We start from the raw sequence: 57,671 nt of genomic DNA, 5'->3' as shown, positions 1-57,671 counted from the left end.
ACTGACGAGGGAGTCGTCGGCGTCGAGGACGACGCGCCCGCCCCCGGCCGTGCGGACGGCCTCGTCGGTCGTGAGGCGGCGGTGCGGCTCGGCGTGCTCGGTCAGCCAGTCTGCCGCCCGGCCGATGCCCTGCAACACGGCCCCGCCCGCCGGGACGCGCCCGCCGCGCGCGCCGACGGAGACGACCCGGCCGGAGCCGTCCAGCACCACCTGCGCCCCGGGGCCGGTCGGCAGCTCGGCCCGGAAGGCGGGGGTGAACCGCACCAGGTCGTCGGCCAGCCGGCACGTCACGTCCTGCCAGGGCAGTTCGCTGGGCGTGGCGCCGGGACGACCGCAGTCGCGGACCATGCCGGGCAGCCGGTTGATGCCCTGGACCTGGTAGGAGGCGCTGCCCGCGCGGACGGTGACGGTGCTCGTCAGGTCGGCGATCCGGGCCCGGCGACCGCCGTCCTGAAGGAGCAGCGCGGAGCGGGAGCCGACCGCCATCGACTCCAGCTCGCCCCGGTAGGCCCCGATGCCGGACATGGTGCCCGGCACGCCGTCGCCGGCCGTCAGCACGAAGAAGCCGCCGTTGACCCCGACGAGCGAGTTCGATGCGCGCGCCACGGCCGAGGTGGTCTGCCGCCGCGTCACGTCGCCGTCGTGCGTGGCCTCGACCTTTCCGTGGAAGGTCTTCGGGTCGACGACCGCCACCTGGAGGTTCTCCCGGTCGGCGGGTTCCTGGACGTCGTACCCGGTCCAGGAGAGGGTCGTGTGGAAGCCGGCCGCGGTGACCGCCGAGGCCGTCTGCTTCGCCTCCTCCTGGGTGGTGAAGCGGCCGATGCGGACCCGGTGGCCCATCAGCCCCCGCGGGGTGTCGGCGTAGCGGGGCCACCGCACGCCCTCCACGCGTGGCCGGAAGCCCGCCTCGGTCAGCGCGCGCGCCGTGCCGTCGGCCCAGGCGCGGGAGGACACCTCGGCCCAGCTCGCGGGGGCGTCGGGGTCGTTCGCGGTCCACCGGGTGCTGACGGGAGCCTGGACGGTGACCGTCCAGGCGTGCGTCACGTCGGGCCGCCGGACGACTCCGGTGTGGACCGTGACCCCGGGCGCGAGGGTCCGCGTCGTCCACTGCCCGGCCGCCGCCCCGGTCGTCCACGGCGCGGTCGCCGCGGTCCGTGTCGCCCACCGGCCGGTCGCCGCGGTGTGCGCGGAGCCCGCCTCCGCCGCCCCGGTCAGCAGGGCCGGGGCCGCGAGGGCGAGCACGGCGGTCGTCGCGACCCTCGCGCGGACACGGGCGGAGCGGCGGGCCGCGCGCCGGATGCGGACAGGACGCATGGCATGCACCTCACGAACGGTTCGGGAGCGGCCGGCCGGCGCGCCTTCGGCCGCCCGGACCGCACGGGGACAACGGGGGCCCACTGCACCAGCCGTGGGTGAAGACCACCGTCTCGCGAACCGACGTGCTCACGACAGGCGTATGAACTCGCCACCGCGGGGGCCCCGGACGGTTGCGTATGACGTGCCGTCCGAGCTGGTGCGGGACCCGGCGGTGGCGTGCGGCACGGGACGCCCGGGCGGCGGAAAACCATCCCTAGATTGGTATGGACATGTTCAAGCGACCGCAATAGCCTGAGCGTTGGTCTAGACCAACGCAGACAGCACGATCCAGTTCACCGGAGTCCCCCATGTTCTGAGGAGCGGCTACATGCGCACCAAGACCAGGTTGTACGGGGCCGTACTCGGCCTCACCACCGCCGGCGCCTTCGTCCTGTCCACCGGCGGCGCCAGCGGCCACGGCTACACCGACCTCCCCGTCAGCAGGCAACTGCTGTGCGCCAACGGCACGGTGAAGGGCTGCGGCGACATCCAGTGGGAGCCGCAGAGCGTCGAGGGTCCCAAGGGCTTCCCGGCGGGCGGTCCGGCGGACGGGCAGCTCTGCTCCGCCGGCGACGGCCGCTGGAACCCGCTCAACGGCGCCCGCACGCCCAAGGGCACGGACTGGCCCACCACCAAGGTCACCGGTGGCCAGAGCTACACCTTCCGCTGGCAGATCGAGGCCCGGCACGCGACGACCGACTTCAAGTACTACGTCACCAAGCAGGGCTGGAACCAGGACCACGCCCTGACGCGCGCCGACCTGAACACGACCGCGTTCCTGACCGTTCCCTACGGCGGCAAGCAGCCGCCGGCCACCCTCAGCCACAGCGGCACCCTGCCGACCGGGCTGAGCGGGCACCACGTCATCCTCGGCGTGTGGACCATCGCCGACACGGGCAACGCGTTCTACGCCTGCTCGGACGTCACGTTCTGACGCCGGACCCCGGTCACTCCTCAAGGCCGGGCGCGGCCGGCGTGGACAGGCTCAGCCACGCCGACCGGCCCCGTGCCCGCACGGTACCGCGGGCACGGCACCGGCCCCTCGTCCCCACGGGGGGCCGGTGCCATGGGGCAGCACCCGCCGTGGGCGGCCACGGACCGTGGTACCCCGCAGGACGAAGGCCTGCCGCGCGAAGCCCCGCGCGGCCGGCCGGGCCCGCGCGGCCGGGCGGGGTGTCCCGTCACTGTCGACCAGTCGGGGCGATGCCGATACGCTCGCGTACGTCCCGCCCCCGACCAGCGACGCGCCCAGGAGAATGCCCGGTGGCAGCAGATGACGCCTACGCAACACCGGCCGGAACCGCGGAGCGCGTCCGACCCGCCGCCGGGCGCCGCGAACCGGCCGGAGTGCCGGACAGCCGGGAGCCGTCCTACGGAACGGGGACAGCCGAACCCGCCGTACCGAACCCGCCGTCGGGACGGCGGGCCGGGGGGACCGCGGTGGCCGAACGGGTGCGGCGGCGGCCGGACTTCCCGCGCGGGACCCGCCGGCGTGCCGACGGCAGGCGGTTCCCCCCGAAGCGGGTCGCCACGGGCACGCCCCGGAAGACGGCCGCGGACAGCGGACGCAACTCCGGCGAGCGCCGGGACGGGCGATGACCCCGCTGCGCCGCCTCCGTCAGTGGCAGCGGTTACGGCGCCGCGACAAGGAGATGCGCCGGTTCGCCGAGACGCTCATCGCCCCGGTCCGGGAGAGGCTCGGCGGTGCCGGCGAGGGCGACGGCGACGGCCCCCAGGCTCCGGCGGATCCCGAGGCCCTGTTCGACGCCCTGGTCGAGTCCGCCCGCCGGTGGCGCGGCGAGCGCCGGCTGACGGTGCACAAGGTGCACATCCCACGGGAGTTCAAGGCCACGGGGATGTGGCTGGAGCGGACGGACCGGGACGACGTCGTCATCGAGCAGGACGCGGAGATCTGGCACCAGGCGCAGATCCTCGGTCACGAGCTGTGGCACATGCGGCAGAAGGACGGTTTCACGCCCGAGCAGCTGGCGAGCGGGGCGTGGGAGGAGCTGGAGGCCGGACACGCGCACGGCGCCCAGCCGGCCGCCGCCCGTTCGCGGTTCGACGAGGACCCCGAGAAGGAGGCGGAACTGTTCGGGATCCGGATCGGGCAGGAGATGCGGGCACTGATGGAGCGTGACGTGCCGACCGGCGAGACGGCCCGCCGGATCGCGGACGCCCTCAACTACCGGGGGAACAGGCGATGACCGGGGCGATCAACTACACGAGCTGTGTCCTGCTGTGCGTCGGGCTGCTGGTCAGACTGCCGGGCCTGGTGCGGCACGGCGGCGATCCCTCGGTCCGGGCCGTCAACGTGGTGCTGGCGTTCGCCTCGCTCTGCTTCCTGTTGGGGGCGCCGAGTTCGGTGCGGGTGATCAACCAGGTCAGCGGCGTGCCCAATCTGGCCGCTCCGCTGACCTACGGCTCGATCACCGCGTACAGCGCGACCCTGCTGATCCTGATCGCCTGCTGGCGCGGCGGCCCCGCGATGCGCCGGACGACGCGCAACTGGATCTACGGGTACGCGGCCGTCCTCGCCGGTATCGCCGTCCTGTTCACCGCCGGGCACGCCGCCGAGGAGCGCCCCAGCGACTTCGACACGTACTACGCGACGACGCCCTGGATCCGCGAGATGGTCGTCCTCTATCTGGTCGCCCATCTGACGGCGGTGACGGTGGGCACCGTCTGGTCGCTGCGCTGGGCCTTCGAACCGGAGGTCCGCGAACGGCCCTGGCTGCGGGCCAGTCTGCTGACCATCGGCGCCGGTACGGTGCTCAGCGCCGGGTACAGCGGCTCCAAGCTGGTCGCGGTCGTCGCGCGGTGGACCGGCCGGGACTGGTCGGTCCTCGGCACGTCCGTCCCGCCCCTGTGCGCCGGTCTGGGCGCGGTGCTGACGGTGGTGGGGGTGCTCCTCCCCCTGGCGGGCCACCACCTCTCGGCGTGGCGTGACTTCGTCCGCCTGGCGCCCCTCGACGCCGTACTGGATCCGGTGCTCACGGACCGCGCGCTCCGTGTCGAACGGCCGCGCTCCCCGCTGCTGTGGGGCACCTGGCGCTGGAGCACCATCCACAACGGCCTCCTCGCGATCGAGACGCTCTTCGACGAGAGGCTCTACGACGACACCCACGACGCGGAGCTGGCGAGGACGGGCGACTTCCGGCGGGCCGCTTCCGCCGCGTGGGCGGCGACCATCGCCGCGGCCGTCCAGCGCGGCACCCGGCCGCACGCGCCGGAGCCCGGCTCCGCCCCTCGGCTGCCGGCCCCGCGCGACGCCGCGTTGCTGGTCCTGATCGCCGACGCCGTGAAGAGGTCCGGGCGCGACGCCCGCACCGCCGAGCCGAGCCTCGCCCGGGCGCGGTCGGTGTGACCGCGGAACCGACCGCGCCCCTCCCCCCACAGCCCGCGGACCTGAACGGAGTCCCCGAAGGATGAGCCTTGTCGTGTATATGGCCTCTTTCCTGCTGGCGCTCGCCGCGCTACTGCTTCGCCGGCCCCGCAGGACTCCCCGCTCGGCCCTGTCCATCGCCACCCGGGCCACCGCGTTCATCGCCGCGCTGTGCTTCTTCTGGTCCGCTCCGGTGACGCTCGCCGCGGTCAACCGCGCCACCGGCGTCCCCAACATGGGCGCCCCCCTGACCTACGGCTCGATCTCCGCCCTGAGCTGCTCCCTGATCATCCTGCTGATCCACTGGAGGGGCGGCCCGCGGGAACGGATCCGGCGCATGACCCGGCTGACGGTCGCCGTCTACGGCACGCTCATCGTCGCCGTCGTCGTCCTGTTCGGCCTCGCGGACGCGGACACCGAGCGGCTCACCGACCTGGACACCTACTACGCGAACACCCCGTACATGCGGGAGATGATCACCCTCTATCTGATGGGTCATCTGGCGAGCACCATCGTCCTGAGCGCCGTCTGTCTGAAATGGGCGCGCGACGAGGTGACCGGACTGCTCCGCCTCGGCCTCCGGCTGATCCTGGCCGGCCTGCTGCTCGACGCCCTCGGCTTCACCCTCGCCAAGGTCACCGCGGTCGTCGCGCGCTGGCTCGGGTACGACCTGGACGTGCTGTCCACCAACGTCGCCCCGCCGGCCGCCGCGCTCGGCGCCCTGATCTACTCCGCGGGATTCGTCCTGCCCCGCCTGGGCTCGGCCGCCGCGGCGGAGCGGCAGAGCCTGACCACCTACCGCGCGCTCAGACCCCTGTGGTCGGCGGTGAAGGACGTCGCGACGGCGCCGGTCGCGGAACCGACCCGGTGGCAGCTGTGGTGGCAACTGCCCAGCAGCCGCCTGTACCTGCTCGAGGCGAACATCCGTGACGCCCTGCTCCAGTTGACGGCCCACTTCGACCAGCAGCTCGGCCGGACGGCGTACGCGGCGGCCGTGGCCCGCGGCGAGGAGCGGGAGAGGGCGCGCGTCGCCTCCGAGAAGGCGATGATCATCGACGGGATACGCCGGGCGTCGGGCCACGGCCGCGGACCCGCGGACCCGCCGGAGAAGTTCCGCCTCACCATCGACCTGGTCGAGCTGGCCACCGCGGTCCAGCGCCTGGGCCAGGCCGCACCGGAGCAGGTGGGGACGTGGTGACGTCGTCCCGTGAGCGCTACCTACAGGGAGAGTCAGTTGTCGCACAAAGCTGTCGTGATCGGAGCCGGCGTCGCCGGGCTCGTAGCCGCCGCGGCGCTGGCGCGTGCCGACCCCACGACGCGGGTCCTCCTGCTCGACCGGGACGAGCTTCCGGACGGTCCCGCGGACCGGCGCGGGGTGCCCCAGGGCCGGCACGCCCATCTCCTCATGGCCGGCGGTCTGTCGGCCATGGAGGAACTCCTCCCGGTGGACGTGCGCGGGCGCCTGCTGGCCGCCGGGGCCCACCAGATCGCGCTGGGCAACGGCATGCTGGCCCGTACCGCGGACAGCGGGTGGCTGCGCCGGTGGCGGCCCAGCGGCCCCTGCATGATCACCTGCACCCGGGCCCTGCTGGACTGGGTGCTCCGGCAGGCCCTGCTGGAGCACTGCCCCACCGTCACCGTCCACCGGGCCACCGTGGAAGGGCTTCTGGGGGACGCCGAGCGCGTCCGCGGGGTCCGTCTCGGCGGGCCGGACCACGGCCTGGGCACCGAGCTGGAAGCGGACATCGTCGTCGACGCGAGCGGCCGGGGCTCGGGCAGCATGCGGTGGCTCGGCGGCATCGGCATCACCGGCGTCGAGGAGCGGAGGATCGACTCCGGTCTCACCAACGCCACCCGGATCTACCGCACGCCGGCGGGTGCTGAATCGTTCCCGCTGACGGTGGTGCAGGCCAACCCCTACAACGGCCTGCCCGGCCGGAGCGCCATGGTCCTGCCGATCGAGGGCAACCGGTGGATGGTCAGCGCGGGCGGTACCCGGGGCGGTGAACCGCCGCGGGACCCGCGGGGTTTCCTCGACTACACCCTCGGCCTGCCGCACCCCATCGTCGGGCACCTCATCGCCGGCGCGGAACCGCTCACCGACGTGGTCGTCACCCGGGGCCGCAGCACCGGCAACGCCCGCCGGTACTTCGAGAGGTCGGCGCGGTGGCCCGAGCGGTTCGTCGTGCTGGGCGACGCGCTGGCGACCTTCAACCCCGCGTACGGCCAGGGCATGTCGGTGGCCGCGCTGGGCGCCCGGGTGCTGGCCCGGGAACTGCGCCGCGCGGGTCTCGCCGGCCCCGGGCTCGCCCGGCGCGTCCTGCGCGGCGCGGCCCGCCACGTCGACGCGGCGTGGGCCACCGCCGTGGCGATGGACGTCCTCTACCCCGGGGTGAACGGGGCACGGCCCCGGCTCGCCGACCGGGTCGCCGCCGGCTACGCGCACCGGCTGACCAGGGCCGCGACCGGTTCCCTGGACGCGGCCACGGCGCTGTGGGACGTCACCAGCCTCACCGGGTCCGCCGGCCGGGCCCTGCGGCCGAGGGCGCTCCTGGCGGCCTTGACCGGCCCCGCCCTCCCGCACACGGCCGAGCCGCCGCTGCGGCCCGCGGAACGCGAGGTGCTGGAGCGGCTCAGGAGGACCGCCGGGCACCCGCGCCCCTCACAGGCCCTCTCCTAGGCACTGCCGGGCACTGCCGGGCGCTGCCGTCGGCATCCCCGGTGACAGTGGTGAGGCCGGGCCGTCGACGCTGACGGCCCGGCCTCACCGGCAGGTGGCTAGCCGCGCCGGAGCAGGTACTTGTGCTGGCCGGACAGCACCAGTTCGCCCCGCTGGTTGTGCACCGTCGCCTTGGTGGTCACGATCCCGGTGTCGCCCTCGGGCTCCAGGGCGGTGATGGTCAGGGCCGGGTACAGGGTGTCCCCGGAGTGCACCTCGCCCAGGAAGGAGCACGACAGCTCCAGGAAGCTGACGAACACCTCCCCGATCACGTGCGGGAACAGGGTGGCGCCGGGCGCGGTGAACGCCAGCACTTGCAGGCCGTGCACCACCGGGGCGGAGTGCCCGTGCCGGCGCGCCCACTCGGCGTCGTAGTGCACCGGGTGGTTGTCGGCGGAGACCGTCTGGAAGGCCGCGGCGTGGGCGTCGGTCAGGGTCCGGCTGGGGGCGCGGAAGACCTCGCCGACGCTGAGTTCGTCGAACGTCCTGGCCGGGACGACCAGGAGGTGCATCGCAAGGCGGAGGATCACCCGCGTACTGGGCGTACTCGGGTGGTCCGACAACGCGGCGAGGCGCCGTGCCGGGCGTCGCGGACCCGGGCTGACCCAAACGAAACCCCCTAGGCACCGGGACGCACCCGGGCGGCCAGGATGTTGGGGTCGCTGTTGGTGTTGTACGCGCCGCTGGCGACGTACGCGGTGTTGCCCCGCACGGCGACCGAGGTCGGGTTCTGGAGGCCGTCCGCGCCGCTGAGGACGACGGTGTGGCTGCCGTCCGGCCGGACGACGGCGATCTCGTTGTCCGCGTTGATCGCGGCGAGCAGGATGTCGCCGTGGCCGGTGAACGCGAAGTCGTCGATGTTGACGAGGCCGGTGGCCCGGACCCGGACGGGCCCGGCGGTGCCGTGCGCGGTGATCGGGATGCGCAGCACGGTGCCCTTGTCGAGGTTGGACACCCAGGCGGCGCCACCGTGGATCTTGATGCCGTTGGCGCCGAGGAAGCCCTCGGGGGCCAGTTCGGGCGCGGTGGCCCAGCGGGTGGGGGCGCCGCCGGCGGCCGGCACCCGCCAGACGGTGCCCAGGACGGAGTCGGCGATGTAGAACCGGCCGGCCCGCTCGTCGTACGCCAGGCCGTTGGGCAGGCTCTCGGCGGGGAGCGCGGCGATGCGCCGCGGGGTGCCGCCCGGGCGCAGCCGCCACAGGCCGGTCTGGTCGGCGCTGCCCGTGGCGTACAGGAAGTAGAGCGTGCCGTCGTGCGCGCGGACTATGCCGCCGAGGAAGGGCGAGGACAGCGCCGGGGTGGTGGCGCCGGCCGGGGGCTCGGGGAGGGTCGCGAGGACGTGCACGCGGCCGTCCGGGGTGATCCGGGCGACCTGGCGGCTGAACGCGAAGGTGACGTCGGCGGCGCCGGAGGGCTCCAGGGCGATGTTCTCCGGGCGCTGTCCCGCCGCCATGTCCAGATGGGCCACGAAGCGCGCGCCGGCGGTCGGGGCCGCGGTCGCCGGGCCCGCGACGGTCACGGCGAGGAGGGTGGCGGCCGCCGCGGCCAACAGGCTGGTGCGGGTGGCTCTCGCGGACGTGTTCATGATTGTTCCCTTCGGTGGTGTGGGTGTGGGTGGGGATAACCGGTGCGGGCCGTACCGCTGCCGCGCGGCGGGCCCTCGTGCCGGGCGGGGTGCCGTGGCGCCCCGGCCGGTCAGGAGCGGGTGAACCGCTGCCTCAGCTCGCCGATGCCCTCGATGGAGCTGACCAGTTCGTCGCCGTCGGCCAGCCAGCGCTGCGGCGAGCGGCCGAGGCCGACACCGGACGGCGTGCCGGTGAACAGGACGTCGCCCGGCAGCAGCGGGAGCACGCCGGACAGCCGTGCGATGAGGGCCGGGACGGAGAAGATGAGGTGACGGGTGCGGTCGCGCTGGAGTTCCTCGCCGCCCACGGCGCAGGTCAGTTCCAGGTCGTCCGGGTCGTCGAACTCGTCGGGGGTCACCAGCCAGGGTCCGGTGGGGCCGAAGCCCGGGTAGGACTTGCCGAGGCTGAACTGGGGGGCCGGACCCTCGAACTGGAGGATGCGTTCGGACAGGTCCTGACCGACGGTGAGGCCCGCGACGTGGTCCCACGCCTCCGTCTCCGGCACCCCGCGCGCCGCGCGGCCGATGACCACGACCAGCTCGACCTCCCAGTCGGTGTGGCCGCCGGCGGGCAGCTTCACCTCGGTCACCGGCCCGGTGAGGCTGCTGACGAACTTGGTGAAGACCGGGGGCATGCCCTCGGGCACGGTGTAGCCCGCCTCCGAGACGTGCTCGCGGTAGTTCAGGCCGACCGCGAGGAGCTGGCGCGGGGCGGGTGCCGGCGCGCCGAGGTCGGCCGGGTCGAACGGGACCGCGCCGCCGTGGTCGGTGCCGCCGGCCCAGGCGCGGAACTCCTCCCACCGGTCGTAGACGGCCTGCGGGTCGCTGGAGAACCGTCCGTCGCTGGCCTTGTGGACGTCGACCGCCCCGTCGGGGGTGATCAGGACCAGGCGTCCGGCGAGGTTGGCGATGCGCACGATGTGCTCTCCGGGTGAGGTGAGGGTGTCGGGTGGGGGTCGGAGCGCCGAAGGGCGCTCATGCGGTGGGGCGGGTGGCGCGTTCGAGGGCCAGCAGCACGGAGCGGTAGGGGCGGCCGGTGACGTGTTCCATGCCGATCTCGCAGGTGCGGTTGGCCGACAGGTGGGCGTCGAACGCGCGTGAGGTGACCTCGTCGGCCTCGTGCCGGGTCGCCGCCTCGGTCAGCTCCTTGTGCAGCAGCCCGCGGTCACCGGCGAAGCCGCAGCACTCGGCGTGCACGGGCACTTCGACGTCCCGCGCGATGAACTCGGCGACGGCGCGCAGCTCTTGCACGTCGCCCAGGTGCCGCATGGAGCAGGTGGGGTGCAGCACCGCGCTGTCGAGCGGCGCGGTCACCTCCAGGTCCGGCAGCAGTCCGGCGGCCCAGACGACGGAGTCGACGACGGTGAGCCGCTCGTGCCTGCGCAGGTTCTCCGGTGTCAGGTAGGGCCGGACCTCGTGGCCGATGCCGAGGGTGCACGACGAGGCGTCGACGACGAGCGGCAGCCGTCCGCCGTCGGTCCACTCCCAGGCCCGCTCGACGATGCGGTTGGCCATGAGCGTGTTGCCGTCGTCGTACCCCTTGGAGTGCCAGATGGTCGCGCAGCAGGAGCCGGCCATGTCCGGGGGCACCCACACCGGGCGTCCGGCCCGGTGCGAGACGGCGACGACCGCCTCGGGCAGGGACGGTCCGGGCTCCCCGTCCGGCCCGGCGAAGATCCGGTTGACGCAGGCCACGTAGTAGACGGCGGCGGCGGAGGTGCGCTCGGTGACGGGCAGCCGCGTCTGCGCCGGGGAGGGGATGCCGGGGATCCACTCGGGCACCAGCTCGGGCGAGACGGCCCGGCGCAGCGCCGACGTGACGTTGCCCATGATCCGGTCGCCGACCTGGTCCGCGACGCCGAGGGCGGCCCGGGCCGAGGACTCCACCAGGCCGAAGTGCCGGGCGACGCGGGCGGCGTTGCGCTCCTCCCGGCGGGAGTGCCTGCGGTGCCTGAAGCCCTTCATCATGGCACCGGTGTCGATGCCGACCGGGCAGGCGATCGCACAGGTCGAGTCGCCCGCGCAGGTGTCGACGGCGTCGTAGCCGTAGGAGCCGAGCAGCCCCTCCATGGCGGTCGAGCCGTCGGGCTGGCGCGTCATCTCGCGCAGCAGCACGATCCGCTGGCGCGGTGTGGTGGTGAGGTCGCGGCTCGGGCAGACCGGCTCGCAGAACCCGCACTCGATGCAGGGGTCGGCGGCCGACTCGGTGACCGGGATGGTCTTCAGACCGTGCAGATGGGCTTCCGGGTCGCGGTTGAGGACCACGCCGGGGGCGAGCACGCCGTGCGGGTCGACGATCCGCTTGATCCGCCACATCAGCTCGGTGGCGCGCGGGCCCCACTCGGACTCCAGGAACGGCGTCATGTTCCGGCCGGTGGCGTGCTCGGCCTTGAGGGAGCCGTCGAAGCGCTGGACGACCATGGCGCAGAACTCGTCCATGAAGGCGGCGTACCGCTCGACGTCCTCCGGCCGGGCGGCGTCCAGGGCCAGCAGGAAGTGCAGGTTGCCGTGGGCGGCGTGGCCGGCGACCGCGGCCTCGTAGCCGTGGCGTTCCTGGAGTTCGGCCAGGGCGCGGCAGGCTTCGGCCAGCCGGGACGGCGGCACCGCGAAGTCCTCGGTGATGAGGGTGGTGCCGTCCGGCCGTGCCTTGCCCACGGCCGTCATGAAGGCCTCGCGGGCGTGCCAGTACGTGTGGACGGTCGCCGGGTCCTCGACGAAGCGGTTGGTGACGGAGGGCACGGGGGCGACCAGCGTCAGCTTCTCCACGACGGCGGCGGCCGCCTGCCGGGCGGCCGTGTGCCCGGCGTCGTCGGGTGCGCGGAACTCCACCAGCAGGGCGGCGGTCTCCCGGGGCAGGTCCGCCCAGTCGGCGGGGACCCCGTCGACGCTCGCGCAGGCCCGCAGGGTGTTGCCGTCCATCAGTTCCACGGCGCGCGCCCCGGCGTCGTTGAACAGCGGCACCGCCGCGGCGGCGGCCGCCAGGTCGGGGAAGAACAGCAGCGCCGTGTGGGTGCGGCGGTCCAGGGAGACGGTGTCGAACACCGTCTCGGCGATGAAGCCCAGGGTGCCCTGGGAGCCGACCATCAGCCCGCGCAGGATCTCCACGGGGGTGGTGCCGTCCAGGAAGGCGTCGAGCCGGTAGCCGTTGGTGTTCTTCAGCTCGTACTTGGCGCGGATGCGGGCGACGAGCGCGGTGTCGTCCTCGATCTCGGCCTTCAGCGCGAGCAGCCCCTCGTACAGCTCGGGTTCGGCCCGGCGCAGGGCGGTGTCGGCGTCCGGGGCCGCGGTGTCCACGACCGTGCCGGACGGCAGGACGACGGTGAGGGAGGACAGCAGGCGGTAGGAGTTGCGGGTGACGCCGGCGGTCATGCCGGAGGCGTTGTTGGCGACGACCCCGCCGACCGTGCACGCGCTGGAACTGGCCGGGTCGGGGCCCAGGAGGCGGCCGTGGCGGGACAGCGTGATGTTGGTCCGGCCCACGGTCGTGCCGGGGCGGATGCGCGCCTGCGCGCCGTCGCCGAGGACCTGCACGCCGTCCCAGTGGCGGCGTACGTCGACCAGGATGTCGTCGCCCTGCGCCTGTCCGTTCAGCGAGGTGCCGGCCGCCCGGAAGACGATCTCGCGCTGGTGTTCCCGGGCGTAGCGCAGCACCGCGGCGACGTCCTCGGTGGTCTCGGCGAGCACCACGACCTGGGGTACGAAGCGGTAGGGGCTGGCGTCCGAGGCGTACTTGACCAGGTCGGACAGTGTGTGCAGCACCTTGTGCGGGCCCAGCAGCCGGACCAGGTCCGCGCGCAGGGGTTCCGGTGTGCCGGCCGCCCGGTCGGCGGGCACCCGGTCGGCGGACGGGCCCGTGGTCCGGTGCGGACGCAGTGTGCCGGGGTCCGGTTCGAACAGGACCATGCTGTGCTCCCTTTGCCTTGTCGGTGCGGGCGGTGGCGCGGACCGGCCACCGCCGGCGAGCGGTCCGGCACACCCGCGGGAGCGGATTCCTCCCGCGGGCGTGCCGTGTCCTCAGTGGCCCTGACGGGCGGGTTCGACGGCGCGGACGGCGCGCAGGATCAGCTCGGTGACGGGCGCCGGGTCGCTCACGGAGGCCGCGTGGGGCGCCCGCACGGTGACCGTGTGGGCCCGCGCGCGGCGGGCCATCCACTGCTCGGCGGCCGGCGGGATGTTGCGGTCCTCGCTCGCCACGAGGTACCAGCTCGGGATGGACTTCCAGGCCGCCTTGGTGGCCTTCTCCTGGAGCGCGGCCAGCGCGATGGGGCGCTGGCCCACGGCCATGACCTGGGCGGTGGTGACGGGGACGCCGGCCGCGAACTGGTTGCGGAAGAGGTCCTTGCGGATGACCAGCTCCTGGCCCTCGCCGCCGCCGGGGAGCGGGTAGGACTGGCTGGTGGTGGCCTGGCCGAGGGTGCTGCCGGGGAACTTTTCGGTGAGGTCGAGCGCGCTCTCGCCGATGTCGGGGACGAAGGCCGCTATGTACACGAGCGCCTTGACCTGCGCCGCGCCGGCCGCGGCGTGGCTGATGACGGCGCCGCCGTAGGAGTGCCCGACGAGCACGATCGGGCCTTCGATGCTGTCCAGGACGCTGCGGATGTAGGTGGCGTCGCTCGCCAGGCCGCGCAGCGGCAGGGCGGGCGCCACCACCTTGTGGCCCTGGTGCTGCAACCGCTCCACGACGCCGCTCCAGCTGGAGGCGTCGGCGAACGCGCCGTGGATCAGGACGACGGTGGGCTTGGCCGACTGCGGGGGCCGGTGACCGTGCCGTTGCGCCGCGGCGGCCGGGGCGGAGAACGCGGTGCCGGCGGTGCCCAGGGTGGCCGCGCCGGCGAGCAGGGAGACGGTGACGGTACGGCGGGAGATCGAGGGTTTCATCGGCTGCTTCCTGTGCTGGTGGGAGGGGGGCTGCGGCGCGGTCACTCGGACGCGGTCTTGACGTCGGAGGTGGCGCGGACGGCCTCCTCGATCAGGTCGACGACGCGCCGCGGGTGGGAGAGCATCACCAGGTGCGAGGAGTCGACCTCGACCGTGGTCATGCCGGCGCGCCGGTAGCCGTAGCGCTCCACGTCGGGGTTGATGGTGTGGTCGGAGGAGGAGACGAGGCCCCAGCTGGGCTTGGTCTTCCAGGCCGCGGCCGGCGCGGCCTCGGAGAACGCCAGCGCGGCCAGCGGGCGCTGGGAGACGGCGAGGACGGCGGCCAGCTTCGGGTCGACGTCGGCCGCGAAGATGGCCGGGAACTTCTCCGGCTGCACGGACACGTCGGTGCCCGGAGTGGAGGAGCCCTCGACCGCGAACGGCGTGTAGACGAGCGCGGAGGCGAGGTCGGAGTCGGGGAACCGGCCCTGGAGTTCGCCCAGGCTCTCGCCCTTCTCCAGCGCGTAGCCGGCCAGGTAGACGAGTGCTCTGACGTTGTCCTCCACACCGGCGACGGTGATGACGGCACCGCCGTAGGAGTGGCCCACGAGGATCACGGGTCCCGGGATCTGCCGGACCAGCGCGGCCACGTAGGCGGCGTCACCGAGCAGGCTGCGGTTGGGGACGGCGGGGGCCACCACGTCCAGACCGCGGGCGAGCAGCTCGGGGATGACGCGGGCGTAGCTGGAGGCGTCGGCGAAGGCGCCGTGGACGAGGACCACGGTCGGCTTGGCGGAAGCGGACATGACTGTCTCCTGAAAGATCGAATGAGGTACGGAACGGAGCATTACGGGCCGGACGAGTGGAAAGTTGCCCATGCACGCCCGGGGTGTGTTCCGTGGGTGCCCTCCGCGCATGCGGCCGACCGGGCCGGTGCCCCCACGGGACGGGGGCCGAGGGACTGCGAGGTGCGGGCCAGGGGGGCCGCGGGACCGACGGGTCAGCCGCCCCAGTCGGCGAGGAACGCCAGCAGCTCGGCGTTGACGACGTCGGGCTTCTCCTCCTGGCACAGGTGTCCGCACTGGGCGATGGGCACACCGCGGACGTCACGGGCGATGCCCTTCCAGACGTCCAGGACGTCGTACGCCTGCCCGACGGCGCTGAAGTCCTCGCCCCAGATGGTCAGTACGGGACAGTCGATCAGCCGGTCGGCGTCCGCGCGGTCCTGCTCGACGTCCTGCGCGGCGGCGCGGTAGTCCATGCAGGACCCGCGCACCGCGCCGGGCTGCTGGTAGGCGCGGACGTAGACCGCGATCTCCTCCGGGGAGAGCATCTCGGGGTCGTACGACCAACTGCGGTAGAAGTGGGTCAGCCAGGTCTCCTCGCGGCCCGCGATCAGCGCCTCGGGCAGGTCCGGCACGCCGAGGAAGGTGAAGAACCAGTAGCCCTGCCGGGCGAGTGTCACGTCGTACGTGTCGGCGATGACCCGGGTGGGGATGTTGTCCATCGCCACGAACCGGTCGACGCGGTCCGGGTGGTCCTTGGCGAAGCGGGTGCCGACGCGGGCGCCGCGGTCGTGCCCGACCAGTGCGATCCGGTCGTGGCCGAGGTGGTCCATCAGGGCGACGACGTCGTTGGCCATGGTCCGCTTGTCGTAACCGGACGCCGGCTTCTCCGTGTCGCCGTAGCCGCGCAGGTCGGGCGCGATCACGGTGAACCGCTCGGCCAGTACGGGGATCTGCTTGCGCCAGCCGTACCAGGTCTCGGGGAAGCCGTGCAGGAGGTACACCGGCGGCCCCTCCCCCGCGCTGACCCAGTGCTGCCGGATGCCGTTGAGGGTGGCGGTGTGGTGCGTGATGCCGGTCGGTTCTGCCATGAGCTACGCCCGTCGCGTCGAAGGGAAGGGTCGGTCGGTGGGTGCGGGCCGCTCGGGAACGGACCGGCGGCTCGCCGGAGCCCCGGCCCGTCGGGATGCCGGTACGGCGATACGTCGGCATACCCGCACCGGCGGGTTTCGGTACGCCGGCGTCACCGGCCCGGGTCGGCGGTGCGGCGGCGGGGTGCGGGGCCGGCCGGTGCGGCCGGTGGTGTCACGCTAGGAGGCGGCGACACCCGCGGATGGCACGTCGGCGCACGGTACTGACTTCACAGCGCACACAGCGCACACCTCGGGTCGGCCGGGGGCGGACCGGGCCGCCGTAGGGCAGTGTCCGGTGACGGTGGGCGCGGATCGCGGTGCCGTCCGGGACGGCTCGGCGTCGGCGGGGGGCCCTCGGTGTTATCAAGGGTGTATGGAGGTATTTCCCGGGCGGCCTCGGTGCCCGGAACGCCGCCCGCCCGACGGGCGCCCGCGGCGACGCCGGGTCGGCCTGCCGGGCCTGCGCAGTACGGCCGGACAGGTGTTCCTGATCCAGGTCGTGATCACGGTCCTGCTGGTCGCGGGCGGGGTCGCGGCCATGGCGGTCCAGACGGCGCGGGACGCCGTGCAGCAGGGGCGCCGGGAGTCGGTCGTCGCGGCCCAGTCGTTCGCGAGTGCCCCCGGCACGGCCGCGGCGCTGCGCGGCCGTGATCCGACGGCGGTGCTCCAGCCGCGGGCCGAGGCGGCACGCGCACGCACGGGCCTGGACTTCGTCGTCGTGCTGAACACGCGGGGAATCCGCCTCACCTACCCCTATCCGCAGGAAATCGGCAAGAAGTTCGTCGGCACGATCGGACCGGCGTTGCGGGGACACACCGTCGTCGAACAGGTCAGCGGGCCGCCCCTGCCCGCGGGCGGGGGGACGGCCGTGCAGGCGGTGGTCCCGGTGACCGACGCGCGCGGCACGGTGGTCGGCCTGGTCTCCGCCGGCCTCACGGTCCGGAACGTGGCGGCCCTGTGGCTGCCGCAGCTGCCGATCATCCTGGGCAGCGGCGCGGTCGCCCTGGCGCTGTCCGTCACGGGGACCACGCTGGTGGCCCGGCGGCTGCGGCGGCAGACCCGCGGCATGGCCCCGGCGGAGCTGGCGCAGTTGTACGAACACCATGACGCGGTCCTGCACGCGGTACGGGAAGGCGTACTGATCACCGACGGCGACGGGCGGCTGCTGCTCGCCAACGACGAGGCGACGCGGCTGCTCGGGCTGCCGGCGAAGGTGCGGGGCCGCCCGGTGCCGGAGCTGGGGCTGCCGGAGTCGATCACACGCCTGCTGACCTCGCCGGACCCGGTCACCGACGAGGTGCACCTCGCGGGGGACCGGCTGCTGGCGGTGAACAAACGGCTGACGTACCCGCGGGCCGGCCGGGGAGGCTCCGTGGTGACCCTGCGGGACACCACGGAGCTGGCGGCCCTCTCGGGGCGGGCCGAGGTCGCGCGGGAACGGCTGAAGCTGCTGTACGCGGCCGGGGTCCGGATCGGCACGACGCTGGACGTGGGGCGTACGGCCCAGGAGCTGGCCGACGTCGCGGCGCCGCACTTCGCCGACCTGGTGACGGTGGACCTGCTCGACGCGGTGCTGCGGGGCTGGGAGCCGACGGCGGAGGGCTGGCGGCGGCTGAGCCGGGCGGCGATCGCCGGCGCGCGGCCGATGGTCCCGGTGTATCCGCTGGGCGAAGTGATCACCTTCTCCGCCCGGGCCCCGCAGATGCGGGCGCTCCAGGCGCGGCGGGTCGTGCTGGAGGCGGACCTGCGGCAGGCGCACGGCTGGCGGGAACAGCATCCGGAGCACACCGGGAAGGCACTGGAGCACGGGGTGCGCGCGCTGTTGACCGTGCCGCTGCGGGCGCGGAACGTCCAGCTGGGCGTGGTGAACTTCTACCGGACGGCGGACTCCCCGGCCTTCGAGCCGGAGGACCTCGCCATCGCGGAGGAACTGGCCGCGCGGGCGGCGGTAGCCATCGACAACGCCCGGCGGTTCACCCGCGAACACGCGATGGCGGTGACCCTGCAACGCAACCTGCTGCCACGGGGGCAGCCGGACCAGGACGCGCTGGAGGTGGCCTGGCGGTACCTGCCCGCGGAGTCCGGGGTGGGCGGGGACTGGTTCGACGTCATCCCGCTCCCGGGCGCCCGGGTGGCGCTGGTGATGGGCGACGTCGTCGGTCACGGGCTGCACGCGGCGGCGACGATGGGCCGGCTGCGTACCGCGGTGCACAACTTCGCCACCCTGGATTTGCCCGTGGACGAGGTGCTGGGCAATCTGGACGACCTGGTCGTGCGCATGGACAACGAGGACGACACGGAGGACGCCGGGGCGGCCCGGGAGGGCGAGGGCGTGACCGGGGCGACCTGTCTCTACGCGGTCTACGACCCGGTGGCGGGGGCCTGCACGATGGCCCGTGCGGGACACCCCGAGCCGGTGGTGGTGCACCCGGACGGAACGGCCGGCTGTCCCGGTGTGCCGGCTTCGGCGCCGCTCGGCCTCGGGGGCTATCCGTTCGAGACCGTCGAGCTGTCCCTGCCGGAGGGCTCGCGGATCGTGCTGTACACCGACGGGCTCGTGGAGGACCGCCGCCACGACATCGACGTCGGCATGGAGCGGCTGCGCCGGGCGCTGGACGGTTCCGGGGGCCGCACGCCGGAGGAGACCTGCCAGGCGGTGATCGACGCGCTGAAGCCGTCGCCCTCCCGCGACGACATCGCCCTGCTGGTGGCGCGTACCCGGCGCTTCCCGCCCTCGCGCGTGGCCGAGTGGGACGTGCCGTCGGACCCGGCGGTGGTTCCCTCGGTGCGGGCGCGGTGCCGGGAGACGTTGCGGGGGTGGGGGCTGGAGGAGACCGGGTTCGCCACGGAACTCATCGTCAGCGAGCTGGTCACGAACGCGATCCGGTACGGCTCGCCGCCGGTCGGGGTGCGGCTGCTGTACGGGCGCTGTCTGATCTGCGAGGTGTCGGACGGCAGCGGCACCTCGCCGCGGCTGCGGCGGGCGGCGACCACGGACGAGGGCGGGCGGGGGCTGTTCCTGGTGGCGCAGTGCGCCCAGCGGTGGGGGACGCGGTACACAACCCGTGGCAAGGTCATCTGGGCGGAACAGCTCCTCGGCGGCGGCACGCCCGCCACCACGGGCCACGCACCGGTCGACTTCCTCCTCGACCAGTTCGACGATCTCGACGATCTCGACGCCTGAATCCGGACGCACCGTCCGGCCCCCGTCCCCCGGCCGGCCGGAGCCGACGCCGCTCAGGTCCGGGCGCGGGCCAGCAGGAAGGCCACGTCGTCACCGGCGGACGGCCGGAGGGTCTCCAGCACCCGGTCGCACGCCTCGTCCAGGTCCCGGCCGGCCGTCGCGGTCAGGGCGTCGCGGAGGACGTCGAGGCGGGCGTCGATCGGGTCGCCGCGCGTCTCGACCAGGCCGTCGGTGTACAGCGCGAGCTGGTCGCCGGGCCGGAAGGCGAAGGCCGTCGTCCGGAAGTCCCATCCGCCGACGCCCAGCGGCACGCCGGAGGGGAGGTCGAGCAGCTCGGCCGGCCGGCCGGACCGGACCAGGACCGGCGGCAGGTGACCGGCCAGGCTGATCCGGCACTCCTCCCGCTCGGGGTCGTAGCGGCAGTAGACGCAGGTGGCGATGGTGTGCTCGACGTCCCCGGTGAGCCGGTCGAGGTGGCGCAGGACCTCTGCCGGGTCGAGGTCCAGCTGGGCGAAGGCCCGGGTGGCGCTGCGCAGTTGCCCCATGCTGGCGGCGGCGTCGATGCCGCTGCCCATCACGTCCCCGACGACCAGCGCGGTCCTGTCGCCGGCCAGGCGCATGGCGTCGAACCAGTCCCCGCCGATCTCGACGGCGGCGCCGGCCGGCAGGTAGCGGCAGGCGATCCGGAGTCCGGGCAGGCGGGACGGCAGTTCGGGCAGCAGCCGGCGCTGGAGGGTGAGGGCGGTGTCCCGCACGCTCTGGTACCAGCGGGCGTTGTCGATGCAGGTCGCGGCGCGGCCGGCCAGTTCGCAGGCGAGGAGCGTGTCGTCGTCGTCGAAGGGCGCGGAGGCGCGGACGCGTATCAGGCTGAGCGCCCCCAGTACCTCGCCACGGGCCAGCAGCGGCACCGCGAGGTAGGAGTGCGCCCCGGCGTCCGCCAGCAGGGCGGCACTCTCGTCGGTGCGGGCGATGCGCCGCAGGTCGGCGGGGGTGGTCTCGGCGAGCAGCACGGGCCGGCGGGTGCGCACGCACCGCGTGATCAGCCGGTCGCCGTCGTACGTGGTGACCGCTCCGGGCACGTCGGCCGCCGCGCGTGCCGCCGTGCAGCCGGGTGCCGCCGCGACGGCGCCGACCCGGAAGCGGACGGGGCCGCTGTGCGACGGGGGGTGCCCGCGCAGGACGCTGTCGAGCACGTGCACCGAGACGACGTCGGCCAGGTCGGGTACGACGACACCGGCCAGCTCGTGCGCCGTCCGCTCCACGTCCAGGGTCGTACCGACGGTGGCGGAGGCATGGGCGATCAGGGCCAGGCGGTCGCGGGCACGGGTCGCCGCCCGGTTGGCGTCGTGGCGTTCGGTGATGTCGATGACGGACGAGGCCAGGCCGATCACCCGCCCGGTGGCGTCGTCCAGCCGGTGGTACGACACCGACCAGGCGAATTCGCGGTGCGGTTCGGCTGTGGTGCGGCCCACGACGTACCAGTCGGACACCGGTTGCCCGGTCTCCAGGACCCGGCGCATCCGGGCCTCGATGGCGGCGGCGTCCAGACAGGTCAGGACCTCGCCGACGCGACGGCCCAGATGCTCGGCGGCGGAGCGGCCGTGGATGCGCTCCAGCGCCGGGTTGACGGTCACGTAGCGCAGGCCGGTGTCGAGGATGGCCAGGCCGATCGGGGACTGGGAGACCAGGCGCGCGGAGAGGGCCACGCCCCGCTCGACCCGGGCCACCGTCGCCTGGTCCACCGCCAGCCCGAGGGCGTAGGTGTCGCCGAGGTCGTCGAGCAGCCGCATGTTGCGGAACTCCACCAGCCGCGTGCTGCCGTCCTTCTGCCGGATCGGGAACGCCCCGGCCCAGTCGGTGCCGGACTCCATGACCTCGGCGAACAGTCCGATCACCTGGTCCCAGTACTCCTCGTGCACCAGCAGCCGCGCCGCGAACTGCCCCAGGGCCTCCTGCGCGCTGTAGCCGAACAGCTCCTCGGCCTGTGGGCTCCAGAACACCACGCGCCCGCGTGCGTCCAGCACGACCGCGGCGATGCTCAGCAGGTCGAGCAGACCGGTGGGTGACGAGCCGGCACCGGACGGGGGCCGGTCCGGGGCGCCGGGGTGCGGGGCGCCCGTTTCACCCATGGGCCGTTCTCCTCTCCCACGCGGTGGGAGCGCGCGCCGCCGGGGCGGCTCGCCGTCCTTCCCTACATAGTCACCGCCTTCGGGGCGGTGTGCCTCCCAGCGGGCCGGGACGGGCGCGGCACGCCGCCTCTCCGGGGTGCGGCGGTGCGCTCGCCGGCCGGTCCCCGCCGTGCGGCGGGTGCCACCGGGCCGCCGTCACCGGGGCCCGGTGCCGGTCTGGAGGGGGCAGGCGGTGGATCCGGTGGCGGTGGGGCGGGCCGGCAGGGGCTGCAAGGGGGTGCAGACGGGGGTGGCCGCTCCGATGAGTTCGACCAGGCCGTCGCCGCCGGTGGGCGGGGCGAGCCTGGACCAGTTGTTGGCCAGCCAGACGTTGCCGGACTGGTCGAGCTGGACGGCGGTGAGGTGCTGGATGGACTTGCTGCGGTAGCCGTCGGGCGGGGAGAGCACCGCGCCGGTGGCGGAGCCGGGCGGGCAGGCGTCGGTGTTCGCACCGCACAGGACGGAGACGGAGGGGGCACCGAAGCCGGCGACCCACACGCGGTCCGATCCGTCGACGGCCACGGACCAGGGGGCGATGGTCGTGGGCAGTCGGTAGGCGCCGGTGACCTTGCCGTCGGGGCCGAGTTCGGTGACCGAGTTGCTGAGGAAACCGGGCACCCAGACGTTGTCCCGGGAGTCGACGGCGAGGGCGAGGGGCCAGTCGAGCGAGTCGTGCTCGATCGGCGAGAACGCGGTCGGCTTGAAGTCGGGGCCGATGACGGTGACGCTGCCGCCCGCGTGTCCCGTGAGGGGGCGCGTGTCCATGAGCTTCGCACCGTTGAGGCGGGCGTTGGAGACCCAGGCCCGGCCCTGGCCGTCGATCTGGATCGAGAACGGGTGGTCGAGGCCGCCGCCGGTGATGGTGATCGCCTTGGCGGGATCGCCGTGCGGGTAGACGATCACGCTGCCCTTGCCCCGGTTGCCCTTGAGTCCGTAGAAGTTGGCGATCCAGAGGTTGCCCTTCTGGTCGACGGCGGTGCCCTGCGGGTGGTCGAGGCCGCCGTCCCTGAAGCCCGTGGCGGGGGAGAGCGTGTGGCCGGCCGCGGAGAACTTCGCCATGGCGTCACCGGCGTAGCTGGGCACCCACACGGATCCCGCGTGGTCGATGGCGATCCCCCAGGCGCCCGCCTTCATGCCGCCGCCGCTGAGGGGGCTGTTCAGGGCCGGGTTGCCGACCGGGTCCTGCACGGTGACGTAGGGGCTGGGGTCGCGGGTCCCCGGCAGCCAGTTGTTGGAGGCCCAGACGTTGCCCTTGGCGTCGACGGCGACGCGTCCGGGGGCGTAGACCTCGGGGGCGGTGTAGTGCAGGGCCAGTACCCAGGCCGTGGGGGCCTGGTCGAGCGCCGGGGCGTAGGTGTGGGCGCGGCCGGCCAGGGCGTGCAGCTCGCCGGTGGCCAGCCGCGGGTTGCGGGCGAGAGCGGCCACGGCCTGGGCGGTGTCCGCGGGCGCGGGGCCGCGCGGCGGTGTCGCCCGGCGCAGCAGGTCCCGGCACCGCCCGGTGTCCGCCCCGGGCGCGCACAGGGAGACCAGGTTGGCCAGGGTGCCGAGGGTGGCCAGGGTGTCGTTCCTGGCCCCGTTGTCGTGGTTCGTGACGACCTTGCCCGGCTTTCCCGTGGCCGGGTCGGCGAGGTTGTACGACGTGGCGGCGGCGTTCTCCAGGCCGGGGCTCGGGCCCGAGACGCCGCGCCGGTCGGTGAACTGGGCCAGGGCGAAGCCGGTGGCGACCGTGGTGAACTCGTTGACGGTGACCGTCGATTCGTGGCGCTGCGGCACGCCGCCGCCCGGACCGACTCCCACGACGGAGCGCAGACGCAGGGCACGGTCGTGCGCGGGCGCGGCTTCCACGTACAGCACGGAGCCCGTGCGCTGCCCGGGCCGCAGCAGGAAGGAGCCGTGGGCGTCGGTCGTGGCACGCCCCAGTTGCCGGACGCCCCGCCGGTCCCCGGCGAAGAGGGTGACGGTGGCGTGGGACAACGGCTTCCCCGCGCTGGTGACGGTCCCGTGCAGCGGGGGCGGCGCGCCCGCGTCCGCGGGCGTGGCCGTGGGAAGGGCCGCGGGAAGCAGTGCCAGGGTGGCCGACGCGGCCAGGGCGGTACGGGAGAAGGGCGGGGAGGGCTTGGACTTGCGGGCGCCGCGGGGGGTTCGGGGGGTCGCTCCGCGGATGCCGGTGACGGTGAACGAGGGGAACAAGGTCGGGAGCCTTTCGTCGGGGCGGCAGGGTGCGGAACCCCGCGCGCCGGCCGGGGAGCTGACGCCCCGGCGGGTTCCTGGCCCGGACGGTCGCGGGCGGCGGTCACGGGGAGACGGTCGCGGAGGGAGGCGGCGAGCCGGTCGCGGACGGAAGCGGGGAGCCGGTGGCGGGGGGCTGTCGGTGGCCCCGGCGGGCGGTGGCAGGGGGCTGTCGGTGGCCCCCGGCGGGCGTCGCGGTCGCGGGAGGAGCGGACGGAGCGCTCACGGAATCGGAGGGCCGCGTCACGGGGCCCGGTGGCCGCGTTCGTCGTCCCGGCGCGAGCGGGCCTGTCCCCCGCCGCTGTCCGGGTCGCGCAGCGTGAACCAGCCGATCTTCCGGCCGGACAGCCAGATCAGCCCCAGGTACAGGTGCGGTTCGACCTGGCGCAGCTCATCGCGCACCCCTGCGCACAGCGTGGAGGTGTGGGAGTAGTCGATGACGATGCACTCCCGGTCGTCCAGGCGGCTGGGCCCGGGGCCGACCGTGGCGACGACGGACAGGATGTCCAGCGGGGTGAGGCGGTTGCTGAGGTAGCCCTCCGGGCTGAAGACCTTGCCCCGCCACAGGCACAGCCGCACCAGGCCGGCGAGCAGCCGCGCCCCCACGGGCCCGGCCGCCGGGAGGATGGCCCGGCCTTCCATCGGGCCTTGGGGGATCTCACCCGCCGGGCTCTTGCGGAACAGGTCCTCGATCTGTTTGCCGTCGGTACTGAGCAGCTCGGTGTCGGTAGGCATCACGATCTTCCTTCTGACCGTCGCCGGCGCTTCGCCGCCGCGTCCACGGCCCCGGTCCGGCACGCAAGGCACGGCAAGCCCGGGGCCGGGCGGCGCGGAAGGCATGGGGCCGGGCGCACGGGACCGGGTGCGCGGGCCCGTCGGCGCGTGGTCCCCTGTCAGGGGCCGAACGACGGCCGTGACCGCGAACCGGTCCGCGGGAGCCGGTCCCGGGCACCCGGGGCGGGTGCCGCGAGCCCGGTCGCGGCGAACCGTGCGAGAGAGGCGGGACCGCGCCTCGGGGCGACCGGTCCGGCGCTGTGATCATCTTGCGGATTTCCCATCCGCCGCTTCCTCCATCGTGGACCCGGGCGGCGCGGCTCACCACCGCTGGCGGACCGTGGCGGTGTCGCGTGCGGGGGTCCTCGGGTGGGGTCGTACCGGCGCGGCCCCCGCCGCGGCCCGCGGGCCCGCGGGCCGCGGCGGGGGCCGCTCGCGGTGTCCTTCACCAGCTCAGTGTGATCCCGGCGCCGATCCCGCCGAGCCCGAGGGCGACGCAGGCGGCCGGCCAGCCGCCCCTGCCCCACGGGAAGAACCGGTCGAGGGACAGCCGGCCCGGACCGATCGCGGCCACGGCGATGGCCACGACGGCGATGCCCACGTTGTACTCGACGCCGCCGTCCGTGTCCCACAGGCCGTGGGCCGCGGTGACGGTCACCATCGCGTTGATCATCACGCCGACCAGCGCGGCGGCCGCCAGCGGGGTGAGCAGTCCCACGGCCAGGCCGAGGCCGCCGAGGAGTTCGGAGAGGCCGCCGATCAGCGCGAACAGCCTCGCCGGGTGGAAGCCGAGGTCGCCGAACGCCTTGGCGACGGCCGTCAGCCCCGTCCCCCCGAACCAGCCGAACAGCTTCTGGGCGCCGTGCCCGGCCATCAACAGTCCGAAGGTCAGCCTGAGAAGGAGGAGCCCCCAGTCGCCGGCGGTCAGCCCGTGGGCCGGGGTGTGCCCCGGCGCCGGTCGCGTGGCGGCCGAAGGCCGGTCCGTGTTGCGGTTCGTCATCAGCATGCTCCGGTACGGACGCCGAAACGGGTGCGAGTGCCGGCCATGACAGGCATCGGCTCACCGGTCGGCGGGGAGAGGCCCGCGCTTCGTCCGCGGGGGTGCGTCCCGCCCGTACCGATCCTTCCGCAACCGCGGCGCCGCCGCACATCGGGCGGCCGGCCGGGCGCACCGCGCGGGCGGCCCGCAGGATGGACACCGGGGCCGTTCGGCCACCGCCGCGCACCGGCCCCTCCGACCGGTGCCCGAGGGAGGCAGGCGTGGGATACGGCACGGACGCAGGCGTGGGATACGGCACGGACGTGACCCTGCACGACCTGTGGCACCGGCTGCCCCGCGCCTCCCGCTCGGAGCTGCTGCGGCGCGGCGCCGAGGCCGGCTGGTGGGTCCTCGACGCGTCGCCGGGCCACTGGGAGGCGATGCGCCCGCTGGTCTTCGCGGAACGGGACTACCACCGGTTCGCCGCGCTGGCGGCGGGTGTCCTGCGGTGCGCCCTGCTCGCCTGCGAGCGCCGGGCCGGGACCGCCGGCGAGCTGTACCGGGCGCTGCGCGACCACCGCGACCTGCCGCTGCTGGACCCCGCGCAGCGGCTGTCCGACGCCGGCCTGCTGCGCATGGCCCGTCCCGACGCGCTGGTCGTCGGCGGCACGCCCTGGTTCGTCGAACTGAACGTCGGCCCCAACATCTACGGGGTCCCGGGGCTGGAGAGACGGGGCTCGGTGTTCGCGCGCGGATGGCCGGACGGCACCCTGCTCGAGCCGCCGTCCACGCTGCGAGCCCGGGCGGCGGCCCTGGCCGCGGCGGTGCCGGCGGCCGGCGGCGGGCGCGGCCGGACGCTCGTCGCGACCTGGCGGGCGGACTCGGGCATCGCGGCGAAGCTGGGCGGCGTCCGCGCGCTGCGCCGCTATCTGGAGCCGGCCGCGGAGGCCGCCGGGGCGGCGGGGCTCGACGTGTGCGTCGCGGATCTGTCCGAGGTGCGCGGCGGCACCGGCGGGCTGTGGGTGGGCGGCGACCGCGTCGACGTGGTCTTCAACCAGTTCACCGGTTCCGTGCCCGCGGACAGGCGCTCCGTCGCCGTACTGCGCGACGCGGTCCTGGCCGGCACCGTCCGGCTGTTCGTCCCGGAGGCGTCGTGTCTGCTCAGCGCCAAACAGGTGCTGGCGTGGATGCACGAGGACCTTGACCTCTACGAGCCGGCGGACCGCGAGCTGATCCTGCGGCACGTGCCGTGGACGGCGTGGCTGGGTCCCGGTCAGTCCGCCGAGCGGCGCCGGCGCCTGCTGGCCCGGGCGGCGCGGGAACGGACCGGACTCGTCGTCAAACCGTCGTACGGCCATGGGGGCGCCGGCTTCCTCGCGGGTCACGAGGTGGCTCCGCGGGAGTGGCTCGGCCTGCTGGCGCGGTGCTCGCGCGAGACCACGCTCGTCCTCCAGCACCGGCTCGTCCCCGACCGCACCCGGATGCGCTTCCGCGCCCCCGACGGTGCCCGGAGGGTGGCCCGGGTTCCCTTCGTCCTCTCCCCGTTCGTGCTGGACGGGCGGGGCGCGGGCGCCCTGGTCCGCCACCCGGGCCCCGGGCCGGGCCGCGCCACCGGGCCCGTGAACACCGCGGCGGGAGCCGTCTCCAACACCGTGCTGCTGCTCGGGGATCCGGGGGCCGGCCGGCCGGCGGGAGGCGGCTGACGGCCGCCTCGGGCCGTCATTCGCCGCCGGGGGTGCCGGTGTTCCAGTCGAGGCGCAGGATGGCCAGGTCGTCGGTGTGCCGGTCGGCGTTGAGGGTGCGGGTGCGGGCGATCAGCTGGTCGAGGTGGGTGCCGGGATCGGGTGCGCGGACGCTGTCGATGATCCGCAGCAGGCCGTCCACGCCGAGGCGGGCGCCGGAGGGGTCCGCAAACCCCTCGATGAGACCGTCGGTGTAGGCGACGAGGGCGCCCCGGGGCGGCAGGGCCAGGGTGGTGGCGGGCCACTTGCCGAGGCCGGGGGCGATACCGAGGGCGATACCGTGCGGGGCGGCGACCTGACGGGTGCCCTCGGGGGTGAGGAGAAGGGGTTCGTGGTGGCCGGCCAGGTGCAGGGTGAGGGTGGCCGCGGCCGGGTCCAGGGTGATGAGGGTGCAGGTCGTGAACAGGTCGCTGACAGCCCGTTCGGCGATGTGGATCTGTTCCAGCAGGTGCAGGAGGTGCTGATCGCGGTGGCCGCCGAGGGTCAGGGACCGCCAGGCGATGCGCAGGCAGACGCCGAGCGCGGCGGCGTCGGGGCCATGGCCGCTGACGTCTCCGATGACGGCGTGGATCTGTCCGTCCTCGGTCTGGACGACGTCGAGGAAGTCACCGCCCAGCAGGGCCTGTGCCCGTCCGGGGTAGTAGCGGCTGGAGGCGGTGACGGCCGAGGAGGTCAGGATGGGCTCGGGCAGGAGGCCGCGTTCCAGGCGCGCGTTCTCCTCGGCGCGCAGCCGGCCCATCGCGAGGGCGGCGTTGGCGCGTTCGGCCTGCTTGCGCTGGACGGCGTAGCGGACGGCGCGCTGCATCAGGTCGGGTTCGACCTTGCCCTTGACCAGGTAGTCCTGGGCGCCCGCGGCGAGGGCGTCGACTCCGGCGCGGGGTTCGTCCAGTCCGGTCAGGACGATGATGGCGGCATGCGTGTCCGGCTGGATCGCCTGGACCGTCCGCACTCCGGAGGCGTCGGGCAGGTGCAGGTCCAGCAGGACGCAGTCGACGGGGTCCGCCGCGAGTGCCCGGCGTGCCTCGGCGGCGCTGCGGCAGCGCACCAGGACGTGCGGCAGGTCGGTGTCGAAGAGGAGTTCCTCCACCAGGAGGGCGTCCCCGTCGTCGTCCTCCACCAGCAGGATGCGGAACCGCTCCAGGCCGCTCGCGGCTTGCTCGGTCACGGCTGGGTCTCCCTCTCCGCGGACTCCGTTCCGCTCCCGGTCCCGCTCCCGGTGGCGGTGGCGGGAAGGGTGAAGAGGACACGGGTGCCCTCCGTGTAGTCGGGATCGATGCCGATCCTGCCGCCGTGGAACTCCACGACCTTCTTGCACATCGCCAGACCGATGCCGGTGCCGGGGTAGGCGTCCTTGGTGTGCAGCCGCTGGAAGAGGACGAACACCTTCTCCTGGAACTCCGGCGCGATGCCGATGCCGTTGTCGGCGACCGCGAAGTCCCAGCGGTCGCCGTCCCGGACGGCGGTGACGTGGATGCGCGGCGTCCGGTCGGGGCTGCGGAACTTGATCGCGTTGGACAGCAGGTTCTGCCAGAGCATGCCCAGTTGGGTGGCGTCCCCGACGACGGTGGGCAGCGGGTCGTGGGTGATCTCGGCGGCGGAGTCCTCGACGGACACGCTCAAGTCGTCGAGGGTGCCGCGCAGCACCTGTTCCAGGTCCACGCTCCGGTGGTCGTTGTGCACCCGGCCGACCCGGGAGAAGGTCAGCAGGTCGTTGATGAGGACCTGCATGCGGTTGGCGCCGTCGACGGCGAAGGCGATGTACTGGTCGGCCTTCGCGTCCAGTTGACCGCCGTAGCGGCGTTGCAGGAGCTGGGTGAAGCTGGAGATCTTGCGCAGCGGTTCCTGGAGGTCGTGGGAGGCGACGTAGGCGAACTGCTCCAGTTCCGCGTTGGACCGCCGGAGGTCCTCCGCCTGCTCGTCCAGCAGCCCGCGGGACTCCTCGCTGAACTGAAGCTCCCGCACCAGCCGGCGGCGCATCGCCTCCACGTCGGAGGCCAGCCGGCGCAGGTCGGCGGGGCCGTCAACGGCCAGGGAGCGGTCGAAACGGCCCTGGGCGACGTCCCGGGCGGCCGCGCCCAGTCTGCCGAGCGGGCCGGTGACGCCGCGGCGCAGCCCCTCGAAGACGAGCACCGCCACCAGGACGATGACGAGGGCGATCACCGCGAACACCCAGTTCCGCAGGGACTGTGCCCGTCCCAGCTCGTGGGTGGCCCGCGCCCGCTCGCTCTGGAGACGGTCCTGCTGGCGCTCCATCGCCCGCCGCAGCGAGTCGAACGTGGCCTTGCCCTCCGTGGCCCGGTCGGCGGCCAGGCGTACGGCGTCCCCGGCGGAGGCGGCCGACACGGGCCGGGCGATGCGCTGCTGCCAGGTGGCCGCCAGCTTCTCCACCCGGTCCAGGTCGGCGCGGGCCCGCGGGTCGTCCTCGACCAGGGGGCGCAGATGGCGGAGGGCGGCCTTCTCGTCGGTCACGCCCCGCGCGTACGGCTGGAGGAAGTCCGCGCGGCCGGACAGCCCGTAACCCCGGACCCCGGTCTCCTGGTTGACCAGTGCCTCCTCCACCCGCATCGCGTCGATGAGGGCGGGCGAGCGCCGGCTCACCAGCTCGTCCGTGATCTGAGAGGTACGCCACATCGCCCAGCCGCCCAGCGATCCCAGCACCGCCAGGACGACCAGGGTCGCGGCGACCCCGGCCCGCAGCCAGCGCCGGGTCGTCCAGCCGCTGAACGCACCCTCGGAATCGGGAGGCTCGGTCTTCATGGTGGTCTGTCCGTCTCCTCGGCGATCGATGCCATACTTGTCATACGGCAAGCACACTGTACCCACGGCCGGACAACGCATGTTGTCCCCCCTGAGAGGAACGCCGTAGGGTGAGGGCATGCCTGGTCCAGCATCCACTCCGCATCCGTCCGGGGAGACGGCCGCGCTCGTGAGCCAGGTGGTGGACGAACTCGTCCGGCGCTTCGTCCGGGACGACGTCCACTCGCCCGCCCCTGCCGACCCGGCCGGCGCGGCACGGCGCCGGGCGCTGGTACGCCTGAGCGTCCTGGCCGACGTCAAGCAGGCCGTCAGGGACCTGGAGGACCAGGCGGCCCACGCCGCGGCCGCGGGCGGAGCGGGCTACCCGGAGATCGGCCAGGCCGTGAGCATGAGCCGTCAAGGGGCCCGACGCCGCTGGCCCGGACTGATCACCAACAACGCCCACTCCCCGGCCTCCCAACCCACATCCCGGAGCTCGTGACCCATGGCTGCCGCCGCAACCCGCCCCTACGACGTCCTGCTGGTCGAAGACGACGTCGCCGACGCCATGCTCATCCAGGACGCTCTCGCCGAGCGCGGTACCCGCAACCTCACCCAGGTCTCCGACGGCATCGCGGCGCTGGAGTACCTGCGCGACCCGGCGAACGAGCGCCCCGATCTCATCGTGCTCGACCTCAACATGCCACGGATGAACGGGCGGGAGTTCCTCGCCGTGGTGAAGGAGGACGCCGACCTCCGCACCATCCCGGTCGTCGTGCTGACGACGTCCGCCGCCCCGGACGACGTCACGGGCGCCTATCGGCACCACGCCAACGCCTATGTCACCAAGCCGGTGAACCTGGAGCAGTTCGAGGCGGCGGTCCGCAGCATCGACGCCTTCTACCTCGACATCGCCGTGAAGCCCCCGAAGGACTGACGACCCGCGCCCGACGCCCCGCCCCTGGCGGTCCCCCGACCGGGGCGGGACTCGGCGTACCGGTGCCGAGGGGGACGGTGCGCGTCAGGCGGCGTCCTGGTCCCGGTCAGCGGGATGCGCGCGATGACCCGCTTGCCGCCCGCGTCCCCGCGTACGGCGAAGTCCCGGGCGACGGCCCTCACGATCTCCAGACCGTGCCGGACGACGCGCCGAGGGCCGGCCGGCTCCGGGGCGGGCAGGGCGGGGGGCGCTGCCCCGGACCTCGGTCTCGACCGCGGATTCCGTGACGCGCACGACCATGCGGACAGGACCGGGGGCGCACTTCCCGGCGTTGGTGACCGGCTCGCCGACGACGAGCCGGGAGGAGCCCACCACACGTTCCGTGATCGCGGGCCCGCGCTCGCTCGCCGTCCGGGCGAGGAAGGACGCCGCGCGAGGACGGGCCCGCGCCGTGCAGGCCCCGTCCCCGTCCAGGGCGACGGTCATCCCGGGTACCTCGCCGGTGCGGCCGGTGGCGTTCCCACCGGCTGGCTCCGCGTTCATCGACGGGTGCTCTCCCCCCTGCTCGGGCTCCTCTGCCCACCGGACCCGCCGGCACCGGACGAGCATCGGTGACGCGGTCGTCCCTACCGCTCCGCCTCGGCATGCGACGCGGCCTTCCCGGCCGGCCGAGGCGCTTGCGGGGCCCGGCCGCGAGCGTGCGCGGGGCCGGCGGGGTCCGGCGCCTCCCGTCGGGAGCGGACCCCGCGAGCCCGGCGTGATCGGGACGAGATCCCGGTCAGGCCCGCAGCCGCCGCGGGGCGCGGCCGGGGGCGCGCCGGACGGCCCAGGCGCTGGCCACGCCCAGCAGAGCGCCCGCGACGACATCGGTCGGGTAGTGGGCCCCGCTCTGGACGCGCTCGGCCGCCACCACGGGGGCCACCAGCGCGCACAGGGCGCCCGCGAGCGGCCAGGCCGGGAGGACGGCCGCGGTGAACGCCGCGGCGGCCGCGGTGTGCCCGGAGGGGAACGACGAGGACTCGGGGCGGTCGTGGACCTCGTCGTGCGGGATCCAGTCCACGGGCGGCCGGGGCCGGCCGGTCAACCGCTTGCACAGCCCGTTGGAGACCAGTTGCGCCAGGGCCAGCGCCGCCAGCCCCGACACGGCGGCACGCCGCCCGCGCCGGCCCCCGGACAACGCCATCGCCACGGCCGCGCCGCACCACAGCTTGGTGCCCTCCGCGCACTCCTCCACCGCCGACAGCGCCCGGTGGGCGACCGGCCCGGTCCGGGCGGCCATCCGCTGGGTCAGCCGCCGATCGGTCTCACGTATCACCGCGATCACGCTCATGAACAGCAGGTGTCCCCGACCCGGCCGCGCCATTCCCGTCGGTCCGCACAGGGCGCCGACGCACCCCTGCCGGCCCGACCGCCCGCCCCGCCACGCGTCGCCCGCCGCCGCGGGCGGCGCGGCTCAGGCGTCCGTCGCGGCGGGCGGCGCGGGGTCCGCCGTCGCGGGCGGGTCCGCCGTCGCGGGCGGCGGGGGTGCCGTCCGGTCGTGCAGGCGCCGGGTCGCCGCCCACAGCAGCAGGGCGGCGCAGCTGAACGCCGCTCCGAGGGCGGCGACCGCCGTCCATCCCGCCGCCGCGTACGCCACCGAGGAGCCGGTGGCGCCGAGGGCGCTGCCGGCCGAGTAGAAGACCATGTAGCCGCCGATGATCCTGCTCCCCGCGTCCGGGCGCACCGCGTGGACGAGGGTCTGGTTGGTGACGTGCACGGCCTGGACGGCGAAGTCCAGCAGGACCGCGCCGACCGCCAGCGCCCAGAGCGACTGGCGGGTGAACGCCAGCGGGAGCCACGACACCGCGAGGAGTACCAGGGCGGTGCCGGTGGTCCGCTGCGCGAGGCCGCGGTCGTTCCAGCGGCCGGCGGCGCCCGCGGCCAGGGCCCCGGCCGCGCCGGCGAGTCCGAACGCGCCGATCGCGGTGTGTGTCAGCGACCACGGCGGGGCGCTGAGCGGCTGGACGACGCTGCTCCAGAGCGTGCTGAAGGCCGCGAAGACCAGGAAGGCCAGCCCGCCGCGGACCAGGAGCAGGGGGGTGCGGACGAACAGGCCGACGGTCGACGCGGGCAGACGCCGGTACGGCAGGCCGGCCGCCGGTGGGCGCCCGGCCGGCAGGACGCGGCGCAGGAGCAGGGCGAGCGTGGCGGTCAGTCCCGCCGAGAGGAGGTAGACGGCGCGCCAGCCCGCCAGGTCGGCCACGGTGCCCGCCACCGTACGGGCCAGCAGGATGCCGGTGATCACCCCGCTGGTGACCGATCCGACGACCCGCCCCCGGTGGGCGGGGGCAGTGAGGTGGGCCGCCGCGGCGACCATCGTCTGGGCGACGACGGCGAGGGCGCCGACCGCCGCGAGGGCGGCGAGCAGTGCGCCGGCCCCGGGCGCCAGGCCGACGGCCAGCAGTGCGGCGGCGAGCAGGCCGAGCTGGCACGGGATCAGGGTGCGCCGGTCGACCAGGTCTCCGAGCGGGACGAGCAGGAGCAGACCGGCCGCGTACCCGAGCTGGGTGACGGCGACGATCGCGCCGAGCAGGCCGGGGCCCAGCGCGAACCGCTCGCCGAGGGTCACCAGCAGGGGCTGGGCGAAGTAGACGTCGGCCACCGCGCTTCCGCACGCGACGGCGAAGAGCGGGACCAGCCACCCGGGCGGCGGCCCGGGCGGCGCGAGTGCGGTGTGCGGCGCGGCGTGCGCGGCCGTCCGGCCGCTCGCCGTGGGGCAGTGGTCCGGCATACGGCGCCCTCCCGAAAGTGGTTGCAACTTGCTACCAGCCGGACTGTAGGCCGCACTGGTAGCATGTTGCAACCAAGCGTGCCGTGAAGGAGGAGAGCCGATGGTGGCCCGCACCCGGTTCGATGCCGACCCCTGCCCCGTCGCCCGGTCCGTCGACGCCATCGGCGACTGGTGGTCGCTGCTGATCGTGCGCGACGCGTTCGACGGCAGCCGCCGCTTCGGCGAGTTCCGGCGGAGCCTCGGGATCGCCAAGAACATCCTCGCCGCCCGGCTGCGCGCGCTGGAGCAGGCCGGCGTGATCAGCGGCGTGCCCGCCGCCGACGGCGGCCCGCACCAGGAGTACGTGCTCACCGAGAAGGGCCGCGCCCTCTTCCCCGTCATCGTCGCCCTGCGCCAGTGGGGCGAGGGGCACTGCTTCGCCCCCGGGGAGGCGCACTCGCGGCTGCTGGACCGTCGCGGCGGGCGCCCGCTGAGCCCGCTGGAGGTCCGTGACGGCGACGGACGGCCGATCGGCCCCGACGAGACGGTGGTGGAAAAGCTCGGCCCCCGTGACGACACCCCCGACGCCACCGGCTGACCTGCGCGCCGGCAGTCGGCGAGCAGCGCCGGGTCCGCCGCACGGCCGCCCCGCCCCCGGGCCGTACCGCCGGTCGACCGCCGAGGCGGGTTGCACCTCCCGACCCACGGGCGTTACCTGGATGTACCGGCGGTGAAGCGAGCGCACAGGCCACGGAGCGTCCGAGGGCCTCGCCTTCGTGTGGCCCCGGCAGCGGCCTGCCTCGCTGCCGTCTTCCAGCGCTCGACGCGGAGGTGACAGAGGTGAAAGCCGTTGTCTACGAAAGGCCCTTCAGCGTCACGGTGAAGGACGTCGACGACCCGCAGCTCCAGCATCCCAACGACGTGCTCGTCCGGGTCACGTCGTCCGCGATCTGCGGCTCCGACCTGCACATGTACGAGGGGCGCACGTCGGCCGAACCGGGCATCGTCTTCGGACACGAGAACCTCGGCGTCATCGAGGAGGTCGGCAGCGGTGTCACCTCCCTGTCCGTCGGGGACCGTGTCGTGATGCCCTTCAACGTCGCGTGCGGGTTCTGCAAGAACTGCCTCGCGGGGGAGACGGGATTCTGCCTGACGGTCAATCCCGGATTCGCCGGCGGGGCGTACGGCTACGTGGCCATGGGCCCCTACAAGGGCGGCCAGGCGGAGCGGCTCCGGGTGCCCTTCGCCGACTTCAACTGTCTGAAACTGCCACCGGGAGAGGAGTTCGAGACCGACTTCGTCCTGCTCGCCGACATCTTCCCGACCGGGTACCACGGCTGCGAACTGGCCCAGGTCTCCCCCGGCGAGACCGTGGCCGTCTACGGCGCCGGACCGGTGGGCCTGATGGCCGCCTACTCGGCGATGCTGCGCGGCGCGGCCAAGGTGTTCTCGGTCGACCGGGTGCCCGAGCGACTGGCCAAGGCGGAGGAGATCGGGGCGGTCCCCATCGACTTCACGAAGGGCGACCCGGCCGCGCAGATCAAGGAGCACACCGACGGGGAGGGCACCGACAAGGGTGTCGACGCCGTCGGCTACCAGGCCCAGTCGCACGACACCAGCCACGAGGAACCGGCCATCGTCCTCAACGAACTGGTCGAGACGGTACGGCCGACCGGCCGGCTCGGCATACCGGGCCTGTACGTGCCGTCCGACCCGGGCGGCCCGGACGAGCACGCCAAGCACGGCCAACTCCTGGTCTCGATCGGCAGGATGTTCGAGAAGGGCCAGAAGGTGGGCACCGGGCAGTGCAACGTCAAGCGGTACAACCGCCAGCTGCGCGACCTGATCATCGCCAGGCGGGCCAGGCCCAGCTTCGTGGTCTCCCACGAACTGCCGCTGGAGGAGGCCCCGCTGGCGTACGAGAAGTTCGACAAGCGCATCGAGGGCTACACCAAGGTCGTACTCCACCCCGGCCACGCCCTCGCCGCGTGAGGCGACGGTCCGGGCACCCTCGCGTGCCCGGACCCTGACGACCCGGTGCGGTGTACGGCTGCCCTGCTCCCGGCGCGGCCGGATCCGCGGACGCGCTCGCGGTGGTGCCGACGCCCCGGACGGCGGTGGCGTGGCTGCCGCCGCCGGAGCTCTGGCCGGCGGTCCAGGAGATCCGCTGGGAGCACGACCCGCAGGTACGGCGGTGGCCGCCGCATGTGAACCTGCTGTTCGGGTTCGTACCGGAGGAGGAGTTCCGGCGCGCCGTGCCGCTGCTGTGCGCCGGGGCGGCGCGGAGCGCGGCGTTCACGGCGCGCCTGGCCGGCGTGCGCTGCTTCCGGCACCGGCACTACGCGACGGTGTGGCTCGATCCCGCCGCGGCCGGAGGGGCGCCCTGGGCACGCCTCCACCGTGAGCTGGAGTCGCGGTTCCCGCTCTGCCGCGGGCGCGGCGGGCGCTTCACCCCGCACCTGTCCCTGGGCCGCACCCGGGACCCCGGGCCGCTGGCCGCCGAGTGCGCCGCGCGGCTCGGTGCGCTGTCGGCGACGGTCGAGGAGGTGGTGGTCCTCTCCCGGCGCGACGACGGCCCCATGCGCCCCCGGATGGCGATCGCCCTGGGCACGGGCGAGGTTCACCGGCCACGGGAGTACCCGAGCTGACCTCCGCCCGGCGGGGACGTCCGTCCGGGACGACGGGCGGCGCGCGTACCGCCGGATTTCCCCCGCGTGACAGGCAGGTCCTGCCCCCGGCGCGTCCACACCCTACGAAAGCTTCGACAACTCCCGTCCGCGCGCCCAGCATCGAACCCTCACCGGTCTTACGACAGGAGCTTCACGATGGCCCCCTCCACGGCCGAGCGCACCCCTCCGATCTCCCTCGTCACCGGGGCCAACCGGGGCATCGGACGCGAAGTGTGCCGCCAGCTCGCCGCCCTCGGCCACACCGTCCTGCTGACCTCCCGCTCCCTCGCCCCGGCCGAGGCGGCGGCCCGGCAGCTCGCCCGGGAGGGCACCCGCGTCCATCCGCTCCAACTGGACGTCCGCGATCCCGGGAGCGTCACCGCCGCCGCGCGCGAGGTGGAGGAGGACTTCGGCCGGCTGGACGTCCTCGTCAACAACGCCTCGATCATGTACGACACCTGGCAGCGTGCCACCACCGCCGACCTCTGCACCGTCACCGAGGCCGCGGAGGCCAACCTGTACGGCCCCTGGCGCACCACCCAGACCTTCCTCCCCCTGCTGCGGCAGAGCGGGCACCCGAGAATCGTCAACGTCAGCAGCGAAGCGGCGTCCCTGGCGAGCATGGGCGGCGGCACACCCGCCTACGTCATCACCAAGGCCGGTCTCAACGCCCTCACCCTCATGCTCGCGGCCGAGCTGCGCGGCGACCGCTTCCTCGTCAACGCCGTCTGCCCGGGCTGGGTCGCCACCGACATGGGCGGTCCCGGGGGCCGGCCCGTCGAGGACGGCGCCGCCGGCGTGGTCTGGGCGGCGACGCTCCCGGTCGGCGGACCCACCGGCGGCTTCTACCGCGACGGCCACCCCATTCCCTGGTGACCGCCCCGCCCTCACCCCCGCCGCGGCCGACAGGCGGGCGTGCCCGGTCCCGGCGCCCCGGGACCGGGCACGCCCGGCGGCAGGGGCTCCGCGCCGACCACGTGCCGCGCGTTCGCCGGCTCCCCGTGGGTCACGGTCCGCACGCCTGCCGGAACGCCGAGCTCCCGCGCGTGGGCTTTCGGCCAGGAGAGCGGGTCTCCCCGGGCGCTCCCGGCGCGTGCCCGGGGAGCACTCGTGAGCACAGGTGAACACAGGCGAGCACTCCGGTGCGCCCCCCGGGTCCCAGGCGCCCGTCGGGTCCCAGTGGTCCCCCGGACACGGCCGGCGGGGCGCGTCCGCACGGGTCGGTCGCGCGCGGCGGAGGCGCCCCGCGCGCGCCGATGGTGACCGGGCAACCGCTTGCCGCGCCCCGGGAGCGGGGCGAGCATGCTCCCACCCGCTGTCCGACGAGGAGTGCCATGCCCCCGAGCGCGACGGTCGTCACAGGAGTGAACGCGGACCGCGCGGAACCCGCGTACCCGGTGTCCCACGAAGGGGGCGGGCATGCCGGAACCGTCTGACGCGGGGGCCCCCGCCGCCGGTGCGCCGGTGTCCCCGGACGAGGTGACCGCGCCGCCGACGCTCGGCGTGGAGGAGGAGTTCGTCCTGGCCGACCGGGACAGCGGAGCGGCCGTGCACCGCGGCCCCGCCGTGGTGCGCGCCGCCCTCGCCCGCCTCGGCGCGCCGCACGTCACGGCGGAGGTCTCGCAGGCCCAGCTGGAGACCGTCAGCGGGGTGTGCCGCACCGCCGCCGAGCTGGCGGCGGAGATCGCGCGGCTGCGCGGGGGCGCGGCCGCCGCCGCGGCCGAACACGGCTGTCTGCTGGTGCCCAGCGGCACCCCGGTCCTCGGCAGACCCGGCCCGCCGCCCTTCACCGACAAGCCGCGCTACCGCGCCTTCGCGGACCACTTCGGGCCGCTGGTGCGCGACCAGGGGGTGAACTCCTGCCACGTCCACGTGGGCGTGGCCGATCGCGAGGTGGCCGTCCGGGCGGTCAACCACCTGCGGGGCTGGATGCCCCTGCTGCTGGCCCTCACCGGCAACTCCCCGTACGACGACGGGACGGACACCGGCTACGCGAGTTGGCGCTCGATGGTCTGGAGCCGGTGGCCCTCGGCCGGCCCGCCGCCCTACCTGCGGGACGCGGCGCACCACGAGCGGGTCGTCGGCCGGCTGGTGGCCACCGGAGCGGCGATGGACCCGGGGATGATCTACTGGCACGTCCGGCCCTCACCGCGCCTGCCCACCATCGAGGTGCGCGTCGCCGACGTGCTGCCCGAGGCCGAGGCCGCCACCGCCTACGCGCTCCTGGTGCGGGCCCTCGTCTGGGGCGCCGTGGACGCGGTCCGCGCCGGCGAGCCCGCGCCCGAGGTCCCCGATCCGCTGCTGCGCGCGGCGTGCTGGCAGGCCGCCCGGTACGGGACGTCGGGCACCCTGCCCGCCACCCACACCCCGGAGTGCGCCCCGGCGGCCGTCGGCCGGCTGGTCGAGGAGCTGTGGAAGCGGGTCGAGCCGCGGCTCAGCGGCTGCGGCGACGACCGGCGGGTGGGCGACTGGCTGGACGACGTACAGCGGCGGGGCACCGGCGCCGACCGGCAACGGCGTACCGCCGGGCGCCATGGGGACCGCCTCGGGGCCGTGGTCGACGACCTCGCCGTACGGCCGGGCTGACAGGTCGACGACGTCGCCGTACGGCCGGGCCGAGTGGTCGACGACCTCGGCGTACGGCGGCGTGACCGGCGGGAGGGACACGGGGACGGGACACGGGGACCTTCGGTGCGCCACCCCTTGACGGCTCTGGTCCAGACCTCTAGGTTCCGGGCCAGCACCTTTCCACACATGCGCCCGATGGTCACGTACGTGAACTCCTTCTCCCCCACCCCGGCCCTCCGCGGGCCCGGTCAAGAAGGGAACACCCCGATGCGACAGGTGAGATGCGGTGCCGTGCGCGTCCCCGTGTGGCTGGCGGTCCTCCTCGCCGCGCTGGTGAGCCTGGTGGCACAGCCGCCCGCCCGGGCCGCGGCGGCCGCGACGCCGTTCCGCGTGCTGGCGCTGTACAGCGGAACCTGGGACGCGGCCCACATCAGCTTCGTGCGCGAGGCCAACACGTGGTTCCCGCAACAGGCCGCCGCGAACGGCTTCACCTACACCGCCAGCAACGACTGGAACCTCCTCGCCGACGGCCGGGTCGACGCCTACCAGGTCGTGCTCTTCCTCGACGACCTGCCGCAGTCGGCTGCGCAACGGGCCGGCTTCGAGCGGTACATGCGCGCCGGCGGCGCCTGGATGGGCTTCCACGTGTCGGCCTTCACCACCGACGCGCAGAGCTGGCCGTGGTACCACGACCAGTTCCTGGGCAGCGGAAACTTCAAGTCGAACACCTGGGGACCGACCACGGCGGTCCTGCGGGTGGAGGACCGCACGCACCCCGCCACCGGCAACCTGCCCGCCACCTTCACCTCGTCCGTCAGCGAGTGGTACAGCTGGTCCAACGACCTGCGCCGGAACCCGGACATCAGGATCCTGGCCTCCGTCGACCCGAGCAGCTTCCCGCTCGGCACCGACCCGGACCAGACCTGGTACAGCGGGTACTACCCGATCCTGTGGACGAACACCAAGTACCGGATGCTGTACGCCAACTTCGGCCACAACGCGATGAACTACGACACCAACACGGCGTTGTCGTCCACGTTCGCCAGCGCGACGCAGAACCGGTTCCTCCTGGACGGGCTGAAGTGGCTGGGCGGGGGGTCGTCCTCCCAGCCGCCCTCCGACGGCGTCTCCGAGACCTCCTGGTACACGCTGCGGAACCAGGGGAACGGCACGTGTGCCGACGCCCGCGCGGCCGGCACGGCCAACGGGACCGTCGTCCAGCAGTACACCTGCAACGCCACCACGGCACAGCAGTTCCAGTTCGGGCCCACCGACAACGGCTACCGGCGCATCGCCGCCCGCGGCAATCCCCAGCAGGTCGTCGACGTGGTCGACCGCTCCACCGCCGACAACGCGCCGCTGCAACTGTGGTCCTACTCCGGCGGCACCAACCAGCAGTGGCTGCCGGTGAAGGAGGCCGACGGACGCTACCACCTGACCGCCCGGCACAGCGGGAAGTGCCTGACCGCGGCCGGCGCCGCCACCGACGGCGTGCAACTCGTCCAGCGGTCCTGCGACGGCTCCCCCGCGCAGAGTTTCCAGCTCACCGCCCAGCCCTGACCCGGCGGGTACGGCCGGCCCGCGGCGCGCCCGAGAGGCCGGCCACCGCGGTCACCCACCGCGGTCACCCACGGCGGTCGCCCGCCGTTCTCACCCGGCGGGCGAGGGCGGCGGTACGGCCGGCTCGTCGGCCAGGAGGCAGACGGCGAGCGCCGCGATGTCGTCCCGGAGGCGGTCGCCGCTGTAGGCCAGCAGGTCGTCGTGGAGCCGCTCCAGGAGCCCCCGGGGCGGGAGGGAGTGCCAGGAACCGAGGCGCTCCAGGAGGGGGTAGAACGCCCCGCCCGGGTCACGCGTCTCCGTGATGCCGTCCGTGTACAGCAGGAGCCGGTCGCCGGGGCGGAAGGAGTACTCGTCGACGTGGTACGGCTCCCCGGCGAGCACGCCGAGGTTCAGCGGCGGGGCCGAACGCCCCCGGTCCAGTTCGCGCACCCCGCCCGCGCGGATGCGGACCGGGGGCGGATGGCCGCAGTTGACCACGCGCAGCAGCGGGTCCTGAAGCGGGACCTCGACGAAGACGGCGGTGACGAACCGTTCGCCCACCTCGTGTCCGCCCAGCAGCGCGGCCCTGCGGGTCATGCTCGTCTCCACCCGGTCGACCAGGGCGGGCAGGGCGGGCTCGTCGTGCGCCGCCTCGCGGAACGCGCCGAGCAGGGCGGCGGCGGTCTCCACCGCGAGCAGTCCCTTGCCCCGCACGTCGCCGATGAGCAACCGGACGCCGTACCGGGTGGGGACGGCCTCGTAGAGGTCGCCGCCGATGCGTGCCTCCGCGGCGGCCGACAGGTAGAGGCTGTCGAGGAGGAGCGCGCCGATCCGGTGGGGAACCGGCCGGAGCAGGACCCGCTGGGCGATGTCGGCCACGAAGCGCACGTCGGCCAGCGTGCGTTCGCGGCGGACGCGGTGCGCGGCCAGGATGGTGCCGAGGACGCCCACCAGCGCGGTGCAGATGTAGGCGGCCACGTAGTGGCGGTCCCAGAGGTAGCCGACCGACCGGCCGGCACAGCACGGGGTGCCGGCCAGCACCCCTTCCATCACGATGGCGAAGACGGTTGCACCGGCCACGACGAGGGGTCCGTGCGCGAACGCGGCCACCAGGGGCAGGGCGATCAGCACGAAGCTCACCGGCCACCGCACGGGCGTCACCGGCTCCAGCAGCAGGAGCGCCGCGACGTACAGGACCGGGAGCCACCGCATCCACGCCGGAGTCGCCGGGAACCGGGTGCGCACGCCGGCACCCTGCTCCGGTTCCCGACCGGTACGACCGGGCTTCGGCCTGCGTGGTCTGCGCACACGGACTCCTGTCACGGCAACTCGACAAGACCTCCCAGCCTGGTGTGCCGGGCCGCGGCACACCGGGATTGCTCCACTCCACGGCATGTTCCGGTACGGGCGCGTCGACGTCCTGGGGCCGAAGCCGCACGAGGCCGTCCTCACCGGGCGCCGGCGGACCGCGCGCCGTCCGCGCCGACGGACGTTCGCGCCGGTGGCGGCGCAGCGGTCGCCGGTCACGGAGGTGCAGTGCTAGAACAGGGAGATGAGCGGACGTTCCCGCCGGTCATGGGCGAGAGCGGCGCCGCCTCCCGACGCACGGCGGTCACCCGATCCGTCCCGTCGCCGGGGGCGCCGGCCGCTGCGCGGGCGCCGCTTCTCGCGGTCCCTGAGCGTCCGCACGCTCGCCGCGCAGGTCTTCCTGTTCCAGGCTCTGATCATGCTGCTGCTGGTCGCCGTGGGGGCGACCGCCCTGGTGTTCCAGGGGCGGTACGACGCCCAGCGCAGCGCCGAGGACCGTTCCCTGGCCGTCGCCGAGGCGTTCGCCCATGCCCCCGGTACCGCGCTCGCGCTGCGGTCGCCGGACCCGTCGGCCGTGCTCCAGCCGGGCGCGGAGCAGGCGCGGAAGGGTTCGGGCGTCGACTTCATCACCGTGCTGGACCGGCACGGGACCCGGCTCACCGACTCCGACCCCTCCCTGATCGGCACGAAGTCCCCGGGCGCCGGGCGGGCCGTCGCGGGAGAGACGTACACCGAGACCTTCCACGGCCGGCCGACCGACGCCGTCCGCGCGCTCGTCCCCGTGCTGGACCCGAGCCGGCGCGTGGTGGGCGTCGTCACCGCCGGGATCGAGTACGCCAACGTCGGGCAGGTGCTGAACCGGCAGCTGCCGCTGCTGCTCGGCGCGGCGGCGGGGGCGCTGGTCCTGGCGACCGGCGGCGCGGCCCTGGTCAGCCGCCGGCTGCTGCGGCAGACGCATGGACTGGGCCCGGCCGAGATGACCCGGATGTACGAACACCACGACGCCGTGCTGCACGCGGTGCGCGAGGGTGTGCTCATCGTCGGCGGCGACGGGGGCGTCCTGCTCGCCAACGACGAGGCGCGCCGGCTGCTGGACCTGCCCGCGGACGCCGACCGGCGGCACGTGCGGGACCTGGGGCTGGAGCCGGGTCCGACCCGGTTGCTGGAGGCGGGCGAGGCCGCGTCCGACGAGGTGGTGCCGGCCGGGGACCGGCTGCTGGCGGTGAACATCCGGCCCACGGCCCCCTACGGCGGCGGCCAGGGGCTGGTGGCCACCTTCCGTGACACCACCGAGCTGCGGGCCCTGTCCGGGCAGGCCGAACTGGCGCGGGGCCGGCTGTCGTTCCTGTACGAGGCGGGTGTGCGGATCGGCACCACGCTCGACGTGCGGCGCACGGCCGAGGAGCTGACCGAGGTGGCGGTCCCCCGCATGGCCGACTTCGTCAGTGTGGAACTGCTGGACGCCGTGCTGCGCGGCGAGGAGCCGACCAGCGCGGTACGCCGGATGCGCCGTACCGCGCTGCGCGCGTCGCGCGAGGGGCACCCCTTGCAGCCGGTGGGCGAGGTGATCCGGTTCGCGACGGCCGACACCCCGATGGCGGCGGCCCTGCACCGGGGCAGGGCCGTCCTCGTGCCGGACCTGCACACCGCCCAGGACTGGCGGGCGAAGGACCCCGAGGGGGCGCGGCGGGTGCTGGACTACGGCATCCATTCGCTGATCACGGTGCCGCTGCGGGCGCGCGGGGTGGTCCTCGGGATGGCCGACTTCTGGCGGGGCGCGGATTCCCCGCGGTTCGAGGAGGAGGACGTCGCGGTGGCCGAGGAGCTGGTGGCCCGCGCCGCCGTCGCGATCGACAACGCGCGCCGGTACTCCCGTGAGCACACGATGGCCGTGACGCTCCAGCGCAACCTGCTGCCCCTCGCCCTGCCGGACCAGGACGTGCTGGAGATCGCCTCGCGCTATCTGCCGGCCCGGTCCGGGGTGGGCGGCGACTGGTTCGACGTCATCCCCCTGCCCGGGTTCCGGGTGGCGCTCGTCGTCGGTGACATCGTGGGGCACGGGATGCAGGCCGCGGTGACCATGGGGCGGCTGCGTACGGCCGTGCTGAACTTCTCCTCGCTGGACCTCGCCCCGGACGAGCTGCTCGGGCACCTGGACGAGATGGTGACCCGGCTGGACTCGCAGGGCGCGACCGCCGACGACGACCGGGTCCCGCTCACCGGCGCCACCTGCCTCTACGCCATCTACGATCCGGTCGGCGGGCACTGCGCCGTCTCCCGTGCCGGGCACCTCGCGCCGGCCGTGGTGGACCCGGCGGGCCGGGTGTCCTTTCCGGACCTCCCGCTGTCGCCGCCCCTCGGCGTGGGCGGGCACCCCTTCGAGGCGGGCGAGCTGGTGCTGCCCGAGGGCAGCCGCCTGGTGCTGTTCACCGACGGCCTGATCGAGAGCCGCGGCCGGGACATCGACGAGGGGCTGACGATGCTGTCCTCGACCGTCGGCCACGCGGACCAGTCGTCGGAGGAGACCTGCCGCGCCCTCGTGGAGCGGATGCTGCCGGAGCGCCCCCGTGACGACGTGGCCCTGCTGGTCGCCCGGACCCGGCTGCTCAAGCCGTCGTGCGTGGCGACCTGGGAGGTGCCGTTCGACGTGACGGCCGTGCCGCGGGTGCGCGGCGAGGCGAGCGGCCGCCTCGCCGACTGGGGGCTGGAGGAGACGGCGTTCGCCACCGAGCTGATCCTCAGCGAGCTGCTCACCAACGCGATCCGCTACGGCGCCCCGCCGGTACGGGTCAGGCTGCTGCTCGGCCGCACCCTGGTGTGCGAGGTGTCGGACGGCAGCAACACCTCGCCCCGGCTGCGCCGCGCGGCCAGTACCGACGAGGGGGGCCGCGGTCTGTTCCTGGTGTCCCAGTTCGCGGACATGTGGGGGACCCGCTACGCGGCGCGGGGGAAGGTCATCTGGACCGAACAGGCCCTGGACCGCACCGTGGAACCGGATCCCTCGGCGCTGTTCGACGTCATGGGCCTGTGACGGCGTGCGAGGGGTGCCGTGGGCAGTGCTGCTCCGGCAGCTTTCCCGCGACGGGGTCGGCGTGCGCGTGCGCCCGAACACGGGGGCTGCGCACGCGAACCCGGTCAACGCCGGCCGGACCCGGGGGGCGGCGGACAGTGGGCGTGCGGGGGCCGGGGCGGGGACTGGGCGTGCGAGGCGGACTCTTCACCGTGCTGTGGCGCTGGTCTTCGCCCAGCTGGCCCCGCTGTCGTCCGGTGCCGATGGGTGGCGGCCGGCCCTAGCGGAGGCGGCCGGCCCTAGCGGAGGCGGCCGGCCCTAGCGGAGGCGGCCGGTCACAAGCGAAGGCGAGGAGTTCAGCCACTCCTCGCCACTCTCAACTTATAGCGCACCGGGGGGCTTGCGGCAAGGCCCCCTTCGTGCCGCAGAATCGTCGGCCGAAGCCAGGAAGTTGCGGAAAAAGGGGTTTTGCCACGTGCGTGTGCTGTTGTCGACGTATGGGTCCCGCGGGGACGTCGAACCGCTGGTGGGGCTCGCGGCCGGATTGCGCGCGCACGGCGCCGACGTACGGGTGTGCGCGCCGCCCGACGAGGACTTCGCACGGCGACTGGCCGGGACCGGCGTGCCGTTGGTGCCGGTCGGCCCGTCGGCACGCGCCCTGACGACCGCGGCGCCGCCCGCCTCGTCCCTGTCCCGGCGCGCGGCCGAGCTGATCGCCGGTCAGCTCGGTCCCGTGACCGAGGCGGCCGAGGGCTGCGACGTGCTGGTGGCGACCGGTGCGCTGCCCGCCGCCGCGGGCGCGCTGTCGGTGGCCGAGAAGCTGGGCATCCGCTCCGTGTCGGTGACCTTCCAGCAGCTCACGCTGCCCGCGCCGCACCGGCGTCCGCTGGCCTACCCCGGTCACCCGCTGCCGCCCGGGGTGACCGACAACCGGGTGCTGTGGGAGCTGGACGCCCGGAACGTCAACGCGCTGTTCCGGGACGCGCTGAACGCCGGCCGGGAGGCCATCGGCCTGCCGCCGGTGGACGACGTCCGCGACTACGTCATCGGCGACCGGCCGTGGCTGGCGACCGACCCGGTCCTCGACCCGTGGCGCGCGACGCCGGACCTCGACGTCGTGCAGACCGGCGCCTGGATCGTGCCCGACACGCGCCCGCTGCCGGCCGGCCTGGTGGCGTTCCTGGACGCCGGCGCACCGCCGGTGTACGTGGGTTTCGGCAGCATGCCCCTGCACGCGGCGGGCGACATCGCCCGGGTCGCCGTCGAGGCGGTCCGCGCGCACGGCCGGCGCGCCGTCATCGCCCGCGGCTGGGCCGACCTGTCCGCGGTCGACGAGCGGGACGACTGCCTCGTCGTCGGCGAGGTCAACCAGCAGGCGCTGTTCGCCCGGGTGGCGGCCGTCGTGCACCACGGCGGGGCGGGCACCACGACGACGGCCGCCCGGGCCGGCGCGCCCCAGGTGGTGGTGGCCCAGGCGGCGGACCAGCCGTACTGGGCCGGCCGGGTGGCCGAGCTGGGCATCGGCGTGGCACACGACGGACCCGCCCCGACCACCGAGTCCCTGACGGCCGCTCTCCGGACGGCCCTGGCCCCCGGAACCCGCGCACGGGCCACCGCCGTGGCCGGCCGGGTGCGCGGCGACGGGGCGTCGGTGGCGGCGCGGTTGCTGCTCGACGGCGACCACGCGCGGCCCGTACCGGCCTGACCGGCCGGGCCCGCCGAGCCGGGACCGACGCCCGGCCCGGCGCGGCGCGGCCGTGCCCGCCTGACCTGCCAACCCTGCCTGACCTGCCGGGCCCGTCGTCCCGGAACCGACACCGGCCCGGCGCGGCCGTGCCCGCCTGACCCGCCGACCCGCCGACCCTCCGACCCGGAGCCGACGCCCGGTCCGGCGCGGTCGTGCCCGGCTGGACCGCCGGGACCGCCGGGCCGGAACCCGAACACCACATCTGCGAAGCCACACCCGGCACCCTGGGAGCCGCTCACGTGAACACGCCCCTGACCACCAGCGCTTTCGACCTTCCCGCCCGGCTCTCGGCGAAGGCCGACCCGGCGCTGATCGCGGACGACGAGCAGCACTTCGCGGCCATCGCGGAGTGCCTTGAGCAGTCGATCGCCGAACTCTCCGGCCGCCTCGCCACCGAGCGCAGGGCGCCCGGCGGCACCGGCCGGCAGGCCATGGACCGGGACGCGGAGATCCACCGGCTGACCTCGAGGCTGCGCGCCCTGCGCCGCCACGGCCTGGACCTGTGCCTCGGGCGCATGGTCGGCGCCGACGGCACCGGACCCGTGTACGTCGGCCGGCTCGGCCTCACGGACGGCACGGGCCGGCGGCTGCTGGTCGACTGGCGGTCCCCCGCCGCCGCACCGTTCTTCGGGGCCACCCACGCCCGTCCGATGGGGCTGGCGAGCCGCCGCAGGTACCGCTGGACGGACGGCCGGATCAGCGACTACTGGGACGAGGTGTTCACCGCCGACGGGCTGGCCGGGCACGCCGCGCTCGACGACCAGTCCGCCTTCATCGCCGGGCTCGGCGAGGCACGATCGCCGCGGATGCGGGACGTGCTCGGCACCATCCAGGCGGACCAGGACGCCGTCATCCGGGCCGACTCGCGCGGTGCCCTCGTGGTCGACGGCGGCCCGGGCACGGGGAAGACCGTCGTCGCCCTGCACCGCTCCGCCTATCTGCTGTACGCCGACCCCCGGCTCGGCCACCGCCGGGGCCGCGTGCTGTTCGTCGGTCCGCACCGGCCGTACCTGTCGTACGTCGCCGACGTCCTGCCCAGCCTCGGCGAGGAGGGGGTGCAGACCTGCACACTGCGGGACCTCGTCGCCGAGGGCGCCGCGGCGGTGGCCGAGACGGACCCGGAGGCGGCCCGCCTGAAGTCGTCCGCGGACATGGTGCGGGCGATCGAGACGGCCGTCAGGTTCTACGAGGAGCCGCCCACCGAGGGGATGACGGTGTCCACCCCCTGGTCCGACGTCCGGCTGAGCCCCGACGACTGGGCCGCGGCGTTCGACGCGGCGGAGCCCGGGACCCCGCACAACGAGGCCCGTGAGCAGGTCCTGGAGGAGTTGCTCACGATCCTGGCGGACAGGCACGACGGGGACGCCCCGCCCGGAGCGCTGCGCAGGGCGCTGCTCGGCAACCGGGAACTGCGCACGGCGTTCGACCGCGCGTGGCCGCTGCTGGAGGCGGCCGACCTCGTCGGGGACCTGTGGTCGGTACCGGCCTACCTGCGGATGTGCGCCCCCTGGCTCGGCCGCGACGACGTACGGCGGTTGCAGGGCGCGGACGCCCGGGCGTGGACGGTGTCGGACCTGCCGCTGCTGGACGCGGCCCGGCAGCGGCTCGGCGATCCGGAGGCGGCGCGGCGCAGGCGCCGGGCCGACGCCGTCCTCGCCGCCCAGCGCGAGCGCATGGCGCAGGTCGTGGACAACCTGATCGAGGCCGCGCACGCCTCCGGCGCCGACGGTGACGACGGCGAGGGTCTGGTGACGATGCTGCGCGGCGAGGACGCCCGGGTGAGTCTGGTGGACGAGGCCGAACTGCCCGTCGCCGACCCGGACCTGCTCGCCGGGCCGTTCGCGCACATCGTCGTGGACGAGGCCCAGGAACTGACCGACGCGGAGTGGCGGATGCTGCTCCTGCGGTGCCCGTCCCGCAGCTTCACCATCGTCGGGGACCGCGCGCAGGCCCGACACGGGTTCCCGGAGTCGTGGCGGGAGCGGCTCACGCGGGTCGGGTTCGAGCGGATCCAGCTCGCCTCGCTGAGCGTCAACTACCGGACGCCCAAGGAGATCATGGCGGAGGCCGAGCCGGTCATCCGGGCCGTGCTCCCGGACGCCAACGTACCGACGTCCGTCCGCGCCACCGGCGTCCCGGTCGTCCACGGGTCCGTCGCCCGACTGCGCTCGGTGCTCGACGCCTGGCAGGCCGAACAGGCCGAGGGGACCGCCTGTGTCATCGGCGATCCATCGTTCCGGGCGACGGCGCGCGTCCGGTCGCTGTCCCCGGAGTTGTCGAAGGGACTCGAGTTCGACCTGGTCGTCCTCGTGGACCCGGAGAGGTTCGGCGCGGGCGTCGAGGGGGCGGTGGACCGCTATGTGGCGATGACCAGGGCGACCCGGCGACTCGTCGTCCTCACGAGCCCCTGACCCCGCCCGGACGGGCGTCCGCGCCATGAGGCGATCCCGGGGAACCCAGCAGGGGGATCGGGCCGGGTGTCCGACCGGGACTTGATCAGTGTGCAGGTGCACCGGCTGGTCCACGGCCCCGGAGTGCCGGAGCCGCTGACGCGCCCGTACGGGGTGTCCGCGTCCTCGTCGTCGACGAACCCGATCCGTACGGGGCCGGCGACCACCATGCCGGTGACCCGGACGTCCACCCAACCGGGGACGTCCGGGACGTCCACCAGGCGGGGGACGTCCGGGCGTTGAGCGTGGCACCGGACTGGTGGGGCCGTCACCGCCGCTGACGAGCCTCCCCGGCCCTCGGTCCCGCCCCGCCGAACGGTCCGTCCCGGTCGGGTCCTTAACATGATCCGCAAGCCGGGCCGTCACACTGGGCGGACCGTGGCAATCAGGCGCGCACGAAGGGAATCCGTTCGCTCATGCACATCGATCTGACAGGACGCACGGCACTGGTCACCGGTTCGACCCAGGGCATCGGGGCGGCCATCGCCCTGGCGCTCGCCCGCGCCGGGGCCCGCGTGGGGATCAACGGCCGTGCCGAGCAGCGGGTGGCAGACGCCGTGGCGGAGCTGGCGCGGGAGGTGCCCGGGGCGGAGCTGGTGCCGGTGGCCGCCGACGTGACCGGCGAGGAGGGCGCGGCCCGGGTGGCGGAGCTGCTGCCGGAGGTGGACATCCTCGTCAACAACCTCGGTGTCTTCGGCGCCGCCGACCCGCTGGAGATCACCGACGACGAGTGGCGGCGCTACTTCGAGGTGAACGTCCTCGCCGCCGTACGGCTGACCCGGCAGTACCTGCCGGGCATGACCGAGCGCGGCTGGGGCCGCGTTCAGTACATCGCCAGCGACTCGGCGGTCGTCATCCCCGCGGAGATGATCCACTACGGGATGTCGAAGACCGCGCTGCTGGCGGTGAGCCGCGGCTTCGCCAAGAAGGCAGCGGGCACGGGGGTGACGGTGAACTCGGTCCTCGCGGGTCCGACCCACACCGGCGGCGTCGAGGACTTCGTGTACGAACTCGTCGACCGGGAGCTGCCCTGGGACGAGGCGCAGCGCGCGTTCATGCGTGAGCACCGCCCGCAGTCCCTGCTCCAGCGGTTGATCGAGCCGGAGGAGATCGCCCACATGTCCGTATACCTCGCCTCGGAGCAGGCGTCGGCCACCACCGGTGGAGCCCTGCGCGTCGACGGCGGGTACATCGACTCGATCCTTCCCTGACCGGCCGCGGCACCCGGCCGGGAACGCCCCGCCGCCCGTTCGGGCGGCGGGGCGGCTTCGCGTGACCGATCCCGCGTGCGGCCCCGCCCGGTTCCTTTCTTTAACCGTGCGGTAAATCAACGGACTGTAAAAGGATGCCTTCATGGAGCGTCCGGACAGTAGGCAAGTAGCCGCAGGAGACGACGGTTGACAACGTTGGCCTGGACAGATAGCGTCTCGACCTGATATTGAGCATCTGTTCTTTAATTCGGTAACTCGACCAGCAAAGCCGTGGACATCCGGAGGCAATTCGGCCACCAATTGGCCGAAACCGTTCAGTCCACGGATTTCGGGCCACCTCGCTGCTGTACCGGCGGTAAGCGTCGGCACATCAATGCGGACCGCATGGGGGCCCACCCGCGGTACGCGGCGAAAACGGGAGACCAGAGGATGCGACGCCCCTCACGGAATGCGGGCAGGGACCACGTCGGCGGAAGCATGTGCGCTCCGCCGCCGGTCAGAAGCCGTCCGCCAGGGACCGGACGGCTTCGGCGCGCCGCCTTCGCGACAGCGTCGCCGTCTTCGCAAGATCTTTGCGCACCGTCCCGCGAGGCCGCCTCGGCAGCGGAAAGCGGTGCGGGATCCGGCTGGGAGAAAAGAATCTATGGGGGGACTCACGATGCACCTTTTCGGCCGCGCAAGAGAACTTCAGGCCCTGGCTGAGGCGTTCACCGACAGTGCGCGGGGAAACGGCCGGCTCGTGATCATCACGGGTGGTCCCGGATCCGGCAAGACGCAGCTGATGCATGAATTCCTCACCGCACTGAACAGCACCGACGCGCGGATACTGACCGGTACGGCCAGCGCGGCCGAACGAGATCGGCCCATGAACCTGGTCGGGCAATTACTCCGCGACGCCGAGGCGGAGTGCGCGTCATCACATCGGACCTCCACGGCGTCGCCCCGCCCGGCGGAGGGCCGCCGTCCCCTCGGCCCCGCGCCGCAGGCCGCCCCCGCGCCCGCCGCCGAGGCGGCGACCGAGACCCTGCTGCACCTCGCCCCCGACGAACGTCCCCTGGTCATCGCCCTGGACGACGCCCACGCGATGGACCCGGCCTCGCTGCGGACGATCGTCCACCTGCTGCACCGGAGCCGCTCCCGGCGGGTGCTCGTGGTGTGCGCCACCTCCGGGCACTTCGGCCAGATACGGTCGGCCGCCCACACCGAACTGCTGCGCCAGCCGCACCGACGGGTACGGCTGGCGCCGCTGTGCGAGGCGAGCGTCGGTGACCTGCTCGCCGCCCAGGCCGGACGGGCGCTGCCGGCCCACGTGCGCGGCGCCTACCACCGGGCCACCGCCGGCAGCCCGCTCCTCGTGCACGCCCTGCTGGACGACAGCACGCGCTTCGGCCCCGAGATCGGCGCGCCCATCGCCGGCGCCGCCTACCGCCAGGCCGTGCTGTCGCTGCTGCACCGCGGCGACGCGGGCCATGTCCGGGTGGCCCGGGCCCTGGCCGCGCTCGGCCCGCTGGCCCGGACCGTCCCCGTCGGGGAACTGGCCGGCACCACGGCCGCCGGCACCCAGGAAGCCGTCGAGGTCCTCAACTCCTCCGGCCTGCTGGACGGTCACGCCTTCCGGCATCCGACCGCCGCCGCGGCCGTCCTGGAGGACATGGACGCCACCGCGCGCGCGGAACTCCACGACCGGATCGCCCACATGCTGTATCGTTCCGGCGCCCCCGCCGCCGAGGTGGCCCGTCACCTCTGCGCGGCGGACCGCGTCCCGGCCCGCTGGGGCGCGGCGGTCCTGCGCGCCGCCGCCGAACAGGCCCTGGCCGCGGACGACGTGGAGCGCTGCACCGCCTGCCTCGGACTCGTCCTGCGCGACTGCGCCGACGAGCGCGAACGCCACGCCCTGTCGGTGGCCCTGGCCCGCGCGGAGTGGCGCACCAACCCGGCGGCGGCCGGCCCCCATCTGGAACCGCTGCGCGAGGCCGCGCTGGACGGCGAGCTGAGCATGCGGGACACCGCCACCGTGCTGCGGTACCTGCTGTGGCAGGGCGACACCGAGCTGGCCGCCCGGGCCGTGGCCACGCTCGTGCACGCGCAGTCCCCCGCCGACGCCCAGATCGTCGCCGAGGTGGAGTTCGTCCGGCAGTGGTTCTACGGCGTGGCGCTCCCCGGCAGGACCGCCCAGGTCGCCGGTGCCGACCCGCGCCCCCGCCAGACGCGCGGGAACGGCGGCGGACTGGCCGCGCGGGTGGCGGCGCTCCTCGGCGGCGAGGCCACCGACGAGTCCGCGGCGGCCGTCGCCCAGGCCCTCCAGGGCGGGCACCGGCTGGACCACCTCAACCTGGAGCTGGTCGCGATGACCCTGCTGGCCATCGCCCACGCGGACCGGCCGGTGCTGGCCGCCGAGGCCTGTGACGCGCTGCTGGAGTGCGCCGTGCAGCGCCGGGCGACCACCTGGCAGGCCCTGCTGGGCGCCATCCGGGCGGAGATCGCCCTGCTCCAGGGGGACGTGACCACCGCGTCGCGGGACGCGCTCAGCGCGCTCGGCACGCTGGCCCCGCAGAGCTGGGGGGTCCTCATCGGTCTGCCGTTGTCCACGGCGATCTCCGCGCACACCGCCTTGGGTTCCTACGCCGAGGCCGGGGAACTGCTGAAGCACGATGTGCCGGAGACCATGTTCCGCACCGTGTTCGGCATCCAGTACCTGCGCGCCCGCGGCCACCACTACCTCGCCACCGACCGGCCCTTCGCGGCACTGGGCGACTTCGAGACGTGCGGGCGGCTGCTGCGGGAGGGCAACCCCAGCCTCCAGAAGGGCATCCCCTGGCGGTCCGACCTGGCCCTGGCCAACCTGCGGATCGGCAAGGCCCGCACCGCCCGCGAGTGGGCCGAGGAGCAGCTGCGGCTGCCGGGCGGGCACTCCTCCCGGGCCCGGGCGATGGCGCTGCGCCTGCTGGCCGCGACCTGCAAGCCGCACCGCCGGGCCTCGCTGCTGCGCGAGGCGATCGACCTGCTCAAGACCTGCGGTGACCGCTACGCGCTGGCCCAGGCGTACGCCGACCTGTCCGCCGCCCACTACGAGCTGGGCGAGTACGCCCGGGCCCGCCTGGTGGCCCGGCAGGCGGCGCGGGAGGCCGAGGCCTGCCACATCGAGTCGCCGGTCGACGAGCACCTGCTCCAGGACCCGGTGCGGCCCGAGGCCGCCGAGTCCGAGGGCAAGCCCGCCATCCTCAGCGACGCCGAGTGCCGGGTCGCCGGACTGGCGGCGCTCGGCTACACCAACCGCGAGATCAGCGGCCGTCTGCACGTCACCATCAGCACCGTGGAGCAGCACCTCACCCGGGTCTACCGCAAGCTGAACGTGGCCAGCCGTTCGGAGCTGCCGTCGAAGATGCTGGAGCACCGCATCCCGAAGCTGTCGGACCGCTGGGCCGACACCCATTCCTCCGCGGGCTGAGCGGTCCGCGCGGCCCCGCCGTCCCCCCGCCCCCGCGCGGCCCCGCCGGCGGTGTCACCGGCGGGGCCGCGCCGTGTCGTCCGCGGCCGGCGCCGGGCCGTCCACGCCGACGGGCCCGGGACACCCGGCGGGTGTCCCGGGCCCGTCGGCCGGTGACCTCCGGTCCTCAGCTGAAGCTGCCCAGCTCATCGTCCAGGATGCCGAACAGCTCGTCGGCCGTGGCCGTCTCCAGCCCCGCCCCGCCGGTCGGCCCGGTACCGCTCTCCCGCCACTCCCCCGTGCCGTCCCACCGCGCGCTGAGGGTGCGCAGCCGGGCCGCGACCCGGGCCCGCTGTTCCTCGTCCAGCGCGGCGGAGTCCAGCGCGCCGCCCAGCACCTCCTCCAGCCGGACCACCTCGGCCTCGATGTCGACGGGGTCACCGGAGGTGTCGCCGCCCAGCTCCGCGAACAGGTGCCGGGCGAGGGCGTCGGAGGTCGGGTAGTCGAAGGTGAGGGTGGTGGACAGCCTGAGGCCGGTGTCGGCGCCGAGCCGGTTGCGCAGTTCCAGGGCGGCCAGCGAGTCCACGCCCAGGTCGCCCAGGGGGCGCTGGGGGTCGACGGCGCTGCCGGAGCCATGGCCGAGGACGTCGGCGACATGGCCGCACACCGTCTCCACCAGCAGGCTCAGCGCGTCGGCGGCGCCCAGCCCGGCCAGCCGCCGGGGCAGCGGCTCGGTGTCCGCCAGCTCCTCGGTGACCGCGCGGGCGGTGCGGCGTACCGCCGCCGGGGCCAGGCTCCGTACCAGGGCGGGGGCGTCCTCGGTGACCTGGACGCGGACCGGCAGCAGCAGGGCCCGGTCGGCGGCGGGGGTGCCGTCCGCGGCCAGCGCGCGGTCGAACAGGGCCAGCGCCCGGTCGGCGGGCAGCGGCAGGATGCCGTCGCGGGCCAGCCGGCGCAGCTCGGTCTCGCCGAGCCCGGCGGCCATGCCCTCCCCCGTGTCCCACAGGCCCCAGCCCAGCGAGAGGGCGGGCAGCTTGTCCGCGCGGCGCCGTGCGGCCAGGGCGTCCAGGAAGGCGTTCCCGGCGGCGTAGTTGGCCTGGCCCGCCGCGCCCAGGGTGCCGGCGGCGGAGGAGAACAGGACGAAGTGGGCGAGGCCGAGGTCGCGGGTCAGCTCGTGCAGGTGCCAGGCGGCGTCGGTCTTCGGCCGCATGACGGCTTCCAGCCGCTCGGGGGTGAGGTCGGTGAGGAGGCCGTCGTCCAGCACGCCCGCCGCGTGCACCACGGCGGTCAGCGGGTGCGCGGCCGGCACGGAGTCCAGCAGGGCGGCGAGCGCGTCCCGGTCGGTGACGTCGCAGGCGGCGACGGTCACGGTGGCGCCCAGCCCGGCCAGGTCGTCCAGGGCGCCGGCCTCGGGCAGGCGCCCGCCGCGGCCGGCCAGCAGCAGACGGCGCACGCCGTGCCGGGTCACCAGGTGCCGGGCCAGCAGCCGGCCGAGGCCGCCGGTGCCGCCCGTGACGAGGACGGTGCCCTCCGGGTCCCAGGCCGTCACCGGGTCCGGCTCCGGGTCGGTGACCCTGGCCAGCTCCGGTACGTACACCGTGCCCGCCCGCAGCGCGAGTTCGGGTGCGCCGGTGGCGACGGCGGCCGGGAGGGCGGCGGCCGAGGCGGGGTCGTCGTCGGTGTCGACGAGGACGAACCGGCCGGGGTGCTCGACGGCCGCCGCGCGCACCAGGCCCCAGACCACGGCCTGGGCCGGGTCGGGCGCGGCGTCGGCGTGGACGGCGACTGCGGACCGGGTCAGCACCGTCAGCGGCGCCCCGTCCGGTGCGTCAGCGAGGTGCCGCCGCAGCACGCCGAGGGCCCGTACGGCGGTGGCGCGGGCCGTCGCGGGCAGGGCGGCGCCGGGTTCCCGGTCCGCGGTCACGGTCAGGGTGCGCGGCGCGGGCGCGGAGCCGCCGGTGGCGACCGGCAGTGCGGTCCACCGCACCCGGAACAGGTCGCCGGGGGCGGGCGCCGCCGCGCCGAGCTGTTCGGCGGTCACCTGGCGGACGCGCAGCGAGGCCACCTCGGCGACGGGTGCCCCGGCACCGTCGTGGAGGCGCAGGGTCATGTGGTCGCTGCCGTGCGGGGTCAGACGCAGCCGTACCGCGCCGGCGCCGGTCGCGTACAGGGTCACGCCCTCCCAGGAGAAGGGCAGGGTCATCACGGTCGGGTCCTGCCCGTCGAGCAGGTCGATGGCGTGCAGCGTCGCGTCGAGCAGCGCCGGGTGCAGGGCGAACCCGTCGGCGGCGGCCGGGTCGGGCAGGGCGAGTTCGGCGCAGACCTCCTCGCCGAGCCGCCACGCGCCGCGCAGGCAGCGGAACGACGGGCCGTAGTGGTATCCCTGCGCGGCCAGGTGGTCGTAGGTGCCGGTGACGTCCACGGGTACGGCTCCGGCGGGCGGCCAGTCGGTCGCGGCGGCGGGTTCGGGTGCGGTGCGCGGGGCGAGGACACCGGTGGCGTGCCGGGTCCACGTGCCGTCGGCGCCCTCCGGGCGGGCGTGCACGGTCAGCCGGCGGCGTCCGTCGGCGTCGGGGGCCGTGGCCGCCACCTGAAGGTGGACGGCGCCCCGGGCGGGCAGGGCCAGGGGCCGTTCCAGGGTGAGTTCCTCGACGTGCGGGCAGTGCGCGCGGTCGCCGGCCTGGACGGCCAGTTCGACGAAGGCGCTGCCCGGGACGAGGACGACGTCCGCCACGGCGTGGTCGGCGAGCCAGGGGTGGGTGGCCAGGGAGAGCCGGCCGGTCAGGGCCACCGTGTCGTCGCCGGCCAGTTCCAGGGCGGCGCCGAGCAGCGGGTGTCCGGCGGGCGCCTGCCCGAGACCGCCCGCGTCGGTGACCGCGCCGGGCTCGTCGTCCAGCCACAGCCGCCGCCGCTGGAAGGCGTAGGTGGGCAGGACGGTACGGCGGGCGCCGGTACCGGCGAACACCTGCTCCCAGTCGACGGGGACCCCGCGCACCCGGGCCGTGCCGAGCAGGGTCGCGAAGGTTTGCTCCTCGTCGCGGTCGCGGCGCAGCGCCGGGACGAACGCCGACCGTTCGGCGTCGCTGACGGCGTGCGCGCCCATGGCCGACAGGACGGCGTCGGGGCCGAGTTCGAGGAAGGTGCGCACCCCGTCGGCCTCCAGCGTGCGGACGCCGTCGCCGAAGCGGACCGCCTCGCGGACGTGCCGGACCCAGTAGGCGGGGTCGCACAGCTCCTCGCCGTCCGCGCGCGCTCCGGTGAGGTTGGAGACGACGGGCAGGGCGGGCGGCGCGTAGCGCAGTGCGCGGGCGGTCTGCTCGAACTCCGCCAGCATCGGGTCCATCAGCGGGGAGTGGAAGGCGTGGCTGACCCTGAGCCGCTTGGTGCGGCGGCCGGGAAAGGCCCCGGCGACGGCCTGGACGGCGGCCTCGGTGCCGGAGACGACGACGGCGCGGGGGCCGTTGACGGCGGCGACGGACACCTCGGGGCCGAGGTGGGGCAGCACCTCCTCCTCGGTGGCGTCGACGGCGAGCATGGCGCCGCCGGCGGGCAGCGCCTGCATCAGCCGGCCGCGGGCGGCGACCAGCCGGGCCGCGTCCGCCAGGTCGAGGACACCGGCGACGTGCGCGGCGGTGAGTTCGCCGATGGAGTGCCCGGCCAGCCAGTCCGGGCGGACGCCGTACGACTCCAGCAGCCGGTAGAGGGCGGTCTCCACGGCGAACAGGGCGCTCTGCGTGTAGAGGGTGTGGTCGAGCAGGCCGGCCCGCCCGGTGCCGGGACCGGCCCACATGACGTCCTTCAGCGGGCGGTCGAGGTGGGCGTCGAGCGCCGCGCAGACCTCGTCCAGCGCCTGCCGGAAGGCGGGGTGGGCGGCGTACAGCCCGCGGCCCATGTCCGTGCGCTGGGCGCCCTGGCCGGTGAAGAGGACGGCGACCTTGCCTCCCTCGGGCCGGCCGCGGACCACGGTGTCGGCGGCGGTGCCGTCGGCCAGCGCGGTGAGCCCGGCCAGGAGTTCGTCCCGGTCCCGGGCGACGACGGCGGCCCGGTGGGCGAGGGCGGCGCGGCCGGTGGCCAGGGAGCGGGCGAGGTCGGGCAGGGGCCGGTCGGCGACCGCGCGCAGCCGGGCGGCCTGGGCGGCCAGTGCCTCGGAGGTGGCGCCGGAGACCAGGATGGGCAGCAGCGGGGCCGGTGCCGGGTCGGTCGTGGGTTCCTCGGCCGGTGCCTGTTCGAGGATGACATGGGCGTTGGTGCCGCTGATGCCGAACGAGGAGACACCCGCCCGGCGGGGCCGGTCCACCGCCGGCCACTCCCGCGCCTCCGTCAGCAGCCGCACCCGCCCCGACTCCCAGTCCACCTTCGACGACGGCCGGTCCACGTGCAGCGTC

At 74.7% G+C, this 57,671-nt stretch carries 40 protein-coding genes (1 of these 40 running past the window's edge); 21 read left to right on the top strand and 19 right to left on the bottom strand.

What is annotated here, in order from left to right; translation table 11 throughout:
• Positions 1 to 1,314, bottom strand: partial view of a phosphodiester glycosidase family protein gene (locus tag IF37_RS0107725; RefSeq protein ID WP_030738251.1) — the 5' portion only. It extends 375 nt beyond the left edge of the window; the window shows 1,314 of its 1,689 coding nt (coding positions 1-1,314); its start codon is at positions 1,312 to 1,314; its stop codon lies off the left edge, out of view.
• A gap of 370 nt (positions 1,315 to 1,684) precedes the next feature.
• Between IF37_RS0107725 and IF37_RS0107720 the strand changes: the two genes are divergently transcribed.
• From IF37_RS0107720 to IF37_RS0107695, 5 genes are all read left to right on the top strand, one after another.
• Positions 1,685 to 2,290 (top strand): lytic polysaccharide monooxygenase, encoded by a 606-nt coding sequence (locus IF37_RS0107720; protein ID WP_030738248.1) that lies wholly within the window; start codon positions 1,685 to 1,687, stop codon positions 2,288 to 2,290.
• A 661-nt stretch (positions 2,291 to 2,951) separates the two neighbouring features.
• Positions 2,952 to 3,563, top strand: a complete 612-nt coding sequence (locus IF37_RS0107710; protein ID WP_079165607.1) for a hypothetical protein — start codon at positions 2,952 to 2,954, stop codon at positions 3,561 to 3,563.
• Positions 3,560 to 4,723: a hypothetical protein gene (locus tag IF37_RS0107705; protein WP_030738242.1), complete on the top strand. Its 1,164-nt coding sequence runs from the start codon at positions 3,560 to 3,562 to the stop codon at positions 4,721 to 4,723. The genes IF37_RS0107710 and IF37_RS0107705 overlap by 4 nt, the downstream gene beginning before the upstream one ends.
• Positions 4,724 to 4,802: 79 nt before the next feature.
• A complete protein-coding gene (locus tag IF37_RS0107700; protein WP_253915691.1) occupies positions 4,803 to 5,939 on the top strand; it encodes an MAB_1171c family putative transporter in 1,137 nt (378 codons plus the stop codon).
• A 36-nt stretch (positions 5,940 to 5,975) separates the two neighbouring features.
• Positions 5,976 to 7,421 carry an NAD(P)/FAD-dependent oxidoreductase gene (locus tag IF37_RS0107695; protein WP_030738236.1) on the top strand — a complete coding sequence of 482 codons (1,446 nt, stop codon included), beginning with the start codon at positions 5,976 to 5,978 and terminating at the stop codon, positions 7,419 to 7,421.
• Between the two features lie 98 nt (positions 7,422 to 7,519).
• Here IF37_RS0107695 and IF37_RS0107690 read toward each other — a convergent pair whose 3' ends face one another.
• The 7 genes from IF37_RS0107690 to IF37_RS0107660 all read right to left on the bottom strand — a co-directional run bounded on the left by IF37_RS0107690 (position 7,520) and on the right by IF37_RS0107660 (position 15,817).
• On the bottom strand, positions 7,520 to 7,972 hold the full coding sequence (locus IF37_RS0107690; protein ID WP_030738233.1) for a MaoC family dehydratase: 453 nt from the start codon (positions 7,970 to 7,972) through the stop codon (positions 7,520 to 7,522).
• Between the two features lie 107 nt (positions 7,973 to 8,079).
• Positions 8,080 to 9,045, bottom strand: coding sequence for a hypothetical protein (locus tag IF37_RS0107685; RefSeq protein ID WP_030738230.1), 966 nt, complete (start codon positions 9,043 to 9,045; stop codon positions 8,080 to 8,082).
• Positions 9,046 to 9,155: 110 nt separating this feature from the next.
• Entirely contained in the window at positions 9,156 to 10,001 is an 846-nt protein-coding gene (locus IF37_RS0107680; RefSeq protein WP_030738227.1) for a fumarylacetoacetate hydrolase family protein, read from the bottom strand.
• Positions 10,002 to 10,059: 58 nt separating this feature from the next.
• On the bottom strand, positions 10,060 to 12,987 hold the full coding sequence (locus IF37_RS0107675; RefSeq protein ID WP_030738224.1) for an FAD-binding and (Fe-S)-binding domain-containing protein: 2,928 nt from the start codon (positions 12,985 to 12,987) through the stop codon (positions 10,060 to 10,062).
• Positions 12,988 to 13,098: 111 nt separating this feature from the next.
• Complete coding sequence (locus tag IF37_RS0107670; protein WP_030738221.1) at positions 13,099 to 13,962, bottom strand: alpha/beta fold hydrolase; 864 nt, start codon at positions 13,960 to 13,962, stop codon at positions 13,099 to 13,101.
• A 41-nt stretch (positions 13,963 to 14,003) separates the two neighbouring features.
• Complete coding sequence (locus IF37_RS0107665; protein WP_030738219.1) at positions 14,004 to 14,747, bottom strand: alpha/beta fold hydrolase; 744 nt, start codon at positions 14,745 to 14,747, stop codon at positions 14,004 to 14,006.
• A 194-nt stretch (positions 14,748 to 14,941) separates the two neighbouring features.
• Positions 14,942 to 15,817 (bottom strand): alpha/beta fold hydrolase, encoded by an 876-nt coding sequence (locus IF37_RS0107660; RefSeq protein WP_030738216.1) that lies wholly within the window; start codon positions 15,815 to 15,817, stop codon positions 14,942 to 14,944.
• Between the two features lie 415 nt (positions 15,818 to 16,232).
• Here IF37_RS0107660 and IF37_RS0107655 point away from each other — a divergent pair, with 415 nt between their 5' ends.
• Positions 16,233 to 19,043: a SpoIIE family protein phosphatase gene (locus IF37_RS0107655; protein ID WP_052845024.1), complete on the top strand. Its 2,811-nt coding sequence runs from the start codon at positions 16,233 to 16,235 to the stop codon at positions 19,041 to 19,043.
• Between the two features lie 53 nt (positions 19,044 to 19,096).
• On the opposite strand, the gene IF37_RS0107650 is transcribed toward IF37_RS0107655, so the two are convergent.
• The 4 genes from IF37_RS0107650 to IF37_RS0107635 form a co-directional block, all read right to left on the bottom strand.
• Positions 19,097 to 21,172 carry a SpoIIE family protein phosphatase gene (locus tag IF37_RS0107650; protein WP_030738209.1) on the bottom strand — a complete coding sequence of 692 codons (2,076 nt, stop codon included), beginning with the start codon at positions 21,170 to 21,172 and terminating at the stop codon, positions 19,097 to 19,099.
• Between the two features lie 195 nt (positions 21,173 to 21,367).
• A complete protein-coding gene (locus IF37_RS0107645) occupies positions 21,368 to 23,401 on the bottom strand; it encodes a hypothetical protein (RefSeq protein ID WP_253915680.1) in 2,034 nt (677 codons plus the stop codon).
• A gap of 282 nt (positions 23,402 to 23,683) precedes the next feature.
• Positions 23,684 to 24,175 carry a hypothetical protein gene (locus IF37_RS0107640; RefSeq protein ID WP_052845023.1) on the bottom strand — a complete coding sequence of 164 codons (492 nt, stop codon included), beginning with the start codon at positions 24,173 to 24,175 and terminating at the stop codon, positions 23,684 to 23,686.
• Positions 24,176 to 24,659: 484 nt separating this feature from the next.
• Positions 24,660 to 25,217 carry a DoxX family membrane protein gene (locus IF37_RS0107635; RefSeq protein ID WP_052845037.1) on the bottom strand — a complete coding sequence of 186 codons (558 nt, stop codon included), beginning with the start codon at positions 25,215 to 25,217 and terminating at the stop codon, positions 24,660 to 24,662.
• Positions 25,218 to 25,474: 257 nt separating this feature from the next.
• On the opposite strand from IF37_RS0107635, the gene IF37_RS0107630 reads away from it, so the two are divergent.
• Positions 25,475 to 26,896, top strand: coding sequence for a hypothetical protein (locus tag IF37_RS0107630; protein ID WP_030738201.1), 1,422 nt, complete (start codon positions 25,475 to 25,477; stop codon positions 26,894 to 26,896).
• 16 nt (positions 26,897 to 26,912) lie between these two features.
• Here IF37_RS0107630 and IF37_RS0107625 read toward each other — a convergent pair whose 3' ends face one another.
• Together IF37_RS0107625 and IF37_RS0107620 are read right to left on the bottom strand one after the other, a co-directional pair.
• Positions 26,913 to 28,100, bottom strand: a complete 1,188-nt coding sequence (locus IF37_RS0107625; RefSeq protein WP_030738197.1) for a PP2C family protein-serine/threonine phosphatase — start codon at positions 28,098 to 28,100, stop codon at positions 26,913 to 26,915.
• Complete coding sequence (locus IF37_RS0107620) at positions 28,097 to 29,692, bottom strand: ATP-binding protein (RefSeq protein WP_030738194.1); 1,596 nt, start codon at positions 29,690 to 29,692, stop codon at positions 28,097 to 28,099. The genes IF37_RS0107625 and IF37_RS0107620 overlap by 4 nt, the downstream gene beginning before the upstream one ends.
• A 118-nt stretch (positions 29,693 to 29,810) precedes the next feature.
• On the opposite strand from IF37_RS0107620, the gene IF37_RS0107615 reads away from it, so the two are divergent.
• Together IF37_RS0107615 and IF37_RS0107610 are read left to right on the top strand one after the other, a co-directional pair.
• The gene (locus IF37_RS0107615) at positions 29,811 to 30,173 is read left to right on the top strand and encodes a hypothetical protein (protein WP_253915679.1); all 363 of its coding nucleotides are present in this window, start codon (positions 29,811 to 29,813) and stop codon (positions 30,171 to 30,173) included.
• 3 nt (positions 30,174 to 30,176) lie between these two features.
• Positions 30,177 to 30,608: a response regulator gene (locus IF37_RS0107610; protein ID WP_030738188.1), complete on the top strand. Its 432-nt coding sequence runs from the start codon at positions 30,177 to 30,179 to the stop codon at positions 30,606 to 30,608.
• Between the two features lie 778 nt (positions 30,609 to 31,386).
• On the opposite strand, the gene IF37_RS0107605 is transcribed toward IF37_RS0107610, so the two are convergent.
• Together IF37_RS0107605 and IF37_RS0107600 are read right to left on the bottom strand one after the other, a co-directional pair.
• Positions 31,387 to 31,938, bottom strand: a complete 552-nt coding sequence (locus IF37_RS0107605) for a phosphatase PAP2 family protein (RefSeq protein WP_037855963.1) — start codon at positions 31,936 to 31,938, stop codon at positions 31,387 to 31,389.
• 123 nt (positions 31,939 to 32,061) lie between these two features.
• Positions 32,062 to 33,378, bottom strand: a complete 1,317-nt coding sequence (locus IF37_RS0107600; RefSeq protein WP_079165605.1) for an MFS transporter — start codon at positions 33,376 to 33,378, stop codon at positions 32,062 to 32,064.
• Positions 33,379 to 33,478: 100 nt separating this feature from the next.
• On the opposite strand from IF37_RS0107600, the gene IF37_RS0107595 reads away from it, so the two are divergent.
• From IF37_RS0107595 to IF37_RS0107570, 6 genes are all read left to right on the top strand, one after another.
• Positions 33,479 to 33,955: a helix-turn-helix domain-containing protein gene (locus IF37_RS0107595; protein WP_030738173.1), complete on the top strand. Its 477-nt coding sequence runs from the start codon at positions 33,479 to 33,481 to the stop codon at positions 33,953 to 33,955.
• A 242-nt stretch (positions 33,956 to 34,197) separates the two neighbouring features.
• The gene (locus tag IF37_RS0107590) at positions 34,198 to 35,349 is read left to right on the top strand and encodes a glutathione-independent formaldehyde dehydrogenase (protein ID WP_030738170.1); all 1,152 of its coding nucleotides are present in this window, start codon (positions 34,198 to 34,200) and stop codon (positions 35,347 to 35,349) included.
• A 104-nt stretch (positions 35,350 to 35,453) separates the two neighbouring features.
• Positions 35,454 to 36,005, top strand: coding sequence for a 2'-5' RNA ligase family protein (locus tag IF37_RS0107585; protein WP_253915678.1), 552 nt, complete (start codon positions 35,454 to 35,456; stop codon positions 36,003 to 36,005).
• A gap of 177 nt (positions 36,006 to 36,182) precedes the next feature.
• A complete protein-coding gene (locus IF37_RS0107580; RefSeq protein WP_030738164.1) occupies positions 36,183 to 36,902 on the top strand; it encodes an SDR family oxidoreductase in 720 nt (239 codons plus the stop codon).
• Positions 36,903 to 37,445: 543 nt separating this feature from the next.
• A complete protein-coding gene (locus IF37_RS0107575; RefSeq protein WP_079165603.1) occupies positions 37,446 to 38,612 on the top strand; it encodes a glutamate--cysteine ligase in 1,167 nt (388 codons plus the stop codon).
• 249 nt (positions 38,613 to 38,861) lie between these two features.
• Positions 38,862 to 40,154 (top strand): ThuA domain-containing protein, encoded by a 1,293-nt coding sequence (locus IF37_RS0107570; protein ID WP_030738158.1) that lies wholly within the window; start codon positions 38,862 to 38,864, stop codon positions 40,152 to 40,154.
• A 90-nt stretch (positions 40,155 to 40,244) separates the two neighbouring features.
• Here the strand turns inward: IF37_RS0107570 and IF37_RS0107565 are convergent, their stop codons facing one another.
• A complete protein-coding gene (locus IF37_RS0107565; protein ID WP_253915677.1) occupies positions 40,245 to 41,378 on the bottom strand; it encodes a PP2C family protein-serine/threonine phosphatase in 1,134 nt (377 codons plus the stop codon).
• Between the two features lie 148 nt (positions 41,379 to 41,526).
• Here IF37_RS0107565 and IF37_RS44370 point away from each other — a divergent pair, with 148 nt between their 5' ends.
• The 5 genes from IF37_RS44370 (at position 41,527) to IF37_RS0107535 (ending at position 49,859) form a co-directional block, all read left to right on the top strand.
• Complete coding sequence (locus IF37_RS44370) at positions 41,527 to 41,676, top strand: hypothetical protein (protein ID WP_158727305.1); 150 nt, start codon at positions 41,527 to 41,529, stop codon at positions 41,674 to 41,676.
• A 183-nt stretch (positions 41,677 to 41,859) separates the two neighbouring features.
• Positions 41,860 to 44,472, top strand: a complete 2,613-nt coding sequence (locus IF37_RS0107555; RefSeq protein WP_253915689.1) for a SpoIIE family protein phosphatase — start codon at positions 41,860 to 41,862, stop codon at positions 44,470 to 44,472.
• A 454-nt stretch (positions 44,473 to 44,926) separates the two neighbouring features.
• Positions 44,927 to 46,156: a glycosyltransferase gene (locus tag IF37_RS0107550; protein WP_030738147.1), complete on the top strand. Its 1,230-nt coding sequence runs from the start codon at positions 44,927 to 44,929 to the stop codon at positions 46,154 to 46,156.
• A 281-nt stretch (positions 46,157 to 46,437) separates the two neighbouring features.
• Positions 46,438 to 48,609: an RNA polymerase recycling motor ATPase HelR gene (gene helR / locus IF37_RS0107545; protein WP_030738144.1), complete on the top strand. Its 2,172-nt coding sequence runs from the start codon at positions 46,438 to 46,440 to the stop codon at positions 48,607 to 48,609.
• A gap of 455 nt (positions 48,610 to 49,064) precedes the next feature.
• Positions 49,065 to 49,859 (top strand): SDR family NAD(P)-dependent oxidoreductase, encoded by a 795-nt coding sequence (locus IF37_RS0107535; RefSeq protein ID WP_030738138.1) that lies wholly within the window; start codon positions 49,065 to 49,067, stop codon positions 49,857 to 49,859.
• 496 nt (positions 49,860 to 50,355) lie between these two features.
• Here IF37_RS0107535 and IF37_RS45560 read toward each other — a convergent pair whose 3' ends face one another.
• Complete coding sequence (locus IF37_RS45560; RefSeq protein WP_253915693.1) at positions 50,356 to 50,646, bottom strand: hypothetical protein; 291 nt, start codon at positions 50,644 to 50,646, stop codon at positions 50,356 to 50,358.
• Between IF37_RS45560 and IF37_RS0107530 the strand changes: the two genes are divergently transcribed.
• Positions 50,554 to 53,307 (top strand): helix-turn-helix transcriptional regulator, encoded by a 2,754-nt coding sequence (locus IF37_RS0107530; protein WP_253915688.1) that lies wholly within the window; start codon positions 50,554 to 50,556, stop codon positions 53,305 to 53,307. The genes IF37_RS45560 and IF37_RS0107530 overlap by 93 nt on opposite strands.
• A gap of 166 nt (positions 53,308 to 53,473) precedes the next feature.
• Here the strand turns inward: IF37_RS0107530 and IF37_RS0107525 are convergent.
• The coding region (locus IF37_RS0107525; RefSeq protein WP_037855930.1) for a type I polyketide synthase at positions 53,474 to 57,671 on the bottom strand (4,198 nt) is incomplete at its 5' end.

Source organism: Streptomyces sp. NRRL S-31 (assembly GCF_000718775.1).
In the GTDB taxonomy this organism is placed as follows: Bacteria; Actinomycetota; Actinomycetes; order Streptomycetales; family Streptomycetaceae; genus Streptomyces.
The sequence above is the reverse complement of the archived record's forward strand: the minus strand, read 5'-3'. Positions and strand labels throughout refer to the sequence as shown.

Excerpts from the sequence above, each read along its gene's own strand:
- IF37_RS0107720 (WP_030738248.1), top strand. The coding sequence starts at position 1,685 with ATGCGCACCAAGACCAGGTTGTACGGGGCCGTACTCGGCCTCACCACC.
- IF37_RS0107710 (WP_079165607.1), top strand. The coding sequence starts at position 2,952 with ATGACCCCGCTGCGCCGCCTCCGTCAGTGGCAGCGGTTACGGCGCCGC.
- IF37_RS0107705 (WP_030738242.1), top strand. The coding sequence starts at position 3,560 with ATGACCGGGGCGATCAACTACACGAGCTGTGTCCTGCTGTGCGTCGGG.
- IF37_RS0107700 (WP_253915691.1), top strand. The coding sequence starts at position 4,803 with ATGGCCTCTTTCCTGCTGGCGCTCGCCGCGCTACTGCTTCGCCGGCCC.
- IF37_RS0107690 (WP_030738233.1), bottom strand. The coding sequence starts at position 7,972 with ATGCACCTCCTGGTCGTCCCGGCCAGGACGTTCGACGAACTCAGCGTC.
- IF37_RS0107685 (WP_030738230.1), bottom strand. The coding sequence starts at position 9,045 with ATGAACACGTCCGCGAGAGCCACCCGCACCAGCCTGTTGGCCGCGGCG.
- IF37_RS0107675 (WP_030738224.1), bottom strand. The coding sequence starts at position 12,987 with ATGGTCCTGTTCGAACCGGACCCCGGCACACTGCGTCCGCACCGGACC.
- IF37_RS0107670 (WP_030738221.1), bottom strand. The coding sequence starts at position 13,962 with ATGAAACCCTCGATCTCCCGCCGTACCGTCACCGTCTCCCTGCTCGCC.
- IF37_RS0107665 (WP_030738219.1), bottom strand. The coding sequence starts at position 14,747 with ATGTCCGCTTCCGCCAAGCCGACCGTGGTCCTCGTCCACGGCGCCTTC.
- IF37_RS0107660 (WP_030738216.1), bottom strand. The coding sequence starts at position 15,817 with ATGGCAGAACCGACCGGCATCACGCACCACACCGCCACCCTCAACGGC.
- IF37_RS0107655 (WP_052845024.1), top strand. The coding sequence starts at position 16,233 with ATGGAGGTATTTCCCGGGCGGCCTCGGTGCCCGGAACGCCGCCCGCCC.
- IF37_RS0107650 (WP_030738209.1), bottom strand. The coding sequence starts at position 21,172 with ATGGGTGAAACGGGCGCCCCGCACCCCGGCGCCCCGGACCGGCCCCCG.
- IF37_RS0107640 (WP_052845023.1), bottom strand. The coding sequence starts at position 24,175 with ATGCCTACCGACACCGAGCTGCTCAGTACCGACGGCAAACAGATCGAG.
- IF37_RS0107620 (WP_030738194.1), bottom strand. The coding sequence starts at position 29,692 with ATGAAGACCGAGCCTCCCGATTCCGAGGGTGCGTTCAGCGGCTGGACG.
- IF37_RS0107615 (WP_253915679.1), top strand. The coding sequence starts at position 29,811 with ATGCCTGGTCCAGCATCCACTCCGCATCCGTCCGGGGAGACGGCCGCG.
- IF37_RS0107610 (WP_030738188.1), top strand. The coding sequence starts at position 30,177 with ATGGCTGCCGCCGCAACCCGCCCCTACGACGTCCTGCTGGTCGAAGAC.
- IF37_RS0107605 (WP_037855963.1), bottom strand. The coding sequence starts at position 31,938 with ATGAGCGTGATCGCGGTGATACGTGAGACCGATCGGCGGCTGACCCAG.
- IF37_RS0107600 (WP_079165605.1), bottom strand. The coding sequence starts at position 33,378 with ATGCCGGACCACTGCCCCACGGCGAGCGGCCGGACGGCCGCGCACGCC.
- IF37_RS0107595 (WP_030738173.1), top strand. The coding sequence starts at position 33,479 with ATGGTGGCCCGCACCCGGTTCGATGCCGACCCCTGCCCCGTCGCCCGG.
- IF37_RS0107580 (WP_030738164.1), top strand. The coding sequence starts at position 36,183 with ATGGCCCCCTCCACGGCCGAGCGCACCCCTCCGATCTCCCTCGTCACC.
- IF37_RS0107575 (WP_079165603.1), top strand. The coding sequence starts at position 37,446 with ATGCCGGAACCGTCTGACGCGGGGGCCCCCGCCGCCGGTGCGCCGGTG.
- IF37_RS0107570 (WP_030738158.1), top strand. The coding sequence starts at position 38,862 with ATGCGACAGGTGAGATGCGGTGCCGTGCGCGTCCCCGTGTGGCTGGCG.
- IF37_RS44370 (WP_158727305.1), top strand. The coding sequence starts at position 41,527 with ATGTTCCGGTACGGGCGCGTCGACGTCCTGGGGCCGAAGCCGCACGAG.
- IF37_RS0107555 (WP_253915689.1), top strand. The coding sequence starts at position 41,860 with ATGCTGCTGCTGGTCGCCGTGGGGGCGACCGCCCTGGTGTTCCAGGGG.
- IF37_RS0107535 (WP_030738138.1), top strand. The coding sequence starts at position 49,065 with ATGCACATCGATCTGACAGGACGCACGGCACTGGTCACCGGTTCGACC.
- IF37_RS45560 (WP_253915693.1), bottom strand. The coding sequence starts at position 50,646 with ATGCATCAGCTGCGTCTTGCCGGATCCGGGACCACCCGTGATGATCAC.